Below are 57,671 nucleotides of genomic sequence, written 5' to 3' on the forward strand. Positions count from 1 at the left end.
CGTGCCGTATCCGCCACCAATTGCATCTGTGTCGCCAAGGGGGACATCAGGCGTCCGCGTTTTTTGATCAGGTGCAACACGGCACGCCGGGCCGAGCGCGGTCCAAGCCCCGGCAAACGCGCCATCAGGTCGATCAGCGCCTCAATATCCTGACGATCCTCACCCACAATCGGTTCAGAACGGCAGTTTGAAATCAGCCGGAAGCCCAAGGCCCTCGGTCAGTTTCTGCATCTCTGTTTCGGCGCGTTGCGACGCTTTCGCTTGCGCATCCTTGATGGCCGCAAGGATCAAATCCTCGACCACTTCTTTTTCGTCGGGGTGGAAAATCGACGGATCAATGTCGAGCCCGACCAACTGGCCCTTGGCGGTCGCGGTGGCTTTCACAAGCCCTGCGCCGCTTTCGCCCATGACGGTCATCTCCGACAATTTTTCCTGAAGCTCCGCCATATCGCTTTGCATTTTCTGGGCTTTTTTCATCATCCCGGCCATATCGCCGAGCCCACCTAGGCCTTTAAGCATGTTGTTCTCCTGATCTCTGACTTGGTCTGATTTGGGGGTGAAGTCTGCGATCGTCAATCGCTTTCAAACGGGTCCCATTCATCCTCAACCTCGGGCAGAGCCTCAAGTTGGGCGGCCTGCATTTTGGTCTCGGGGGTGCGCACCTCGGCGATTTTCGCGCTGGGGAAAAGTTCAAACACTTTGGCGACAATCGGATGGGCTTTGGCTTCGATCTCCAAGGCAATGCGTTCGGCATCTTTGACCTCACGGATCGTGCGCACGCCTTCTGGCGCCTCCGCAATCGTCACGCCCCAGCGGTGGCCGGTAAAGGCAAACAGGCGGCTTTGCAGGCGTGGGGCCAGATCGGCGGGGGCCTCATCATGGGGCTGAAATTCGATCCGACCGGGCGCGTATTTCGCCAGCCGCACATGGTTTTCCACGTCGATCAAAAGTTTCGCGTCACGGTGCAGGCGGATCAAGTCGACCACATCCTCAAAGCGCGGATATTTCGCCAAAGCGGTGTCCGGGGCCTGCGCCAAAGCGGTGGCGGCACCCGATGCGCCAGCGCCCATCATCGTTGGCCCGTGGGTGGCGTGACCGCCGCCCATTGGACCGCCTTGGGCCGAGACCGAGCCGCCACCGGAGGGCGCGGCCCCGCCGCCGCCAGGGCCACCACTTGGACCAGAAGGTGGGCGCGGCGGTGGGTTTTGCTCGTTAAGTTTGCGCACCAAATCTTCGGGCATCGGCAGGTCGGCGACATGGGTCAGCCGGATGATCGCCATCTCTGAGGCCATCATCGCATTCGGCGCCGCGGAGACTTCTTCGAGGGCTTTCAACAACATCTGCCACATTCGCGACAGCACCCGCATCGGCAATTTCTCCGCCATCGCCAACCCGCGCATCCGTTCGTCCGGGCCGATGGTCGGGTCATCTGCGGCATTGGGTGTGATCTTGATCACCGAAATCCAATGGGTGATTTCGGCCAGATCGCGCAGCACCGCCAAAGGGTCAGCCCCGTCGGCATACTGCCCGCCGATCTCTCCCAAAGCGCCCGCTGCGTCGCCGGCCATGATCATGTCGAACAGATCCAGCACCCGACCGCGATCCGCCAGCCCCAACATGGCGCGGACCTGTTCGACCGTGGTTTCGCCCGCACCATGTGACAGGGCCTGATCCAAAAGCGAGGTCGCATCACGCGCCGAGCCTTCGGCAGCCCGCGTGATCAAAGCCAGCGCTTCGTCGGTGATCTGACCGTTTTCGCCGCCCGCAATTTTGCGCAACAGCGCGATCATCACCTCGGGTTCGATCCGGCGCAGATCAAAGCGCTGACAGCGCGACAGCACCGTCACGGGCACCTTGCGGATTTCGGTGGTGGCAAAGATGAATTTGACGTGGGCGGGCGGTTCTTCGAGCGTCTTGAGCAGGGCGTTGAACGCACTGGTAGAGAGCATGTGAACTTCGTCGATGATGTAGATTTTATATCGCGCAGAGGCGGCGCGGTAATGCACCGAGTCGATGATTTCGCGGATGTCGCCCACGCCCGTGCGCGAGGCGGCGTCCATCTCCATCACATCGACATGACGGCCCTCGGTGATGGCCACGCAATGCTCGCATTGGCCACAGGGTTCGGTCGTCGGCCCACCATTGCCATCCAATCCGATACAGTTCATCCCTTTGGCGATGATCCGCGCGGTGGTGGTTTTGCCGGTGCCGCGAATGCCGGTCATGATAAAGGCTTGGGCGATCCGATCTGCCGCAAAGGCGTTTTTGAGTGTACGCACCATAGCGTCCTGACCGACGAGGTCGGCAAAGGTTTCCGGGCGGTATTTGCGTGCCAGAACCTTATAGCCTGCGTCGGTGTCAGACATGCGTTTTCTCCCAAGTGATCCGTTGCGGCTAAGGTAAGGCTGCGGGGCAAACCCCGCAACCGTGTTTCATGCGATCTTTGCGATTGGGCTCACTCGCCGCGTTTGACGCTTTTGACCTTTTTGGCTTGTTTCACCATTTTGGAGAACTTCCGCCCGCGCCCGCGCGCCTCGGAAATGCTTTCCGAATTGCGGCTGTCCTCTTCCATCAGCTTGCGCCAACGCTCGACCCGTGGCTCATCCAGTTCACCCGTTTCAATTGCCGCACGGATGGCACAGCCGGGTTCGGTGCGATGTTGGCAATCCGAAAATTTGCAGGTCATCGCCAGATCGGTGATGTCCTCAAACAGGGTGCCAATTCCCTCCATCGCATCGTGCAACGCCAATTCGCGCATCCCCGGCGTGTCGATCAACCAGCCGCCAGCGTGCATCCGGTGCATGGAGCGTGCCGTGGTGGTGTGGCGACCTTTGGCATCGTCTTCACGAATGTCGCCGACGTCCAAATCCTCGCCAGTCAGCCCACGCGCGATGGTGGATTTGCCCACCCCTGACGAGCCGACCAGCGCGAGGGTTTGCCCCGTGCCGCAGTAATGCTCCAAACGCGCGATGTCGGCGGGGTCTTTGGCGTTGATCGCCAAAACCTCGGCCTGATCGTAAATCGCCTTGGCTCGGTCCACATAGGCCTCGACCGGGATGTCTTCGGGTTTGTCGGCCTTGGTGATGACGATCACGGGCGTGGCTTCGGCTTCGATCGCAATGGCAAGATAGCGTTCGAGCCGCGCTTCGTTGAAGTCGGTGTTGCACGATGTGGTGATGAACAGCGTGTCGATATTGGCGGCGATCAGTTGCGCGGAGGCGGCAACGCCCGCAGCGCGGCGCGAGATTAGCGTGCGCCGATCCAGCCGCCGGATGATGCGTTCGCCGTCCGAAAGGACAAAGTCGCCCACCGCCATATCGGTGGCGACATGATCTCCGGTCAGAGAAATGTCCAGCCGCTCAAGCCTGGCGGAGAGCGCCACTACGGAGCGACGACGCACTTCGGAGAGGCGCATCGGGGTGAGGGTTTCGAGCTCTTCGATGCTGAGTTGGCTGGTGAAAAACTGGCTCCAGCCGAGGGTTTTCAGGTCTGTAGATGTGGTGTCTTGGGTCATTGGTCTGCCTTGCGTGACACAAAAAGGGCCTCGCGCCGGGTAGGGCGGCGAGGGCATTCGGTCTCGGGCAGTCCGAAAATGGGAAACGCCTTAAACGGCAACAGCCCGAGGGGTGCAAGACAAGACAATCATCAAATTCCTCCTCGGTTGGCGGTTGCGGGCCACGCTTTCAAAGCTGCGACCCGGTGGCGTTAGGTGAGAGGCTGGACAACGACCCAAGCTGGACTCGTTACGGCTGCTTCCTTCCGGATCTGACCGGGTTGGCGAGGCGCTCGCCCGCGCCAACCTCTCAAGGGGTTACATAAGCGTCACAGGGCGGATTCGCAAGAGGGCGGATGACCCTCGCCCTCTTGATGATGTTTTTACCCCTATGGGCATTCCGCCCATTCATCCCTGTGGGCGTTCCGCCCAACCGGCAAAGATTTTCTCCAGCGCGACGACGATGTAATAAAGTACGATCCCCAAAAACGCCAAAGCGATCAGAACCGCGAACATCAGCGGGTAATCGGCGTTGATTTTGCCGCTATCAAACAGGTGGCCAAGGCCGCGCCCATGCGGTTCGACGATCTCCATCAGGTTGGTGCCGATAAAGGCCAGCGTGACCGACACTTTCAACGCGCCGAAAAATTCCGGTAGGGTTTTGGGCAAGGCGATCTTCCAGAAAATCGTCCATTTCGAGGCCCCGAGCGAGCGCAAGATGTCGCGATATTCCGGCTCCAAGGTGGACAGGCCGATGGAGACCGCCACGGAGATCGGAAAGAACGAAATCATGAAGGCGATGAGAATGGTGTTGAAATCATGCTGACCGATGAAAATCAGCGCGATCACCGGGACAACGGTGGCTTTGGGAATGGCGTTGAAGCCGACCAAAAGCGGGTAGAGCGCGTCGCGCATGGTGCGTGAAAAGCCCATAACCATGCCGATCAAGGTGCCGAAAATAACCGCAACGATCAGCCCGACAACGGTGCGCCAGAGCGTTTGCCAACCGTAAATGAGGAACAGGTTCCAATATTTCGCATAGGCGGGGATCAGATCCGAGGGCGAGGCCATTTTGTAATTTGGCCAGTGGTTGAACCAAACGATGAATTCCCAAAACGCCAGAAACGCGATGATGGCGAACGTTGGCGTGGCGACTTTTTTCCAATGTTTCATTGTGCCACCACCTCTGCGCGACCCTGCGCCACTTCGATCTGATGGCGCAGCCGATGCAGAATATCTGTGGCCTCCTGCGTGTAAATCACTTCCAAATCGGTGCGACCCGAAAGTTTTACATTTTCAACATGTTGGGTCGTTGCTGGTCGACCAGAGAGCACAATGACCTCGTCGGCCAAATAGACGCTCTCGCGCAAATCGTGGGTGATCAACACACCGGTGAACGGTTCTTCGGCGCGCAGGCGGTGCATGGTTTGCCACAGGTCTTCACGGGTAAAGGCATCAAGCGCGCCAAAGGGTTCGTCCATGATCAACACGTCGGGTTTGTGGACGATGGAGCGACACAGAGAGGCGCGTTGGCGCATCCCGCCGGAGAGTTCAGAGGGGCGTTTGTCCTCAAATCCATCAAGGCCAACGAGCGCCAAAAGATCGCGGGCGCGGTCTTGTTTTTGGCGTTTGCTCATGCTGTTGGGCACGATTTCGAGCGGCAGTAACACATTGTCCAAAATCGTGCGCCATTCCAAAAGCACCGGGTTTTGAAACGCCATGCCCACGGTCGAGCGCGGCGAGGTAACGCGTTCGCCATGCAGCCAAACCTCGCCCTCATCGGGTTTCATCAGCCCGGCGATCAGGCGTGTCAGCGTGGATTTGCCACAGCCAGACGGGCCAACCACGGCGCAAAAATCGCCTTCCGGCACCGAAATGTTGAGGTTTTCGAGAACGGGCAGCGGGCCGTTTTCGGTTTTGTAGGCATGGGTCACGCCTTTGATGTCTATGAGGTTTGTCATCTGGCTCTCTGCCGTATCTGGGCCGTGTCTGGCTCCCGAATTCAGTCGGGTCTTGCCATAAAAAGCGGGCGCGGCCTTTGAAAAGGTCCCGCACCCGCATCATTCAGTTCAGGCGCTTATTTCAGCATCCGATCCGCCGCGGCGGGCAGATAGGCGTCGGTGAAATAGAGGCTCGCATCTGGTGCGGCCTTGAAGTCATAGACCATGCCGAGCTGCTCCAAAGAGCCTTCAAACCGCGCGTCGTCAATGCCACCAAAGCCGTTGGCCACAACGTAATCGGTCAACACGTTGCCTTCGAGCGCAAGCTCCAAGCGGCGGGTTTCAAGATCGACATCAGAGGCCGGGTTGTATTTCACCATGTTTTCCACGGCGGCTTTCGGATCGACAACCGCGTCTTTCCAACCGGCGACAACCGCGCTCAAAAAGCCTTTGATCGCGTCGGGGTGTTCGGCGGCAAAGTCGGTGTTGACCAAAAGCACGTTGCCATAAAGGCTCACGCCAAAATCGCTCATCATAATGGTCGAAATGTCATCCTCAGGCACGCCAAGACGCACGAGGTTGAGGTAGGATGAAAAGTTAAAGCCGGTGACAGCATCGACTTTGCCTTCGGCCAACATCGGTTCACGGGTTGGGAAACCCACCGGCTCGACGGTGATTTTCGACATGTCGAGATCGTTTTCGGCGGCAAAAATCGGGAACTGTGCCCATGCGCCATCGGGCGGCGGTGCGCCCAAAACGTGACCTTCAAGGTCTTTCGGTGCTTCAATACCCAAGGATTTGCGACCCACAACCGAAAACGCCGGGGCGTCATAGATCATCATAATTGCGGTGACGGGCGCGCCGGGGTTTTGATCGAGAAATTTCACCAGGCTGTTGATGTCGGCCATGCCAACGGGATAGGCGCCGGTGGCCACTTTCGGGATCGCGTCAAGCGAGCCCTGACCGGCAGAGATTTCCACCGACAGGTCCTGATCGGCGAAATACCCGGCCTCGATCGCGGTGAAAAACGGGGCGGCGGGGCCTTCGAATTTCCAATCCAGCGCAAAAGGCAGCGCGGTTTCGGCATAGGCAGCGGTTGCGGTCAGCGCAAAGGCTGCCAGAGTTGTAATGGATTTATAGAACATGGATTTCCCTCGTGTCGTTCCAACTCAGTGTGGCGCAGAGGTATTTTGGTCGCGAGGGTAAGGTCCACAATGGTGTATACGATTTATGCGCTGCGCAAAATCACAGCGCATAAATTCACTTATGCTTAAATATTGCGCAAATATGGCGAATCTCGACGTCTGCATGACGTAAGGGCACTCAGAAGTGTGCGACTCGCTGGGGCGGGTCTAGGTAACCAAACCCACCCCCCTGATATTCAAAGCGTGATGCGGAATTGCGCAAAGCCATCATGGCCTTCCCCCGCGTCCTCAATTGTGAGCCCTTCGAGATCGGCCAAATGTTGACGTGCGGCGGGGCCGGTTTCGAACAACACCGTGGTGTCACCCAAGGGGGCAAGTGACCAATTGTTGTCGGCGGCCGGGTTGATCGTCCCTTGGTCCACGATATAGCGCACGATGATATCGCGGTTGGTGTCCGGGCCTTCGAAAATCACGGTCGAGCCATCAGCGCCGGGGAAGGTGCCGCCACCGCCCGCGCGATAATTGTTTGTGGCGACGATGAATTCCATGTCTTTGGTCACCGGTGCGCCATTGTAAGTCAGATTGACGATGCGCGAGGCGTTCGGGTTCAAAACCTCGCCATTGGTGTCAAACCGCGACGGCTGCGAAATGTCGATTTGGTAGGTCACGCCGTCGATGACATCGAAATTGTAGGAGGCAAAATCCGGGTTGAGCAAAAGCGCATCTTTCGCGCCTTTTTCGACCTGATTGAACATGCCAGCGGAGCGCTCCAGCCAGCCTTTGAGTTGCGCGCCGTTGATCCGCACCGCGCGGATCGTGTTCGGGTAAAGGTAAAGATCGGCGACATTTTTGATCGCCACATCGCCCACGGCCACATCGGTGTAATACTCAGCCCCGCCACGTCCACCGGCCTTAAATGGCGCCGCGGCGGAGAGGATCGGCAGACCGTCGTGTTCGGTGCCTTTCATCATCTCGGCAATGTACCAAAGCTGGGCGTTGGAGACGATTTGCACCGACGGGTCATCGGCCACGAGGGCAAAATAGGAATGTAGCGGCGCGTTGGTTTTGCCCACGGCGCGCCGCACATAGGCGAGCGTCTGTTCGTGAACGTCCAGGATCGAGGCCAAAACCGGTTCGACACTTTCGACCAAAGGCGATATCGAGCGGTCTTCGTTGCGCTGCGAGATCGGACGAGTTTCGACCGAATTGGTCACCACGCGCCACGCAGTGCCATCTTTCTCCAACAGCAAATCCATGACGCCCAGATGCGAACCCCAATAGCCGCCCATCACCGCCGGTTTGCCGTGGATCAGGCCCTTTTGCGCATCGACGGCCGCATAGCCATCATAGGTCGCGGACGGGAAAACAAGGTGGGAATGCCCAGTCATCAGCGCGTCAATGCCGTCAATCTCGGCCAGAGGCACGGAGGCATTTTCCATCTTGTCACTGTGATCGGCAGAACCGATGCCAGAGTGGTTCAGTGCGATGATAATATCCGCGCCTTTTTCTTTCATTTCAGGCACATAGGCCCGGGCTGTTTCGACGATGTCGCGGGCCTCAACGGCGCCTTCAAGGTTCTTGCGGTCCCACATCATGATCTGCGGCGGGACAAACCCGATCAGGCCGATTTTGATGGTGTGGGTCTCGCCGGAGCCATCGGTCAGCTCGCGATCCAAAATCACATAGGGTGGCAAAAGCGTTTTATCGGCGCGTGGGTTGGCACCCATCTCGGAGACGACATTGGCGGAAATCACCGGATAATTGGCCCCGGCCAAAGCCTTCATCAAAAAGGGAATGCCGTAGTTGAATTCATGGTTGCCCAAAGTGGAGGCGTCAAAACCCACGGTGTTCATCGCGGTGATGACGGGGTGCATGTCACCCTCTTTCATCCCGCGCTCATAGGCGATGAAATCACCCATCGGATTGCCCTGAAGGAAATCGCCATTGTCCACCAGCATGGTATTGGTCGCCTCGGCACGCACGTTATTGATATGCGCGGCAGTGCGGGCAAGCCCGACTGTGTCGATCGGTTTGTCCGAGTAATAGTCATATGGAAAGACATGCACATGCAGGTCGGTCGTTTCCATAATCCGCAAATGTGCTTGGTTTACGCCTGCACGCGCTGAAAAAGGGTGAAGAGCAATCAAGGCAGATCCTGCGATTGTACCGGACATAAAGCCGCGGCGATTCATATTTGTTTTCAAACGGCTCATGATGCGCCTCCTTCTGACTAACGATGGCGCAAACATTTACACGCCACAAGACACTGGTGTGACGGATACAAATTTATCAGCCCTATGACTTGAAACAAATCCTTTTGGGGGGCTTTTCAATCGAGCCAACAACCTTGAGTTGTATTTTCAACTATTGTCGCACAGATGCAACATAATCTTGTGTTTCCTGCAAAGAATGTGGAGTTGAAATACTGGCTGCGTATCAAAAACCAACATATGGCTGAACGCATGAGAAAAGAATCTGTGGTTTTTGCAGCGGGAGCGCTGCGTCGTGAGGCCCATTTGCGACCTGATGCCAAGCGGCTTTGGGGGCAAGAAAACGCTTTGGTTATACCCTTTTGGCACAAAATGCCTTTGATGCGACGAACGGGCGGGCTTGCGTTTTGCACAACCGACCATGTCGCCTATGATCCCGGCAAACACCCCTGTCTATTCTTAGGCCTCTCGGACGAGAATGTGCCGATTTTTGCGGTCGATGTCGATCATTGGCAGGTCGCTGTGCCGACAGAAGAGGCGGCTTTGCCATGGTCAGGGGGCGCCGTTCCCTGTGCAGAAATCGAAGGGACGGAGTTTCGCGACCTGAGATCGCTGATGACGCTTTTGACTCCCTGGGAGGCAGAGATTGCGGCCACGGCGCGCGGCATTTTAGAATGGCATGGGCGGCACATGTTCTGTGCCAATTGCGGCGCGCCCACGGCGATGTCCGATGGCGGTTGGCGGCGCGATTGTGCGGCTTGTTCGGTGCAACATTTCCCACGCACTGACCCTGTGGTGATCATGTTGGTGACCCATGGAAATTCCGTGCTTTTGGGGCGCGATGCGGCCTGGCCCGAAGGAATGTATTCGCTTTTGGCCGGTTTCATGGAGCCGGGCGAGCCGATTGAGGCCGCCGTGCGGCGTGAGGTTTTGGAAGAAGCGGGGGTGGTCGTTGGCACGGTCGAGTATGTCGCCAGCCAGCCTTGGCCATTTCCGGCCTCTTTGATGATCGGCTGTCGCGCTGAGGCTTTGACAACTGAGATCACGCTGGACCCCAATGAGCTTGAGGATGCGCTTTGGCTGACGCGCGAAGAGCTTGCAAACGCGATGGCGGGTCTGTCTGGCAAAATTCGACCTGCCCGAAAGGGCGCATTGGCGCAATTTCTTCTGACCAAGTGGCTTGCGGACTGTTGGGAATAACGGGATAACATGCCCTGGGGCACTGATCACAAGTGAGTTGGCATGAAATTTTCGACCCGTCAGGACATTGAAGCACCGGCAGAGTTTGTGTTTGAGCGCTTCGCTGATTTTGAAGGCCTGGAGCGTCAGGCAATGCGGCGCGGCATTGATGTCAAGCGCAAATCGCCCAGTCAGCCGCGTGGAGTTGGCGCCGGATGGACGCTGAAAGTGCCGTTTCGGGGCAAACTGCGCGATTTGGCCGTTGAAATCCGCGACTATGATGCGCCCAATGGTTTGGTGGCCGATGCGAAATCCGGCGGGTTGGACATGATTTTGACCGCCGATCTTATGGCGCTGTCGCCGCACCGCACGCGCATGACACTTGGCTACGATGTGCAACCAAACACCTTGTCGGCTCGGATTTTGGTTCAGTCCGTGAAATTCGCCAAGAGCACATTGCAAAAGCGGTTCGAGACGCGGGTGTCAAAGTTTTGCGACCATTTATCGGATGAATACAAAGGCGCGCCCAGAAAATAATCGGGACGCGCCTAAAAATGTGTGTTTAGGTTCGACGCGGATCGGCCGGATAGACGCCTAAAATCTCAACCATTTCTGTGAAATAGCCCAATTCATCCAGGGCACGACGCACGTTCTCATCGTCGGGATGGCCTTCGATATCGGCATAAAACTGCGTCGCGGTGAACACCCCGTCGACCATGTAGCTTTCCAGCTTGGTCATGTTCACGCCATTGGTGGCAAAGCCCCCCATCGCTTTATAGAGCGCGGCGGGGAGGTTGCGGACGCGGAACATAAAGGCTGTGACCATTTTGTCTGCGCGGCGGGTATAATCGGCCTCGCGCGCCATGATCAAAAAGCGGGTGGTGTTGAGTTTGTGGTCCTCAATATGGCGTGCCAGCACATCGAGGCCGAAAATTTCACCGGCAAGTTCCGAGGCAAAAGCCCCGATCTGTGGATTGCCCTCTTCTTTCACGGAACGCGCAGCGGCGGCATTGTCGGACCAATTGACCGTGGTCAGGCCGTGGTCGCGCACAAAGCCGCGCGCCTGACCCAAAAGCACCGACATGGCGCGCACCAGTTTGATGTCGGAGGGGTTTGTGCCGGGCAGACCCAAAAGGTTCACATGCACCCGCACGAAGGTTTCATCAATGATGTGCAGACCTGATTCCGGTAAAAGATGATAGACGTCCTGCACACGACCGTAGGTCGAATTTTCAACCGCAATCATGCCCAGGTCAGCCGCCCCCGAGCGCACAGCTTCCATCGCATCCTCAAAAGTCGGGCAGGGCAGGGGCTCAAACTCGGGACGTGCTTCGCGACATGCCTGATGGGAATATGACCCCGGTTCTCCCTGAAATGCGATGCGTCTGGTCATTCTCGACCCCTTTTGTCTCATAGTTTTGCGCTAACTTGCGTGGGTGACGGTCTTATACCTTGAAATGCAGTAGGGGAAGCGGGTAGATAGCGCGCGACGAATGCATATAAACGGAACGCGACATGTTCAACACTATGACCATCACCAAGGTCGTCGGCGGCCTCTGCGGCACCTTCTTGATCTTCCTTTTCGCCAATTGGGCTGGGACTTCCATCTACTCGATGGGCGGCGCAGGTCATGAGGGCGAACACGCCCAAGCCTATGTGATTGCCACGGGCGAAGAGGATGCGGCCCCGGCAGAAGAGGTGGTCCAAGTGAGCTTTGACGAGCTTCTGGCCTCTGCGGATGTTGCGAAAGGCGAAAAAGTCTTTTCCAAATGCAAAGCCTGCCACAAGGTGGACGGCACCAACGGCACCGGTCCGCATCTTGATGGCGTGTTTGAACGTGTGGTCGCAAGCGTCGATGGGTTTGCCTACTCCGACGGCATGATGGCTCATGGCGGCGCATGGACACCCGAGGCGCTCAACGAATTTCTGCTCAACCCGAAAGGCGTTGTTTCGGGCACAAAAATGTCTTTCGCAGGACTGCCGAAGATCGAAGATCGCGCCAATCTCGTGGCCTATCTTCAGTCGATCTCTGGCTGATCTCAACAGATCGCGCCTGATTGCATCACAAACCCCCATTGGCCGCGTGCCAGTGGGGGTTTTCTTATGCAAACTCTTACGCGCTTGGGTGTGATCACGGTTTTTCGATGTGTTGTAACTTGCATGTGGGCGCGTCGACACATTACCGTCGCACAGAGCAAGACGCGCAGCCCAACTGCGCCTCACAACACTTTCGGAGGTTCCATATGTTCGCACGCCCCGCTTTTCGCACAGGTTTCCCGATCTTGGCCCTGTTGGCGCTTTTGAGTGGAGCCGCGAAAGCTGAGGACACGATCACGCGCGCATGGTTCACCGACTGGGATACGGTGAAATACTCCGAACCCTTTGACCATCTTGATTACGTCAATCCAGACGCGCCCAAAGGCGGTGACATTGTCTTGGGCACGGTGGGCACCTTTGACAGCATGAACCCCTATTCGACCCTTTCAGGGACGCCAGCCGCCTTGTCGTCGACCCCGTATGAGCAGCTTATGGCAGGGACTTCGGACGAGTTCACCGGCGCGCAATACTGTCTTTTGTGTGAAACCTTGGAATATCCTGAAAGTCAGGAGTGGGTGATTTTCCACCTGCGCAAGGATGTGCGTTTTTCCGACGGCTCGCCGATGACCGCCGAGGATGTGGTGTTCACCCATAATAAATTCATCAACGAAGCGACGCCGTCTTGGCGCGCTGGCGTCAGTGCGATGATTGCGCATGTGGAGGCGCTTGATCCCTATACCGTCAAATTCACCTTTCAACCGGACATCCCACGCAAAGGGTTGATTGGACAGGCCGGGGCCACCTTGGTGATGCAAAAGGCGTGGTTTGAGGACAATGACGCCAAGTTGGATGAGAAGCGTTTCGATGTTTCTCCCGGCACAGGGGCCTATATGTTGGACAGCTACGACGCCGGCCAATGGGTGAAATACAAACGCAACCCGGACTATTGGGGCGCCAAACATCCGCTCAAAGTCGGGCGCGAGAATTTCGACACCATCAAGGTGATCTATTTCGGCGATACGATTGCAGCGTTTGAGGCGTTTAAATCGGGTGAAATCACCTTTCGCCAAGAGACCTCGTCTTTGAATTGGGCCACCGCCTATGATTTTCCGGCCTTGAAAAAGGGCTGGGTGATCAAAGCTGCGCTTCATGATGGCTCGCTGCCGGGTGCGGCCGGATTTTTGTTCAACCTGCGCCGGGACAAGTTCCAGGATCGCAATGTGCGTTTGGCGCTTGGGTTGATGTATAATTTCACCTGGACCAACGACACGCTGCAATACGGGCTGTTCAAACAGCGCGAGAGCTTTTGGGAAACGCCGCAGCTCAAGGCCACCGGCCTGCCGGAGGGCAAAGAATTGGCCTACCTCGAAGAGGTTCGCGACCTGGTCCCGCCTGAGATTTTCACCGAAGAGGCGTTCGTGCCCCACACGTCGGGAGAACGCTCTTTGGATCGTAAGAACCTGCGCAAGGCATTGGCTTTGCTTGAAAAGGCTGGGTATACGCCCGACTCTGACGGGAAATTGCGCAATGCCAAGGGCGAAACGCTGGATGTGGAATTCCTGCATTACAACCCGGCTTGGGATCGCATCATCAACCCCTATATCGAAAACCTCGTCGCGCTGGGCGTGAACGCCAGCTACAACCGCGTCGATGCAAACCAATACCAAGCCCGGACCCAAAGTTTTGATTACGATATGATCTACAGCGGCTATACGAACGGGTTTGAAGAAGGCTCCAGCTTTGATCAGAAATACGGATCGGACAACGTGAACGACGTGTTCAACCCGGCGGGTCTGTCTGATCCGGCGATTGATCATCTGGGCAAACGGGTGCTTGAGGTCGAAAGCTATGATGACATGGCCGCCCTTGTGCGCGCCGCCGACCGGATCATGCGCTACGACTATTTCATCGTCCCCGCGCATATGAACGACAAACACTGGGTGGCCTATTACAACATGTATGAGCATCCGTCCGAGGATAAAATGCCGCCGCTTGATCTGGGGTATCTGGATTTCTGGTGGGTCAATGCCGACAAAGAGCGGGCGCTCAAAGCCGCCGGCGCGTTGAAATAAGCCAGTCAGGACAATCCGCATGGGAGCCTATATTTTAAGGCGCATTTTGTTGATCATTCCGACTTTGCTCGGCATCATGATCCTCAATTTCGCGCTCACCCAATTCGTGCCCGGCGGCCCTGTCGAACAGGTGTTGGCCAACATGCGTGGCGAAGGCGACGCCTTTGCCTCCTTTACCGGCGGTCAGGGCGACGCGGGTCAAAACATGGATGTGCTCGATGGCAACGGCTATGAAAGCGAATATGCCGGGGCGCGTGGCCTTCCGCCTGAGTTCATTAAAGATCTGGAGCGTCAATTTGGCCTCGATAAGCCGCCTTTGGAACGCTTTCTGTCGATGATGTGGAACTACATGCGGTTTGATTTCGGCGAGAGCTATTTCAAATCCGAGAAGGTGCTTGATCTGGTGTGGGACAAGCTGCCCGTGTCGATCACCCTTGGGCTTTGGGCGACGCTGATCTCCTATATGATCTCAATTCCCTTGGGCATCCGCAAGGCGGTCCGGGATGGATCGAACTTTGACACATGGACCTCCGGCATCATCATCGCGGCTTATGCCATTCCCGGATTTCTCTTTGCGATCATGCTGTTGGTGCTGTTCGCGGGCGGCTCTTATTGGCAAATTTTCCCGCTGCGCGGGCTGACCTCACCGAATTGGAGCGACATGACGCTGGTCGGCAAAGCGTTGGATTACCTGTGGCACATCACCCTGCCGGTTCTGGCCTCGGTGATCTCGTCTTTTGCCACGCTCACGCTGTTGACCAAAAACTCCTTCCTCGATGAAATCCGCAAACAATACGTTGTCACCGCCAAGGCCAAGGGCCTGTCCGAATCCCGCGTCCTCTACGGCCATGTGTTTCGCAACGCGATGTTGATCGTGATCGCGGGCTTTCCGGGTCTGTTTCTGGGTGTTTTCTTTGGCGGCTCGGTCATCATCGAAACGCTGTTCTCGCTCGATGGGTTGGGGCGTTTGGGCTACCAAGCCGCGCTTGAACGCGACTATCCGGTGATCTTTGGCACGTTGTTTTTCTTTGGTCTCATCGGCCTGTTGATCGGCATCCTCTCTGACCTGATGTATGTCTTTGTCGACCCGCGCATCGACTTTGAAAAGAGGGACACATGACACTTTCCCCCCTCAACCAACGGCGTTGGCGCAACTTTCGCGCCAACCGTCGTGCGTTTTGGTCGCTGATCATCTTTTCGATCCTGTTCGGCCTGTCGCTTTTTGCCGAATTTCTGGCCAATGACAAACCGATCCTGGTGCAATACCGCGGCGGCTATTACATGCCGATTTTCAAATTCTACCCGGAAACCGAATTCGGCGGCGATTTCAGAACCGAAGCGGTCTATCGCTATGCCGAAGTACAATGTTTGGTCAAAACCGGCGGCATGGTCGACTGTTTCGACGATCCTGACACCCTGATCGAAGATGCCAAAGATGGAGTCATCAACGGGGACAAGATCGAGAAAGGCTGGATGCTCTGGCCGCCGATCCGCTATTCGTTCAACACCCAAGTTGAGGGGCCGGGGGCAGCACCCTCGCCGCCGACCTCCCAAAACTGGCTGGGCACCGATGACACCAAACGCGATGTCGTCGCCCGCGTCATTTACGGCTTTCGCCTATCGGTGTTCTTCACCCTCATCGTCTCGGTGCTCTCGTCTTTCGTTGGCATCATCGCAGGCGCGCTTCAGGGATTTTTTGGCGGACGCACCGACCTGATTTTCCAACGGATTTTAGAGATTTGGGGGGCGATGCCGTCGCTCTATGTGATCATCATCCTGTTTGCCATTTTGGGCCGAAGTTTCTGGCTTTTGGTGATGGTGACCATCCTGTTTGGCTGGACCGCATTGGTCGGTGTGGTGCGGGCCGAATTTCTGCGGGCGCGCAATTTCGAATATATCCGTGCGGCGCGTGCGCTTGGCGTTTCCAACGGCACCATCATGTTCCGCCACATGTTGCCCAACGCCATGGTCGCCACTTTGACGATGCTGCCCTTTATCGTGACGGGCAACATCGGCACGTTGGCCTCGCTGGATTTCTTGGGATTCGGGCTGCCCTCATCCTACCCCTCATTGGGCGAAATGACGCTTCAGGCCAAACAGAACCTTCAGGCGCCATGGCTGGGTTTCACCGCTTTTTTCACCTACGCGATCATGCTGTCGCTGCTTGTCTTTATCTTTGAAGGCGTGCGCGATGCTTTTGACCCGAGAAAGACCTTTCGATGAGCCTTTTGCGCTACACAGATCTCCGCGTTGGCTTCCGTCAGGACGGGGGCACGGTCGAGGCCGTCAAAGGCGTGTCTTTTGCCGTTGAAAAAGGCGAAACCGTTGCGCTTGTGGGTGAATCTGGCTCCGGCAAATCCGTCACGGCGCTCTCCAGCGTGAATCTTTTGCCCGACACGGCCGAGATCACGGGCTCGATCATCTATCAGGGTCAAGAGCTTGTCGGGGCGTCCGAAAAGGAACTCCGCAAACTGCGCGGCAATGACATCAGCTTTATCTTCCAAGAGCCGATGACCTCACTCAACCCGTTGCACACGCTGGAAAAACAGCTTTCCGAGGTGCTTTTGATCCACCACGGCATGACCGGCACCGCGGCGCGCACTCGGGTGATTGAACTCCTGGAACAGGTCGGCATCCATGAGCCGGAAAGCCGTCTCAAAGACTATCCGCACCAACTTTCGGGCGGCCAACGTCAGCGTGTGATGATCGCCATGGCTCTGGCCAATGACCCCGAGCTTTTGATTGCGGACGAACCGACCACGGCGCTTGATGTGACCATTCAGGCGCAGATTCTGGAGCTGTTGCGCGAGCTCAAGGATCGGCTTGGCATGTCGATGCTTTTCATCACCCATGACCTCAATATCGTGCGCAAAATCGCCGATCGGGTCTGCGTGATGAAAGACGGGGAGATTGTCGAAACCGGCCCGACGGCGTTGATTTTCGACAATCCGCAACATCCCTACACCCAAATGCTTTTGGCCGCCGCTGCGACGGGTCGCCCGGACCCGGTGCCCGAAGGGGCCAAGGTTGTGGCCGAAACCGAGAAATTACGCATCTGGTTCCCGGTGCAGCGCGGGTTTCTGCGCAAAACGGTGGGCTATGTCAAAGCGGTCAATGCCGCATCGTTTTCGGTACGCGAAGGCGAAACCGTGGGCATCGTGGGCGAATCTGGTTCTGGCAAAACCACGTTGGCACTGGCGATAATGCGGTTGATTTCCTCACAGGGGCCAGTGGTCGTTTTGGGGCAAGACATTCAGGGCTGGTCCAACCGTCAACTTCGACCACTGCGCGCCGATATGCAGATCGTGTTTCAGGACCCGTTCGGCTCCCTCTCGCCGCGGATGACCGTGGCGCAGATCATCGCCGAAGGTTTGAGCGTGCATAAGGTTGACGGCTATGCCTCCAATGAGGCGGCGGTGATCGACATCATGCGCGAGGTTGGGCTCGACCCCGAAACCCGCCATCGCTATCCGCACGAGTTTTCCGGCGGGCAACGCCAACGCATCGCCATTGCCCGCGCGATGATCTTGCGACCCCGCCTGTTGGTCTTGGACGAGCCGACCTCGGCGCTCGATATGACGGTTCAGGTGCAGATCGTTGAGCTTTTGCGCAAGCTGCAGGTCACGCATAGGCTGGCCTATCTGTTCATCTCCCACGACCTGCGGGTTGTGAGGGCGTTGAGCCATAAGGTTCTGGTGATGAAGCGCGGCGACGTGGTTGAGGCGGGCGACGCCGATGCGATTTTTGACGCCCCGCAAATGGCCTACACCCGCGCCTTGGTGGCGGCGGCGTTTGATCTAAAAGTAGAAGAGGGCGCAGGGTTGTAACACCCCACGCCCTCTCTTTTCAGCTTAATGTATCTGGTTCAGGACGGGCCGATGGGCGCACAGTCCGTGCCGCGCGCTTCCAACCGGCGACAGGTCATCGCGGCCAAATCCTCGGTCAGCCCAAGGAAGTTGGCGTCATAGCCGCGTTTGGTTTTGACCACTTTGCGCAGTGCGCCATCAAGCATTTCGATCTCTGTCAGCGCGGTGCGCAACAGCTCCTTGCGGGCTTCATATTCCGAGCCGTACGTGCCGATGTTGATGCCCCAATGGCGGTTGCCAGAGGTCGAAATCCGCGTCACCACTTCGGGTCCTGTCGGGACCGGATCGGCGGCGACGGCGGATGTGGGTTCGATCGAGGCGAGTTGCAATGTTTCAGGCGCTTCGGTGCGCGTAGGGCGCAGGATCGGCGCGATGGCGGGTATCGCAGGCGCGGTTTGAGCCCGCGAGGCTTCCGCCGCTAAAATCGTGCTGGCTTCTACCGTGGCTTCGGTCGCAGCGGCCAAAAGTGCGGCCTCTTGATTGGCTTTTTCCAAAGCGGAGAACACGTCATCCGAGGCGGCCAGTAACATTTGTTCATCCTCGGGTGCCAGTTCGCGCATTGGGCGGGCTTTCGGGATCGGGCTTTTGGCCATATTGACGCTCACCCGGACGATTTTCGACGCCACTTTCGGCGCGGTTTGGCCCTCGGCGACCATAACGGCGCCGCCGCCAACCTGACCCAAATAGGGTGGCTTTTTCGGTTTGATGACAGAGACATTGGTCGGCGCGCGTTTGAAGCCAAGGTCCATCAATTCGGCCACTTTGGCATTGCGCGATGCGGTGGAACGGCCACCGAAAACGGTGGTGATGATCCGCTCACTGCCATGCTGTGCCGAGGCCACGAGGTTAAACCCTGCCGCCGCAGTGTATCCGGTTTTGATGCCATCTGCGCCGGGATAGGCGCTCAGAAACCGCGAGTTGGTGTGGGTGACGGTGGTCACACCCGCGTCGGCGGTTTTGCGTGAAAAGATGTTGTAATATTCCGGGTAGTCATAAAACACGTGGCGCCCCAAAACGGACATGTCGCGGGCGGTCGACAGGTGGCCTTCTTCGGTCAGGCCATTGGCGTTTTTGAACGTGGTGCGCGACATGCCAAGCTCTTTGGCGGTGCGGTTCATCCGGCGGGCAAATGCGGCCTCGGAGCCTTCGATGGCCTCGCCAATGGCCGTGGCGGCATCATTGGCGGATTTCACGGCAGCGGCGCGGATGAGATAGCGCAGTTTGATTTTTTGACCGGCCTTGAGGCCCAATTTCGAAGGCGGTTCAGAGGCGGCATTGCGCGACACGGTGACGAGGGTGTCGAGGGTGATTTCACCATGTTCGACCGCCTCAAAAGCGATGTAGAGCGTCATCATCTTGGTCAGAGAGGCGGGGTGCAACCGGGTGTCGGCATTGGTAGCGTGCAACACTTTGCCATTGCGTGCATCCATCACCAGCGCGGCATATTCCGCCGCCATCATCTTTGCCGACATTGCGACGGTCATCGCAAAGGCGATCAAAATAAGAGGGAAAATGCGTCTTGATACGGCACGCAGGACACCCCGCGCTTGCACGTTGCTCATCATGATAAATCTGCCTCGTCCTGCCGGATCATTTCGCCCAGCTTATTTTGAAAACGTAGCACAGGCTTTCGTTTGAGAAAACCGCGAATTTTCAAAGACTTTGTGAGGGTGCAGAGTTGCAACGCCACATGTGGTGGCTATGGCCGCGTTGCCCACCACATGGTGAAGTTTGCAGTATGAAAAAGAAATCTGTGGAGGCTCTGTTCAAAGGTCGAGCGTTTCGATGAGCGTAGGCAGCGCCCCCAAATCACCCAATTGGCGGTATCGGGGATGATCTTCGGGCGCTTCCGCATGTTCGATTTCCCACGTCCAATTGTGCGGAATGAACACGCCCCAGGCCCCGGCCTCAAGCGGCGGCAGAACATCGGATTTCATCGAATTGCCCACCATCATCGCGGCTTCGGGGGCCACATTATGGCGCGCGAAAATGCCGGCATAGACCTCGGGTGTCTTGGCGGAGACGATTTCGACCCCATCAAACAGATCGCCCAAACCGGATTGCGCCAATTTGCGTTTCTGATCCAACAGATCGCCTTTGGTCACCAACAGGATTTCATGCTGCTCGGCCAAGGCGCGTACTGTCTCTTCGACGCCATCGAGCAGGTGAATCGGGTGGCGCAACATGTCCTGTCCGGCGGCAATCAATTCGGCGATCACCGAGGCAGGAACGCTTTGATCTGTTACCTCAATCGCCGTTTCGATCATCGACAAGACAAAGCCTTTGATGCCGAATCCATATTGGCCGAGGTTGCGCCGTTCCGCAGCCAAAAGCCGCCCCGCCAAGTGATCGCGCTCGGTGTAATCAGACAAAAGATCGGCGAATCGTTCTTGGGTCATGCGAAAAAACGCCTCGTTTTCCCAAAGCGTGTCATCGGCATCGAACGCGATTGTCGCGAGTTTGACAGACATATGCTATGCTCCCTTTACTGCTTTTGGCATAACCCTCTTTATTCATGCGAAAAAGGGGCTATATAACGCCAATCAAGACCGTAAGTTTGTGCAAAATCCAAAAATCGGAGACGCCAGAGTGACCCTCTTGCCTCACATGATGTCCGACAAAGACGACCGTTTCGACGACGGCGATGTCGATCTTGCGCTTAAAACCAAGCCGAAAACCAAGCGTCCGCCATTGTATAAGGTGATGCTTTTGAACGACGATTACACGCCGATGGAATTTGTCGTTCTGGTGCTGGAGCGCTTTTTTGGCATTGGCCATGGTCATGCGACGGAGATCATGTTGACCGTGCATAAAAAGGGCTTGGCCGTCGTTGGGGTCTTTCCGTTTGAGATTGCCGAAACCAAAGTGCAGCAGGTGATGGATTTCGCCCGCCGCCATCAACATCCGCTGCAATGCACGATGGAAAAGGAATAGGCGTTTCGCCGCTTCATGATATCTTCCCGCCTCCCTCTTTTGCTCGAAGGCCACGATCTGTCTGGTCACGATCTATCTGACTCGGTGCCTGCGCGCGTTGTGGTTTATAGCCCTACGCATGATGCCGATCTGTCCGATCTCGCGGGCGCAACTCTTCAGATCGTTCAGGGGTTTAAACCCGATTTCGATGCGCTCACCGCGCGCGGGTTTGATACCCGTGTCGCGGCTGAGGGCGCATTTGATTTGGCCATTGTTGCCGTGCCGCGGTCCAAGGCGGAGGCGCGGGCGTTGATCGCCGATGCGGTCGCTCGGGCGACGCGTGTGATCGTGGATGGGCAGAAAACCGATGGCATCGACAGTCTTTTGAAGGACGTGCGCAAACGGGCCGAAGTGGCGCAGATCGTGTCCAAAGCCCATGGCAAGGCCTTCGCCTTTTCTGGCGGTGATTTCACCGATTGGGCCGATCCTGGTGCGCTGCATCTGATCGACGGGTTCTCCACCCGGCTTGGCGTCTTCTCGGTGGATCGCATTGACAAAGCCTCGCAGGCGCTTCTGGCCGCGTTGCCCGAGAAATTACCGTCGAAAATCGCCGATCTTGGCGCGGGCTGGGGCTATCTCTCCCGTCATATTTTGGATCATCCGGGGGTGAAACGCCTGCATGTGGTCGAGGCAGAGGCCGCCGCTCTTGCCTGTGCGCGCGAAAATGTCACCGACCCGCGCGCGGAATTCCATTGGCAGGATGCGACCAAATTCACCCCGCCGACAAAACTGGATGCGGTGATCATGAACCCGCCGTTTCATACCTCACGCGCGGCTGATCCGGGGCTGGGCCAAGCCTTTATCCGGGCCGCCGCCGGGATGCTGTCGCCTCAGGGTCAGCTTTGGCTGGTGGCCAATCGGCAATTGCCCTACGAGGCAACGCTTGCCGAGATGTTCGGCACATGCCAACCGATTGCCGATACGGGCGGGTTTAAGGTGCTTCACGCCGCAAAACCGCTTCGCATGAGCGGTAAAACAGCTTAAGATGGCGCTAACACATTGCGGAGACGACTGATGAGCTTTTCGATTGAAGGCAAGACCGCCATCGTGACCGGGGCGGCCAATGGCGTTGGTCTGGCGATTGTGCGGCATTTCGAGTCTCAGGGCGCGCGGGTGATGTGCGCGGATATCGACGAGGCCAGCCTGATTGAACAATACGGTGAGGCGGCCAACGTGGATGACGGCCATATCGCATATTTCGCAGGAGATCTGCGTGAAAAACTGACCATCGCCAACCTGTTGTCTGCCACGATTGATGCCTTTGAGGGCGTTGACATCCTGATCAACGCCTCGCGTCAGGTGGCGATGAGCGATCCTTTGTGCGTCGAGGAAGACAATGTCGCCCATTTGATTGAGCAAAACCTGATGACCTCGCTAAGATTGACGCAGCAGGTGGCGAAATGGATGATCAAACAATCTGAGAAAAGCAGCGAAGACGAGGGCATCGTCGGCTCGATCGTGAACCTGTCCTCGATTGCCGCGCGCCGTTCACAACCGGAGCTTTTGGCCTTTTCTGTCTCCTCCGCCGCCGTCGATCAACTGACCCGCTCCATGGCGGTGGCTCTGGCGCCCAATCGCATTCGGGTCAATGCCGTGGCGTTTGGCTCGGTGATGAGTGCAAGCCTGCAAGGGATGTTGGCCGAAAACCCTGATTACCGAAATGAGATAATCTCTAAGACGCCGCTGGGCCGGGTCGCACAGGCCTCAGAAATCGCCGAGACCGTGCAATATTTGGTGTCTGAGGCCTCTGGATTTATGACCGGACAAATCCTGACCTTGGATGGCGGGCGCACACTGGTTGATCCGGTTCACGCGCCCACGCATTAAGTGCGAAAGGCTCTACTGTCTCAGCTCGGATATTGCTGCACACAGGCTTGGATTGCGGCCTCCGCCTGTTTTGCCAATTGCGCCTCTTTCTTTTTCAGCGCCGCCAATTTTGCCGCTTCGGCATCAAGGTCGATGGCTTTTGGAACACGTCGGGTTTCGACGTCGGGCACGCGACAGTAAATGGGTGTACCGTCCGCATTTTCACCGCAGCGCTCAATGTCGTAGTCGATGTATTCTTTTTCGACCAGGGCATAGCCGCGCGCGAGATTGCCCTCGGATTCGGAAATAAAGCTTTGAACCTGACGCAAATCCTTGGTGGCGCGGGAAATGCACATCTGTTGTTCGGAACAGGCGGCGACAAGCGGCAAAAGCATAAGGGGAGCAAGCCAACGCATTTGAAAATCTCCATTTCAACTCTGTCCATATCATAGGCTTTTTCTGGCGCGGGGGAAGGGATCTTACTGCCCTTGCTGCTCTTAGCGCATTCCTGCTACCTCTGGACGCAACATGATGCGCCGGAAAGGACAGCCCGAATGAGCCAAGATACCCGCGAAGAGATGAGCCCAGAGATGATTGACGAAAAATCCCGCGCCTCCCTTTGGTTTCGGGATTTGCGCAATCAGATTGTCACCGCGTTCGAGGCGCTCGAAGACAGCCAAACCACAGGCCCTTTTGCAGAGTTGCCCGCTGGGCGTTTTGAGGTCACCGAGACCAAGCGCAGCTCGGATGACGGCTCTGATGCGGGTGGTGGCGTGATGTCAGTGATGCGCGGGGGCCGGGTGTTTGAAAAGGTCGGCGTCAATATCTCCACTGTTTACGGTGAGTTGGGCGAGCGGGCGCAAATGGCCATGGCCGCGCGCAAGGGCATTCCGGGGATGAAAGAAGATCCGCGGTTTTGGGCGGCGGGGATTTCGCTTGTCGCGCATATGCAAAACCCGCATACGCCCGCCGTTCACATGAACACACGGATGTTTTGGACGCCGCATGCATGGTGGTTTGGCGGCGGATCGGATTTGAATCCTTGCATCGAATATGCCGAGGATACGGAGGCGTTTCACGCTGTGCAAAAGCATCACTGTGATCGCCATGATCCGAACTATTATCCGCGCTTCAAAGAGTGGGCGGATGAGTATTTCTATGTCCCGCATCGCGGTCGGGCGCGCGGCGTGGGGGGTATCTTTTTTGATGATCACAACACGGGCGATTGGGAGGCGGATTTTGCCTTTACCCAAGACGTGGGCCGGGCGTTTTTGCCCGCCTTCTTAGGCGCGACAGAAAAGCGCCGCGATACGCCATGGACAGAGGCGGACAAAGATACACAACTGATCCATCGCGGCCTCTATGCCGAATACAATCTCGTCTATGACCGGGGCACCAAGTTTGGTTTGGAAACGGGCCATGACGCCAACGCCGTCTTGATGTCCCTGCCGCCGATGGCGAAATGGGTATAGGTCGATAGAACAGGAATTGAGAGGGTCCCGGGAAGGGGCCATTTAGGTATCAAAAGATAAAATCGCTTGCGCTGAGATCGCTCAGGGTGGTGCTATCCAAGTAGATGATGTTGCCGCCGCCGGCATCAATGATGACGTTTGAGCCAGATTCAGTCATATGCGCGTTGTTGAGATCACTCCAACTTGTGATGGAGGCCACATTGCTGAGATCAATGATATCATTTCCGTTATCGTCAAAGTCGGTGATGTGATCCACTTGGAACGTACCGGAAAAAACAAACGTGTCATTGCCTGCACCACCGTCAAGGGTGTCATTGCCCACGCCGCCATCAAGTCGGTCGTTCCCGGACCCGCCATAAAGGGTGTCGTCTCCGTCTTCGCCCCAAAGTTTGTCGCTTGCATTGTCGCCGACAAGGCGATCATCGCCGTCGCCGCCGTAGAGGTTATCGTATCCAAGCCCGCCATTGAGAACGTCGTCGCCCGCGTCCCCATGCAGGATGTCGTTTTCACCATTGCCGATCAGGGTGTCATTCCCGGTGCCCCCGGAAAGCGTATCGTCCCCGACACCGCCATACAGCGTGTCCACTCCATCACCGCCAATCAGGGTGTCATTGCCATCTTCTCCGACCAGACGGTCGTTGCCGGCTTCCCCCTCCAGAAGATCGGCGCCACTCCCCCCGTTCAACGCATCATTGTCGTTGCCGCCATATAATTTGTCGCCGCCATTGCCTCCCAATATGTTGTCATCACCATGACCGCCAAGAAGAGTATCTCCACCGAGGCCCCCGACGATCAAGTCAGCGCCGTACCCGCCGGAGATGTAGTCAGCGCCGTCACCGCCATCGGCTTTATCGTTCCCATCGCCGAGATTTAGGGTGTCATTTGCGTCACCGCCGATGACATAGTCATCGCCCGCCCCGGTTTTGATCCAGTTGTGCAGATCAGAGCCAATGATATAGTCGTTGGTCGCGGCTTCCTCCAAATATTTGTAGGAGGTCCCATATGTGACGTCGTTAAATTGAACCGAGACCTCTTCGACCACGTCATATGCGGTGTAGGTGATCACTGCGACCTCGTAGGCGTCCAAGGTGATTGAAATCTCGGTGAGATCAGAGTAGGTCTCACTGCTCAATGTCCCAAGCGTGTTGGGGTCTTGCCAGGCGGCCAAATCAACTTCGTTATAGTGGCCGCCCGTGTAGACACCGTCGGTTTGGGCGTAATCGACGCCAATGATTTGCACCGTCACGGTTCCGTACCCGATTGCGTACATATCCGCGAGGTTGATGGTTATGACTTGGTCCTGACTGTCGGACAGGGACGACAGGAAAACAGTGCCCTCTCCGCCGCCAATAAACCCGTGAATGTCAAAGCTGGACCCGCCCTCGGGTGTCGCATCCAGCGCCTCTTTTCCCACAAGAGTGTCATTCATCAGGTCAACCAGAATGCCAATCGGGCGGAGCTTGCCGCTGTTATTGGCCAAGGCTGTCGTGTGGTACAAAAGGGGCCACATGTCGGCGCCGTCGATGCCATGTTTCATCATTGCGGAGAAGATTTCCAATGTTGGGGCCAACTGCATCAAGCCCCAATAGCGCGCATCATCAGAGAGGGCGGTGTGTTGCACGCCCCATTCGCTGAGATGCAAATCCATGTCCTCGCCCCACTCGGCCGCCATATCTGCGAACTTTGCCACAAGATCGTCTATGTTGTCGTAGCTGTGACGCCACTCGCCCGTTGTATCCGTCGTGGATTGTTGACCGTCTTGGTAATAGAAATGTGAGGCAAGGCCGTCGATCATATCGGCGACCCCCGCATCAAGCTTTTCAAGCACGCCGTTGATATTTTGAGTTGCGAAATCATCAAGGGAAACATTGCTGCCATCTTTTGTGTCGATCGACATTTGGGCGATGATGTCTGGCGCATCGGCCCCATCGCCTAGGACATCATCAATGGCTGGGACGAGCGCGTTGAGCACTGCGCTATAGCCTTGGGCTGTGTAGACGCCGCGATATTCATTGCCGATTTCAAAGCCGTCGATGGTTGCGCCCGTGTTTTGCGCGATCTCCATCACTTTGGCGACAAAGGCTGCGACGGCATCAATTTCCACTTGTGTGATGTCCGTCGCAACCTGACCTGGGCTGGCATATTGGCTATCGGTCAACCATTCGGTTGGAATGATGATTTTTGCGGACACCCTGTTGTCCCCACAAAATTCAAGGAAGTCCTCCAAAAGCGCGATGTTCAGTTGCTCTTGTCCGGTAATGTCCTCTTTGGGAGCCAGATCGACGGCACCATTGGCGTCCACGTTCAGCGCATATCTTTCGATATCCGCGCCACCCGGCCAACGGAGGGACGTGAGGCCCATACCATTCAGGCCTTCAGTCCCATTCTGAGTATCTTCAAGAAAATCCGAGAGCCCTGCGGCATTGCCCTCGTGTTGGACGCGATCAAAGGTATCGACGAAGTTCACGCCGAAATGGTCTTTAGTGACCGCTTCACCCAGAGGCAATGACACCGTAATGGATTCCGTGCTCATATCGAGATCTCCTCAAATTGATTAAAATCTGAGGAGAGAATATCCCGCTTGAGATGCTTCTCAACGTGCGAAATCAATCGCGAGCTGTGCTAGCGCGTTTCCCGAAGGGTCTCGATCATCAAAGACACATTGTCCGGGTTGGCGTCTGGTGTGATGCCGTGACCGAGGTTGAAGATATGCGGACCTTTGGAGAAAGCGTCACGGACATGGCGCACTTCGTCAATCAGGCCTTGGCCACCTGTGACCATGTGGCTTGATGCCAGATTGCCCTGAACGCAGCCGTCTTTTTGCACGTTTGCCGCGCCCCATTCGGGTGTGACAGAATTGTCCAAGGCAACGCAGTCGACACCGGTTTTGGCGTGAAAGCCGATGTAACCATCGCCCGCTTCGCGTGGGAATCCGATGACCGGAATGCCCGGATGGCGTTTTTTCAATTCGGATGTGATCCGGCGCGTCGGTTCGACGGCGTATTTTTCAAACGCCTCGCCCTTGAGGCTCCCGGCCCAGCTGTCGAAAATCTTGACGACTTCGGCACCGGCTTGGATTTGCATGTCGAGATATTCGATGGTGCTCACCGTCAACAGGTCGATGATCTTTTCAAAGAGGGCGTTATTGCCCTCGCGCAGGGCATGGGCGGGGCCTTGATCCGGGGTGCCGCGACCCGCGATCATATAGGTCGCAACCGTCCAGGGCGCACCGGCAAAGCCAATCAATGTGGTCTCTTTTGGTAATTCACGCGAGAGAATTTTGACCGTTTCGTAGACCGGGGCGAGCACCTCGTGGATGTCATCTTTGCCCTTCATCGGCGTAAAATCTGCCTCTGAGGTGATGGTCGACAGGCGCGGACCTTCGCCGGTGACAAACCAAAGGTCGGCCCCTAAGGCTTGTGGCAAAAGCAAAATATCGGCAAACAGGATCGCCGCGTCAAAGCCAAAGCGGCGGATCGGTTGCAGCGTCACTTCGGCGGCCAGTTCCGGGTTGTAACACAGGCTGAGGAAATCCCCGGCCTGTGCGCGCGTGGCGCGGTATTCCGGCAGGTAGCGACCAGCTTGCCGCATCATCCAAATCGGCGGAACCTGTTGCGTCTCGCCTTTGAGCGCTTTGAGGATCGTTTTTTCGGACATCTGCGGCCTCCCGGTTGTGTGTCCCCGCGTTGGTCCCTTTCCTGCGGGCTTTTGTCAAGCGGCCATGGCTTGTCAGGATGATCCGCCGCAGGTATGGCTTTGCCATGACACTCACACTCCCGACCCCCGCTCAACCGCTGAAAATTGGCACCCGTGGTTCCCCGCTTGCGCTGGCGCAGGCCCATGAGACGTGCGCGCGCCTTATGAAGGCGTTTGATCTGCCGCTTGAGGCGTTTCAGATTGTGTCCATTTCGACCCGTGGCGATCGGGTTCAAGACCGCGCCCTGCGCGAGTTGGGTGGTAAGGGATTGTTTTCAAAAGAGATCGAAGATCGGCTTTTGAATGGCGAGGTCGACATTGCCGTGCATTCGACCAAAGATATGTCGGTGGAACAGCCCGAGGGGCTGGTGCTTGATACCTATCTGCCGCGTGAAAATCCCTTTGACGCCTTCATCACGCTCGATGGGCGCGCGCTTGCGGATTTGCCGCAGGGCGCTGTGGTCGGCTCGTCGTCCCTGCGCCGCAAAGCGCAATTGTTGAACAAACGCCCCGATCTTCAGGTCATCGAATTTCGCGGCTCGGTGCAAACCCGGTTGCAAAAACTCAAAGATGGCGTGGCGGATGCGACGTTTTTGGCGCTTGCGGGGCTTAACCGTCTAGGCTTTGACGATGTGCCGCGCGTGGCGGTCACGGCCGAAGAGATGCTGCCCGCCGTCGCCCAAGGCGCGATTTCGATTGAGCGCCGTGCGGCGGATCATCACATCGCAGACATGCTTGCCGCCATTCATCACGCGCCCACGGGGCAGGCTTTGGCCTGTGAACGGGCGTTTTTGGCTAAGCTTGACGGCTCCTGCCAAACCCCGATTGCCGGGTTGGCACAAATTGTTGGGGGCAGCTTGCGTCTGCGTGGGGAAATCCTGCGCAGCGATGGCTCCGAATCTCTCAGCGATGATGTGTCTGGCGCGATTTCGGACGGTCCAGAGATGGCCGTGGACATGGCGACCAAACTGCTTGAGCGAGCGGGTGAAGGATTTTTCGACTGGAAATAAAGGGCTTGGACTAGGGCAGGGTCTTGCCCGGATTCAAAATCCCTTTCGGATCAAACGCGGCTTTCACGGCGCGCATCATGTCCAGCGCGACAGGGTCTTTGCGACGCTGCATCGAACTGAGCTTGCCCAAACCGATGCCATGTTCGGCGGAGAAACTGCCGCGCATGTCTTGGACAATGTCCTCCACCGCCTCCATCAACGGGTCGCACAGCGCCGCCGTCGACGGGTAAATCGTATAATGGACATTGCCATCACCCAGATGGCTGACCGTGCAAGAGGTCACACCGGGATCAAGCGGTTTCAGGCGCGCCTCGGCACGGCTGAGGAAGGTTTCGATCTGATCGACGGGCAGGCAAAGGTCATTGATCACCAAAGGCTTGGTGTTGACCGAGATTTCCGCCGCAGCTTCGCGAATCTCCCACATCAATCGCCGCTGTGCCACGGACCCGGCCAAAGCGGCGTCCAAGACCAAGCCGTCTTCAAACATCTCGCCCAATATCTCTTCCAGCGCGCTCAGAAGGGGCACTTGGCCGGTGTCATCCACGCTACAATCGCGCGGCACGGTGGAGGCGATTTCCAAGAAAATCATGTGGTCCACGTCATGTCCCAAAGGCGGGATCAGATCGGCGCGAAACTGCGCCAGACGGGTCAGGTAGTCGCGCGGCATATATTCAAATGCCTCGACCATGCCGCCAGTGTGTTCTTGTAACCGGTTCAAAAGCTGCAACGCATCCGGCAGGGACGGCACGGTGACCATGGCGGTGGCGTAGGCCTGCGGCAGGGGGGTGAGTTTCAACACGGCGGCGGTGATCACGCCCAATGTGCCCTCTGCGCCAATCATCAGATCGCGCAGGTCATAGCCGGAATTGTCCTTGTGCAGCTCGCTCGTCAGATCAAGCACACGCCCGTCGGCCAAGACCACCTCAATCCCAAGGCAGAGATCGCGGGTGTTGCCATAGCGCAAAACATTGGAGCCGCCGGCATTGGTGGCCAATGTGCCGCCGATCCGCGCCGATCCTTTGGCGCCAAACGTCATTGGGTAGCTGAGACCCTGTGCTTCGGTGGCGATGTGGAGGTCTTGCAGGATCACCCCGGCCTCAACCACGGCGATCCGGGCCTCTGGGCGGATCTCGCGAATACGGGTCATCCGCTCCAGCGAGAGGATCAAAGCCCCCTCGGCGGCGGTCGCGCCGGTCAATCCGGTGTTGCCTCCCATCGGGACAACGGGCGTGCCCGTCTCATGCGCCAGCGCCATGATGGCGGAAACCTCGGCGGTTGTGTTTGGGCGCACCACGGCCAAAGGCGTGGTCACATATTTGCCAACCCAGTCGCGGCCATAGGGCAGGGCGTCAGGCCCGGTCAAAACATGCGGTGTGATCGCGCGCAGGCGGTCTATGAGGTCCATCGGTCGCTCCGGTGTTTGGTCCTCGCGGTGTCGTGGAAAATGCGCGGTTTGGCAAGTCTGGGACGCTGTCAACTATTGTGCCAAACCCCGCGCCGAACAAAATCCGTCCCTGCGGGGGAGCAAGGACGGATCTGGGACACATCAGGGTCTGTTGCGATCAGACGGCGGAGGAATGCTTGGCCTGTGTCATGTCATAGGCGTCAAAATGGCGGGCGATCATCCGGGTGAGTGGGCGGGCCACGTCAAGGATGACAATTCGCTCCGGCGAGGTTGCGAGCATCTCGGGAAACGCGTCACTTACACTTTTGGCAAAGGCATCAAATCCGGCTTGCGACAGGCCATAGTTTTGGATCAATTCGGCAGCTTCGACCCGGAAATCACACATCAATGCCTCAATGATCCGACCGCGCAAATGGTCTTCGGCGCTGAAGGTATGGCCCTTGGCGATGGGCAAAATGCCAGCGCGCACTGCGGCTTGATATTTTGACGTGGCGGGGTGGTTTTGGGCGAATCCTTGCGGGTATTTGGCAATCGAAGAGGCCCCCACGCCGACCATGGTCGGGCATTTGTCGTCGGTGTAGCCTTGGAAATTGCGATGCAATGTCCCTGTACGCAACGCGACCTCAAGACCGTCGCCTTTCTTGGCGAAATGGTCGATGCCAATCTCGACGTAATCGTCCCAGACAAACAGGTCCCGCGCCACGTTGAACAGGTCCAGCCGCTCTTCGGGCCGGGGCAATTGGTCGGTTGGGATCATGTTTTGCCGCCGCGCCATCCAGGGCACATGGGCGTAGCCAAACAAGGCGACCCGGTCCGGCGAGAGGGTCAGGAGCTTTTGAACGCTTTCGGCGATTTTTTCCGGGGTCTGTCCGGGCAGGCCGTATAAAATATCGGCGTTGAGCGAGGAAATCCCTCGCGCGCGCAGCCCATCGACGGCGGCTTTGGTGATCTCATAGGACTGAATGCGACCGATGGTTTCCTGAATGGCGGGGTCGAAATCCTGCACCCCGATTGAGGCGCGGTTCATCCCGGCGGCGGCCAGCGCGTCCAAACGCGCGTCATCGACCTCGTTGGGATCAACCTCGACGGAAAATTCATAACGCTCGCTAAAAGGGGCCAGATCATGGATCGCCGCGGAGAGATCGGCGATCATTTCGGCGCCAAGCAGCGTTGGCGTCCCGCCACCCCAATGCAAATGGCCGATTTGAATCCCCTCCGGGATGTGTGCTTTCAAAAGCGACAATTCCGTCTTGAGCGTCTCGACATAGGCGGCCACAGGGCCAGCTGTCGTTGTGCCCTGCGTGCGACACGCACAGAACCAGCACAGGCGTCGACAAAACGGCACATGGATGTAAAGAGAGATCGGCTGAGACGGGTCCAGAGCCTTGAGCCAACCTTCCACATCCCCGGCGTTTGTGGCGTCAGAAAAATGGGGTGCGGTTGGATAGCTCGTGTACCGGGGGACACGAGCGTCAAAAAGGCCAAGCTTGCGGAGTTGCGTGTGCGTGTTCATGAGGATACGATCTAGTGGAACTAAGATTGGGCGCATTGACCCAGATCAAAAAACGTGAGCGCACCTATGAGTGACATTGTATTCGACCACAAAGAGTGTGGGTCCTGTCCGATCCGTCACCGGGCTGTCTGTGCCCGGTGCGAGACAGATGAGCTCAATGAGCTCGATTCCATCAAATACTATCGCTCCTATGAAGCGGGCCAACCCATTGTCTGGTCCGGGGATCGCATGGATTTTGTGGCCTCCGTGGTCACCGGCGTGGCCTCTTTGAGCCAAGCCATGGAAGACGGGCGCACCCAGATGGTTGGGCTGTTGTTGCCCTCTGATTTTCTGGGGCGTCCGGGGCGCGACGTTGCCCCATATGATGTGGCTGCCGTCTCCAACCTCACACTTTGTTGTTTTCGTCGTAAACCTTTTGAAGCGCTGATGACGCGCACACCGCATATCGCACAGCGCCTTTTGGAGATGACGTTGGACGAACTCGATGCGGCCCGCGAGTGGATGCTGATCCTCGGTCGTAAAACTGCGCGGGAAAAAATTGCATCTCTGCTGGCGATCATCGCCCGGCGCGAATCCTCGCTGGCGCTGAAGAGCACGGGCGATGGCATGATGTTTGAATTGCCGCTGACCCGCGAGGCGATGGCGGACTACCTTGGTCTGACGCTTGAAACCGTGTCGCGGCAGATTTCGGCGCTCAAACGCGAGGGAATCATTACGCTGGAAGGCAAACGTAGAGTGATCATCCCGGATTTCGATCGGTTGCAGATCGAGACGGGGGATGACATGGACGGCGGGATGATGGCCTGAGGCCAGGCTTGCTTTAGGCCTTGATCAAGTCAAATTCATAAATGTTTTCCGGCCCGTAGATCGTCCTGTCTGCGGGCCGGATTGCGGTATGTTCGTGGTGTTGAGCGTCAGTGTGACATCAACTCAGTGCGACATCAGCACCGGAATATCCGCCAATTCCAACATGTGGCGGGTTGCACCGCCAAGGATCGATTCGCGGAAGCGGGAATGACCATAGGCCCCCATCACCAAGAGATCGGCGTCCTTGTCGCGCAGCTGACGGCAGAGCACATCGGAGACGCGCGGCATGGTTTTGGCCAGAACCGACACTTCGGCGCGCACACCGTGACGCACCAACATTTGGCACAACGAGCCACCCGGATCAGAGCGATCGGGGCCATGCTGCGGCGGGTCGATGATGGTGATGTCCACAACATCGGCTTTTTGCAGAATCGGCAGAGCGGAACGCACAGCGCCCAAGGCTTCGGCGCTTTCATTCCATGCGACGACGACACGTTCGATGTTTTGCGGCACATCGGCGGTGTCGGGCACAACGAGAACCGGAACATGACCGGAGAACAACGCGGCTTCCAAGATTTCTTCGTGCTCGTGGCTGCGGCCCGGACCGTAAGGGCGGGGCAGGACGACGACATCAGAGAAGCGCAGGAAATGTGCGAGTTGGGGCGTCAGACCGGCCATCTGCGCGGTTAAGGGGTTGGTCACCCACGAAATTTCCTGAACTCTCAAGAATTCCGTGACCTGAGACTCAATTTCGCGACTCTCGGTTTGGGCCTGTTGCAGGTTGTCTTGCAAGGCCATCGCATTGGTGCCGGCATAGTAGAAGCCGGGCTGTGTGCGGTCGAGACCCAGACAAATCACGTCAAGATGCCCTTCTTCGCGCCGAGCAAGAGCGGTTGCGGCCTCAAGGGCATGGCGATCCGCGTCCATATTACAAATAATGGTTGTGATGGTTTTAAAAGGCATGGCGACCTCCATTCGGGAATTGCGACATTTCGACCTATACAATGCGCGCATGTGCTCGAAATGGCTTTGATTGAGATCAACAAATTTGAGGGGCGCGGCGATTTGCGCGGGGGTTCATTTAAATTTAACTATGTAAAAGGAATAAGGGTGCGCACACTAAGGGCGCACACGGGACTGTTTCTGTGGTATTTAACCCATTGAGGAATGCATGCGGACATTACACGAAATTTGGGCGAGAAATCCCTTTCTCGCGATGCTTTGACTCAGATCAAGGAGGGTCGCCCGGATGTCGTTCAAACCGCAAACTGTCGAGACCTGTGCCAAACACGGGGCGACATGCCTAACATAAATGGGCATCAGAACGAAGGGACGCAACATGTGGAACTACATTAAGTTGGCAGTGCTGGGGATCGCCGTGGTCCTATTCGGCCTTGCCGCAAACTACGGGCGCGATTTTGGCTATCAAATCCATGCGCTTATTTTCATGGCCGCGGCGGCCATTACTTTCATCTACACTCTGCGGACGACAGGCGACGTCAAAGCACAGCCCGAGGGCTACTTTGATGGTGTCGTGCGCTACGGTGTTATCGCAACTGCCGGCTGGGGCGTTGTGGGCTTTCTGGTGGGGACGTTTATTGCCTTCCAGCTCGCTTTTCCGAGCCTCAACTTCGAGTTCCTGCAAGGTCACGGCAACTTTGGGCGCTTGCGTCCGCTGCACACCTCTGCGGTGATTTTCGCTTTTGGCGGCAACGCCTTGATCGCGTCGTCTTTCTATGTGGTGCAACGCACCTCTGCGGCGCGCCTGTTTGGTGGTGGCCTTGGGTGGTTCGTGTTCTGGGGCTATAACTTGTTCATCGTGCTGGCGGCGACGGGTTATGTCTTGGGTGTGACCCAATCCAAAGAATACGCTGAACCGGAATGGTACATCGACCTATGGCTGACCATCGTATGGGTCGCCTATCTCGTCACTTTCATGGGCACGATCTTTAAGCGTAAAGAAAAGCACATCTATGTGGCGAACTGGTTCTACCTGTCGTTCATCGTAACCATTGCCATGCTCCACATCGTCAACAATCTGGTGATCCCGGTCTCCTTCCTGGGCTCGCGCTCCGTGATGGTGATGTCTGGCGTTCAGGATGCGATGACGCAGTGGTGGTACGGTCACAACGCTGTGGGCTTCTTCCTCACTGCAGGTTTCCTCGGCATGATGTACTACTTCGTGCCGAAACAGGCCGAGCGTCCGGTGTTCTCCTACAAACTGTCGATCATTCACTTCTGGGCTTTGATCTTTCTTTACATCTGGGCTGGCCCGCACCACCTGCACTACACCGCTCTGCCGGATTGGGCTTCGACCCTCGGTATGGTGTTCTCCATCGTGCTATGGATGCCGTCCTGGGGTGGAATGATCAACGGTCTGATGACGCTGTCTGGCGCATGGGACAAGCTGCGCACCGACCCGGTCATCCGTATGATGGTGATCTCAGTGGGCTTCTACGGCATGTCGACCTTTGAGGGTCCGATGATGTCGATCCGCGCGGTGAACTCGCTGTCTCACTACACTGACTGGACCATCGGCCACGTGCACTCCGGTGCTTTGGGTTGGAACGGTATGATCACCTTTGGTGCTCTCTATTTCCTCACCCCGCGCCTGTGGAACCGGGATCGTCTTTACTCGCTTGGCCTCGTGTCCTGGCACTTCTGGCTCGCCACTATCGGCATCGTGCTTTACGCCGCGTCGATGTGGGTGACGGGTATCATGGAAGGCCTGATGTGGCGCGAAGTCGACAGCCAGGGCTTCCTCGTGAACGCCTTTGCAGACACCGTGTCCGCCAAGCATCCGATGTATGTGGTTCGTGCTGTGGGTGGGGTTCTCTATCTCACTGGTGCGATCATCATGTGCTACAATCTGATCATGACTGTGCGTCGTAGCCCTGCAAAAGCAGACGTTCCGGCCATGGCTCCGGCCGAATAAGGGAGGGTTTAAACAATGGCTCTCATTGACAAGCATAAGATCATTGAAACCAACGGCACCCTCCTTATGGTTGGCGCACTTTTGGTGGTCACCATCGGCGGGATCGTAGAGATCGCACCCCTTTTCTACCTCGAAAACACCATCGAGGATGTCGAAGGCGTGCGCCCCTATTCCCCGCTTGAATTGACTGGGCGTGAAATCTACATCCGCGAAGGCTGCTACGTCTGTCACTCTCAGATGATCCGCCCGATGCGCGACGAAGTGGAACGGTATGGGCACTACTCTCTGGCAGCGGAGTCGAAATACGACCACCCGTTCCAGTGGGGGTCCAAACGCACCGGCCCGGATTTGGCCCGTGTGGGCGGCCGTTATTCCGACGCGTGGCATGTCGATCACATGACCGATCCACAGTCGGTGGTGCCTGAGTCGGTTATGCCGAAATATGGCTTCCTTGCGGATCGTTATATCGACGCGGAATACATTCAGGACCTGATGTCGACCCATCGAATCGTGGGCGTGCCTTACACCGACGAAATGATCGAAGTTGCGCAAGCGGACTTTGCTGCGCAGGCCGATCCCGACAGTGACTTTGACGGGTTGATGGCCCGTTATCCCAAAGCCGTTGTGTCCAACTTCGACGGTCAACCCGGTGTCACGGAAATGGATGCTCTGATCGCCTATTTGCAGATGCTTGGCACATTGGTCGACTTCTCGACCTTTACGCCTGACGCATCACGCTAAGGGGGTATGTGATGAACTATCATATCCTTCGGGAATTTGCCGACAGCTGGGTGCTGCTTGCGATGTTTGTGTTCTTTGTTGCGGTCATTGTCTGGGTGTTCCGCCCGGGGTCGCGCAAAGACTATCAAGACGTCTCGACCAGCATCTTCCGCAACGAAGATACACCCGCCGAAAAGGAGGCGAGGACATGAGCAAGAAAGATGTGGAAACAACAGGCCACTCCTGGGATGGGATCGAAGAACTCAACAACCCCCTTCCACGCTGGTGGTTGATGGTCTTCTATGCCAGTATCATTTGGGCCATCGCGTATTCGATCGCGATGCCTGCATGGCCGGGGATCAAAAGCGCAACCGCCGGGATGCTTGGCTGGTCCACTCGGGCAGAAGTGGCCAAAGACATCGCCTCTTTTGAGGAGATGAATGCGGGCGTGAACGCCGAGTTGGCCTCTGCCGACGTCACCACAATCGACGTGAACTCGGATCTGCACAACTACGGCGTCAACATGGGGGCCGCCGTGTTCCGGGCCAATTGTTCCCAGTGCCACGGTTCCGGTGCGGCCGGCAACGTCGGCTATCCGAACCTTTTGGACAACGATTGGCTTTGGGGTGGTACGATTGATGAGGTCGCCTACACCATCCAACACGGTGTGCGCAACGAAACCGATGAGGCGCGCTACTCCGAGATGCCGCGTTTTGGCGCTGACGAGTTGCTTGAACCGGCTCAGATTGATCAGGTCGTGGAATATGTCCTGTCGCTGTCCGGTCAGGACCACGATGCGGCGATGGCCACCGAAGGCGCTGTTGTGTTCGCCGACAACTGTGCGGCGTGCCACCTCGAAGACGGCACAGGCGACATCTTCCAAGGCGCGCCGAATCTGACCGACGCGATTTGGCTCTATGGTGGCGATCGTGCCACCCTCAAGGAAACCGTCACCAACGCCCGCTTTGGCGTGATGCCGGCTTGGGGTCAGCGTCTGTCTCAGGCTGAGGTCAACGCAGCCGCGCTTTACGTCCATCAGTTGGGCGGCGGCCAATAAGCTAATAGGAATCCGGGCGGCAACGTCCGGGTTGCGGCACTGACCCTTGATCCTGTTCGCGCGTTTCTTCAGGGTTGGTGCCAACAAACGACAACAAAGCTGCGCTCTTGACGGGTCGCGGCTTTGTTTCAATTTCGACGGCGTTCCGCTCCTTGCCGGGGGCGGCAGGATGTCACAGGAAAAAGAAACTTTTTTGATGCATCTTTAGGGCCGAGTCTAAAAATCTTGATCCACATCAAGGCTCCATAAAGGTCTCCGCCCCATTAAGGGGAAAACGCGAACCGTGCGAAAAGGCAATGCTCCATGAGCTCTACCGATACCCCCCCCGAAGACAAACTCTACGCCTCCCGTGAACCGATCTTTCCGCGTCGTGTGAAAGGCTATTTCCGGACTCTCAAATGGGTCATTATGGCGGTTACCTTGGGGATTTATTATCTCTCGCCTTGGATTCGTTGGGACCGTGGTCCGCAATTGCCGGATCAGGCGATTCTCATCGACCTTGCCGGGCGTCGTTTTTATTTCTTCTGGATCGAAATCTGGCCGCACGAATTCTATTTCATTGCTGGCCTGTTGATCATGGCGGGACTTGGCCTGTTCCTGTTCACCTCTGCGGCTGGGCGCGTGTGGTGTGGCTATGCCTGTCCTCAAACCGTCTGGACCGATCTTTTCATCCTCGTCGAACGTTGGATCGAAGGTGATCGCAACGCCCGTCTGCGGTTGCATCGTCAGAAAAAATGGGACCTGCGCAAGGTGCGGCTGCGGATCGTCAAATACATTTCCTGGGTTGTGATTGGCCTGGCGACCGGTGGGGCTTGGGTGTTTTATTTCACCGATGCGCCGACGCTGTTGAAAGATCTTGTGACCGGGCAGGCCCATCCGGCCGCTTATATGACCATGGCCGTTTTGACTGCCACGACGATCTTCTTTGGCGCAATCGCGCGAGAACAAATCTGTATCTACGCCTGCCCTTGGCCGCGGATTCAGGCCGCGATGATGGACGAAGACACGCTGACCGTGGCCTACCGCCACTGGCGGGGGGAACCGCGCGGCAAGCACCGGAAGGGCGAAGGCGCGGATCAATTGGGCGATTGCATCGACTGTATGGCCTGTGTGAACGTCTGTCCGATGGGCATCGACATCCGCGATGGTCAGCAACTCGAATGCATCACCTGCGCGCTCTGCATTGATGCCTGCGATGACATGATGGACAAAATCGGCAAGCCGCGCGGTCTGATCGACTATATGGCGTTGACCGATGAGCCGCGCGAAATCTCCGGCGAACCGACAAAACCGGTGTGGAAACACATCCTGCGTCCGCGCACGATCCTGTACACCGTGCTTTGGGCCGCTGTTGGCTTTGCTTTGGTCTTTGCCCTCTTTATTCGCTCGGACATCGACATGACCGTCGCCCCCGTGCGCAACCCGACCTATGTGATGCAATCCGACGGTGCGATCCGCAACATTTACGACTTGCGGTTGCGCAACAAACATGGCGAAACGCGCGAGTTCCGTGTGAGCGTCTCTGGCGAGGCCGACTTGACGGTGACGTTGCAAGGCGGCGACAATACGGCGGGCGATACCATTGCAGTCAACGCCGATGAAATGCGCATCGTGCGGGCCTATGTCGAGGCACCCGCCGGGTCCGAGGCCGCAAATTCCGAACGGAAAGAGTTCTCGTTCTGGGTCGAAGATGTGGCCAGTTCCGAACGGGTTTCCGTCGACTCGGTCTTCAACGGCAAAGGAAACTAAACCATGCGCGAAATCACTGGCAAACATGTTCTCATCGGGACTGTGTCCGCCTTTACCGTGATCATCGGGGTCAATGTCTTCATGGCAGTTCAGGCCGTGCGGACCTTCCCCGGTCTCGAGGTCAAAAACTCCTATGTCGCCTCGCAGACCTTTGATCATGACAAGGCGTTGCAAGAGGCGTTGGGGTGGACCATCGAGGCCGATGATGAAGATGGCAAACTGTACATCTTTATCCGTGACGCCAATGGCAACCCGGTGCAAGCCGCCGAAATGGGCGGCACGCTGGGCCGGGCCACCAATGTTGTTGAAGATCAAACGCCTGAATTTACTTTCAACGGTGAGGCCTATGTGGCCGAGACGGGCGAGCTTGCCGAGGGCAATTGGAACTACCGGATGGTGGCCACTGCACAGGATGGGACGCCGTTCAAACAGCGTGTTATCATTCACGTCAAACGTTAAACGAGAAAGAGGCCCCGGATGTCTGAGGTTCAGATTTCAGCCTGTCCCGCCTGTGTGGCGGGACCTGCTGCAAATGATGTGGCTCATGCCCGCGATGTGCGCGACACCCGGTTTGTGCTCTCTTTGCCTGCGATTTATTGTGCGGCCTGTATTTCCGGCGTGGAGCGCGAGTTGACCAAACAGCCCGGCGTGCGCGCCGCGCGGGTGAACCTGACGCTCAAACGCGCACAGATTGAGGCGGACGAAGACGTTTCTGTTGACGACCTTGTCAGCGCGTTGACCCAAGCCGGCTATGAGGCCTACGAACTTGATGCCGGCGCGATTTCGGCGACCGAAACCGACCGCCGGGGCCGTGCCATCCTGACCCGCATCGCCGTATCCGGCTTTGCCATGATGAACGTCATGTTGTTGTCGGTCGCGGTTTGGTCCGGGGCCTCGGATGCCACCCGCGACATGTTCCACTGGATCTCAGCCGCCATCGCGCTTCCGGCCATTGCCTATGCGGGTCAGCCGTTTTTTGGCTCCGCGTTCACGGCGTTGAAAGCCAAGCGTCTCAATATGGATGTGCCGATTTCCCTGGCCATCCTTTTGGCGGGCGGCATGTCTTTGTATGAGACCTTCGAATCCGGCGCGCATGCCTATTTCGACGCGGCCTTGTCTCTGACCTTCTTCTTGCTCGCGGGCCGGTATCTGGACTACCGCACCCGCTCCGTCGCCCGGTCTGCCGCCGAAGAACTCGCCGCCCTCGAAGTGCCGCGCGTGACCTTGGCCGATGGCCGGGTGATCTCCATCACCGAGGTCGAAAAGGGCGCGTTGATCCGCGTCGTGCCCGGCGCGCGCGTGCCCGTGGACGGCATTGTCATGGAGGGCGCCTCCGAGGTGGATCGCTCTTGGCTGACGGGCGAAAGCCTTCCCGCGCTGGCCGAAGTGGACACGATCGTGTCCGCCGGAGAAGTCAATCTCACCGGGCCTTTGGTGGTCAAAGTCACCGCGGCGGGCGCAGACAGTTCGTTGCACCGCATGGCCGATTTGGTCGCGATGGCTGAAACCTCGCGCAACCGCTACACCTCTTTGGCGGACCGTGCCGCGCGCATTTATGCGCCTGCGGTTCATCTTTTGGCGCTTGGCGCGTTCATCGGCTGGATGATCGCAACGGGCGGCGATGTTCGTCATGCGTTGAATGTCGCCGTGGCCGTGTTGATCATCACCTGTCCTTGTGCATTGGGGCTTGCTGTGCCTGCGGTCACCACCGCGGCTTCTGGCCGGTTGTTCCGCGCGGGCATGTTGATCAAATCCTCCACGGCGCTCGAACGGCTGGCCGAGGTCGATACCGTCGTTTTCGACAAGACCGGCACCCTGACCGAGGGACGTCCCGAACTGTCTAATCTGGCCGACATCCCGCCGCGCGCCCGAGGCGTCGCCATGGCTTTGGCCTCCGGTTCGGCGCATCCTTTGTCTTCCGCGCTGTTTGCCGCGACCCGCGCCGCCGATGTCATCCCGGCCAAACTGACCGATATTCGCGAAGTGCCGGGGCAGGGGATCGAGGCGCGCTGTGATGGCATTTCGGTGCGACTTGGCCGGGCGGGTTGGCTCAATGCGGTGGCCAAGGCCCAAACCGCCACTTATCTCAAAATCGGCGATGAAGCTCCGCTGGCTTTTACCTTTGTCGACCATCTTCGCGATGGCGCGGCGGAGGCCGTGGCGGCGCTCAAACGCCAGGGCAAAGATGTTGTGTTGTTGTCGGGTGACACCGCCGCCGCTGTGGCTGACATTGCGCATCGCGTCGGAATCTCGGCGTGGGATGCCGATTGTCTGCCTGAAGGCAAAGCCCTGCGCGTTGCCGAACTCACCCGGTCGGGCCGCAAAGTGTTGATGGTCGGGGATGGTCTCAATGACACCGCCGCCTTGGCCGCCGCCCATGTGTCGATTTCACCGGCCTCCGCCCTTGAGGCCACGCGGGTCGTCTCCGATATGGTGCTTTTGGGCAAATCTCTTGCACCTTTGGGCGAGGCGACGCGCGTTTCGATTTCCGCCACCCGCCGCATCAAAGAAAATTTTGCCATTGCGGCAGGCTACAACATGATCGCCATTCCGATCGCTTTGGCTGGATTTGCCACCCCGTTGGCTGCTGCTCTCGCGATGTCGCTCAGTTCCATCACTGTATCGCTCAATGCGCTGCGCCTCAGAGGTAAATCATGAACGTTCTCGTCTATCTGATCCCAATCTCGCTTTTGCTCGGGGGGATTGGGCTTGTTGCGTTCTTCTGGTCGCTCCGGTCGCGTCAATATGATGACCCCGAAGGTGATGCGCGGCGCATCCTGACGGGTGATTATGACGATCATCCGAAAGAGTGATCACTCGACAGGGGTGTCGTTCGCACGATTGACCAAGGCTTCGACCGTCGGCCCCATGGCTTCGACAATCACCGATACGCCCATGGCATTGGGATGCACCCCATCTGCCTGCATATGGGTTTTAAGTATCTGTTCCCAAAGGCCTAAGTCGGTGAGGGGTTTGAGGAATCCGTCAAAATACAGCGTGTCATAGGCCTCGGCCAAATCCGGGTATATCGCATCGAAATGCGCTTTATACTCGGCGCCATAATTGCCAGGGGCTTGCATCCCGACCAACAGGACAGGCACGTTTTTCGCCTGCGCCACCTCCAAAATGCCTTTCAGGTTGGCGCGGCTCAACTCTGGTGACAGCCCGCGCAATAAATCGTTGCCACCCAAGGCCACAATCATCGCATTGATGTCCGGGGTCAGGGTCCAATCCACACGCGACAAGCCCCCCGCCGTGGTGTCCCCCGACACGCCCGCATTGATGATGGTTGCGCCGACGTGATGCGCCGCCAGCCATCCCTGCAATTGCGCGGTGAACCCGTCTTGTTGCATCAATCCGTAGCCTTGGGTCAAACTGTCGCCGAGGGCTGCGATCCGGACAGGCTCGGCCATGGCCGCATGCGTCGCGCCAATCATCCAAATCTGAACCAAAACAAGGGTAAATGTCTGGGCAAACCGCTTGCCGATCCGCCGCAACACCCCATATCCAAAGGGTAAAGATACAAGGATGCCCCCCATGCCCGATCCGATCATTTCGCTGCGCGATGCCCGCCTGACCCTTGATGGAAACGCCGGGCAGGTCGAGATTCTGCGCGGGATTTCCCTCGATGTCGCGCGGGGTGAAACGCTTGGGCTTGTTGGACCTTCGGGATCGGGCAAATCGTCTCTCCTGATGTTGCTCGGAGGGCTGGAACAGGCCACATCCGGGCGCATTTCGGTGCTCGGGCGCGATTTGACCACAATGGACGAGGATCAACTTGCACGCTTCCGTAGGGATCATATGGGGGTGGTGTTCCAATCCTTCCACCTTTTGCCGACTATGACCGCTCTGGAAAATGTCGCAATCCCTCTCGAACTCGCGGGGGTGAACGATGCGTTTGATCGGGCGCGTCAGGAGCTTGAGGCGGTGGGGCTTGGCGCGCGGATCGGGCATTATCCGGCACAACTGTCAGGCGGCGAACAACAACGCGTCGCATTGGCCCGCGCCGCAGCACCACGTCCCGAAATCCTTTTGGCCGATGAACCCACCGGCAACCTTGATGGCACCACAGGCACGGCGATTATGGATCTTCTGATGGGGCTGCGTGATCGGCATGGCTCGACCCTGGTGCTGGTCACGCATGCACCCGAATTGGCGGCGCGGTGTGACCGGATCATCCGTCTGCGCGATGGCCAATTGGATTTGTCCGAGGTCGCCGCATGAAACTGCGTCTGGCATGGCGCATTGCTCGGCGTGAATTGCGTGCGGGCCTTCGCGGGTTTCGCGTCCTCTTGATTTGTCTTATCCTTGGCGTGGCTGCAATTGCCGCTGTCACCTCCGTGCGCGAAAGCATCTCTTTGGGCCTCGCTCGCGAAGGCGCTGCTCTTCTGGGCGGGGATGCGGAGATGACATTCACTTATCGCTTTGCCACCCAAGAAGAACGCGATTGGATGGGGGGGCGGTCTGTTGCGGTCTCCGAGATCGCCGATTTCCGCTCCATGCTCAGCCGCAAGGATGAGCGCGCGCTCACCCAAGTCAAAGCCGTCGATGCCGCTTATCCTCTAATCGGGACTGTCGGTTTGCGCCCAGACATGCCGCTCGCGGCGGCGCTTACGGGTCGCGATGGCGTGCCTGGTATCGTCCTCGATCCAATGTTGAGTGACCGGCTCGGACTTACCCTTGGCGAGACTGTACGTCTTGGCGATGTCGCCTTTGTTGTCATGGCAGAACTCACACGCGAACCAGATGGGGCCTCGGCCGGGTTCACCCTTGGCCCGCGCAGCATCGTGGCGCGCGAGGCACTTCGCAACACCGCGCTTTTGTCGCCCGGCTCCTTGTTCGATGCGGCGTATCGGCTCAAACTTGCGCCACAAACCGATCTTGATGCACTCAAATCCCGCGCAGAAGCCGAGGTTGCAGAGGGCGGATTTCGCTGGCGGGATTCCCGCAATGGTGCGCCCGGTGTGAATCGGTTTGTCGAACGGCTCAGTTCCTTTTTGGTGCTTGTGGGGCTTGCTGGCCTTGCGGTCGGCGGCGTTGGCGTTTCCTCTGCGGTGCGCGCTTATCTCGATCGTAAAATTGCCAGCATCGCCACGCTCAAAACCCTTGGTGCAGATCGCGCCACAATCCTGATGATCTACCTGTTGCAGGTGGGCGTTTTGACGCTTTTGGCGATTGTCGGTGGGTTGGTCCTTGGCGCGCTCATCCCGTTGATCGCAGCGCCGTTTTTGCAAGGTATTCTCCCCGTTCCGATGGACACCACCGTTCATGCCGGCCCGTTGTTTGAAGCGGCTCTTTATGGTCTGCTCTCCAGTGCCATTTTCGTGCTTTGGCCCTTGGCTCTCACCGAAAAAATCCGCCCCGCCGCCCTGTATCGAGACGCGCAATTTGGCCTTAAAGGTCTGCCGCGCTGGCCCTATCTTTTGACCGTTTTCGTCCTGATCGCCGTGCTTGTGAGCGCCGCAGTTCTGTTTTCGGACAGTGCGCGCCTAGTGCTTTGGGCGGGGGCCGGATTGGCGCTTTCCTTTGGGGCTTTGGTTTTGGCTGGTCGGGGCATGGCTGCACTTGCGCGCCGCTTGGCCCGGCTCAAAGCACTGCGTGGCATTTTGCCCCTGCGCTTGGCACTGGGTTCGGTCGGCGGACCCGGTGGCGAAACCATTTCCGTTGTCCTTTCGCTTGGGCTGGGCCTCACCGTATTGTCCGCGATCGGCCAAATTGATACCAATTTGCGCGGCGCGATTGGCCGTGATCTGCCGGATGCCGCGCCTTCCTATTATGTGGTCGATATTCAAAAAGATCAGATCGATGGCGTGCGGAACCGCTTGGCTGAGGACCCCGGTGTCACCCGGTTTGAGACCGCGCCGATGCTGCGGGGCATCATCACCCGCATCAATGGTCAGGATGCTCAAACCGTGGCGGGGCCACATTGGGTTTTGCGTGGAGACCGGGGCATCACCTACGCCGCGCAAAAGCCCGACAATGCCGAAGTGACCGAAGGTGTATGGTGGCCAGAGGGCTACGAGGGGCCACCGCAAATCAGCTTTGCCGCCGATGAAGCCGCCGAGATGGGGCTGAAGCTCGGGGATGAGATGACCGTGAACATCCTCGGACGTGACATCACCGGCACGATCACTTCCTTGCGCAATGTTGATTTTTCCAGCGCGGGGATGGGCTTTGTCCTGACGATGAATCCAGCGGCTTTGTCCGCCGCGCCGCACACCCATATCGCCACGATCTATGCCACGCCTGAGGCGGAGACCCCTTTGATCCGTGATCTGGCGCGGGCCTATCCCAACATCACCACGATCCGCGTACGAGATGCGATTGATCGGGTCAGTTCTATCCTCAAAAGCATCGCGGCCGCCACCACTTTGGGGGCGATGGCCACTTTGGTGACAGGGGCTGTTGTGTTGGTCGGGGCTGCGGCGGCGGGCGAGGATCGTCGTCGATTTGAGGCGGCCATTTTAAAAACACTCGGCGCAAGTCGGAACCGGATTTTGGCAAGTTTTGCCCTGAGATCACTTTTGTTGGGGGCGGCCGCGGGCCTTGTTGCTTTTGGAGCGGGAGCCATCGCCGCTTGGGCCGTGATTCATTTCGTCATGGAGGCAGAGTTCACCCTGTCCCTCCTGTCGGCGCTCTGGATCGTGGTTGGTGGGATCAGCGTCACGCTGATCACCTCCTTGTTCTTTTCATGGCGTGCCATGTTGGTCCGGCCTGCGCGGGTGTTGCGCAGCGCGGATGGCTAAGGCCTAGTGGCGCGGTATCAAGGCCCGTGCCACCGCATCCGCGATCACCTGTTCTTCGTCTGTTGGAATGACCATCACAGGCGTCGGGCCTTTGCCGATGTCTCGGGCATTGCAGTCGTTGGCGTCCCCATCCAGCTCAATGCCAAGATACCCAAGTCGATCAATGATTTGGGCTCGAATCCTGGCTGAATTCTCCCCGATCCCGCCGCAAAAGATTAGCGCGTCGATGCCAGATAGCGTTGCTGCCATCGCCCCTATTTCACGCCGCACACGATAGACGAAATACTCTATTGCATCCTTGGCTTCGGGGGCATCGGAAGCCTCCAAAACTTGCATATCCGCACTGAGTCCTGACAGGCCCAACAGCCCGGATTCGTGGTAGAGCATATGTGTCAGCTCTTTCGCGCTCATGCCTTCGGTTTCCATCAAGTACAGCAGGATGCCGGGATCAAGCTGGCCGGAACGTGTCGACATCGGGAGGCCATCGAGCGGCGAAAACCCCATGGTGGATGAGATCGAGTGCCCGTTGTTTACCGCGCAAATGGAGGCGCCACTGCCCAAATGGGCGATGATCAAGCGCTTGTTGCGCAACTCCGGGCGTTCTCGGACAATCTGATGAGAGACGTAATCATAGCTCAGGCCGTGAAAGCCATAGCGTTTGATCCCCTGTTTGTAGAACCGCCTCGGGATCGCATAAATATCGTTTTCCCAAGGGTGGTTGCGGTGAAACGCCGTGTCGAAACAGCCGATTTGCAATGCATAGGGAAAGGCGCGTTTGGCCGCCTCGACCGCAGACAGATTGTGCGGTTGGTGCAGCGGGGCAAGCGGATTGAAGGTCGCAAGATCGGCCATCACATCGTCGGTGAGTTCGGTCGGCGTGGCGCGCAAAGGGCCGCCGTGAACAATACGGTGCCCAACGCCTGCGACCTCCTGACCCTCCAAAAGCGGCGTGATCCTCTCAAGGATCACCATGAGGGCATCGGTTTGATTGGATGCTTTGACGGAGTGGGTGCTGTCCGGCCCACCGTGTTTGAACTTGAAACTTGAATTTGATCCGATGCCCTGTACGAGACCGCGCGCAATCATTCTGGGGTCTTCACCAGATTTATAAAGGGCAAATTTGACCGAAGACGATCCGGCATTCACCGTCAGAATGCGTTGTCCCATTACTGAACGCCTTGCATCCGATGGGCGTGTAGCGCGGCGACTGCGCAAGAGGCGAGGCGGGATTTGTCGCTGTCTGAACGCGAATTTAAAATGATCGGGCAGCTTGCCCCCATGACGACGCCCGCTGCTTCTGCATGGGCGATGAAAGACAGCTCCTTGGCCAACATGTTTCCGCTTTCCAAATTCGGTGCAACAAGGATTTCGGCACATCCGGCAACCAGGCTCTTTAGCCCTTTTGACCGAGCCGCCGCCAAGCTTACCGCATTGTCCATGGCCAGAGGACCGTCCACGATTCCGCCGGTGATTTGACCACGCTCCGCCATTTTTGATAGGGCGGCAGCATCAAGCGTTGACGGGATTTTTGGGTTTACTGTCTCAACAGCGGACAAGATCCCGACTTTTGGGAGTTCGATCCCAAGGCTTTGCGCAAGGTCGATGGCGTTCTGGACGATGTCCACTTTCGTGGGGAGGTCAGGCGCAATATTGATGGCCGCATCGGTGACCATCAACACATGCGGAAGGCCGGGAACATCCATGACAAAAATGTGGCTGATGCGGCGTCCCGTTTTCAATCCGCCGTTTGATCGCAAAATCGGTCGCAAAAGATCGTCTGTGTGAAGGTGTCCCTTCATAATTGCGGCCGCACGTTTTTCATGAATCATGTCGACTGCAATTTGAGACGCCTCAATGTGATTTGTACAGTGTATGATGTCGATGCCATCGAGGGACAGGCCGTTCTCTTGTGCCGTACGGGCGATTTTATCCTGATCACCGATCAAGATCGGGATGATAATTGTGTGCTCTGCTGCCAGCAACGCTCCACGCAATGAATTGACATCCTCGGGCGCGACGATGGCAGTTCTTATTGCTGGCAGTGGCTCGGCCATTTCTAGCAGCTTATCAAAATGACGATGGCTTTCGACAGTGAGGCCCGGTACGTCATGCGCGTCAAAGCTGTCTTTTTTATCCGGCGCGATAACTTCGGCTTCACCGTCTACCAACAAGGTTCCATCTGCGAGGGACACTGTTGTATGAAAAATCGCGCAACGGTCATTTCCTTTACGGATCAGCTTGACGCGGGCAACCAACTCGTCCCCGGCATGGGCTCGGTCGAGAAACCGAAGGCTCTGAGATTTATAGAGTGTCCCCGGACCCGGAAGACGATTTCCAAGGACCGATGAAATGAGAGAACCAACCCAAAATGAGGGCGCAACGGCTTCAGGCTTCCCGTCTTTGTCGCCATCCTCATGCGGGAGATGCATTGGATTTAAATTGCCTGAAGCATGGGCAAAAACATATAGATCATCGGCGACGCATAAACGCCGGGTCTCTGCTTCCATGCCGATCTCAAGCTGATCGAATGGAACATTTTGGAATACAGTCACGTGCAACCCTTGCTGCGCTGGAATTTCAGTTGTCCTACACTTGTGACATAAAGTGGTGCGACTCTATGAGCCATATCAATGCAAACCTGTGGTTTTATGAAACTTGAACATTTTTATCATGTTGATGATCGTTGTGCACCACTTCCGGCTACCAAATTGCTCGCGAGAACAGTCTGAGCTGTCTCAATGAGCCGGAGCCGGGGTAAGGCGTCAAATGGGTGTGTGGCCATTTGAGCGCCCTGCGCGGTTTAGGACGCAATGCTGAAGTCAACTTTATTGCTTGAGGCGGGGGTTGGTTTGGTGGAGGGCACAGAAGTGTCTTCTTTCAAAACAAACTGTGAAACAATCTCGCTGAGCGTCGCAGCCTCGTTGGCCAGTGAAAAGCTTGCGGCTGTTGTCTCTTCAAACATAGCCGCGTTTTGTTGGGTGGTTTGATCAAGGTTGGCGACCGCCGTGTTGATCTCGGAAATCCCAGCGGATTGTTCCTCGGCAGAGGTCGCGATCTCTGACATATGGGTGGCAATCTCGGAGACATCATGCACGATCGAGCGGAGGGCTTCGCCCGTTTGGTCGACAAGGGAAACACCACGCCCCACCTCTTGCCCGGATTCCGAAATCAAGTTGTTGATTTCACGAGCGGCCTCTGAGGATCTTTGCGCCAGAGCGCGAACTTCGGATGCAACAACTGCAAAGCCACGGCCTGCCTCGCCCGCACGGGCGGCTTCGACGCCTGCGTTGAGTGCAAGGAGATTGGTTTGAAAGGCGATATCGTCGATCACACTGATGATTTTGGAAATTTTTTCCGAGGATTCAGAGATTGCATCCATAGCAGAAATCGCCTCTTTCACCACCGTGCTTGCAGATTGAGCATTCATCTTTGCTCCACCAACGGTTTTGTTTGCGAGGGCTGCTCCGTCAGCGGCGGATTTGACGGCCGCGGTCAGTTGCGTCAACGCTGATGCGGTTTCTCCGAGTGTCGATGCAGCACGCTCTGTACGGCGAGACAAATCATCAGCGGCGTTTGAAATCTCACCTGAGTTCGAGTGTATTGTTTGAGCTGTTTCGGAGAGGCGTTCGACCACCGAGCGCAAAGAACTGACTGCCGCGTTATAATCCATGCGCAGTTGTTCGTAGCTCGCTGGAAATTGTTGATCAATCGTTTGGCGAACGTCACCTTGGGACAGGCGGCGGAGCCCCTCTGCAAGGGCTTCGACAACAGCACTTTGTTCGGCGTGGCGGGCTTTGCGCTCGGACTCTGCGGCATCTTCAAGTGCGCGGCGCTCCTGTTCGGCGGCAAGTTCACGTTCCCTGTCTTGGGCGGCTTGTTGTTTTTGCCGCTCAAGTTCTGCTGCTTCGCGTTCCGTTTTTTCACGGGCGGCTTCTTTTTGCATTTGGGTTGCACGCCGTGCATTTTCGGCGGCTTCGCCTTCCATACGGTCTTTTTCGACCAGATTGTTACGGAACACTGTGAGGGCGGAGAACAGTCGTGCGATTTCTCCGTATCGGCCCCCAACGCGTTTGATTTCTGACATGTCCCCGATGGCAAGGCGTTCGGTGCTTGCAGTCACGGCGGACAGGGGGCGCATAATCAGGAGAAAAGTCAAAACCGGTGCCCCAAGAACAATTGCCGCAGCAATCAAGGCGATTCCGTTCATTGTTACAGACGCTTGTTTGGCGGTGCCCATCAACGTTTGGCTCGCGTCTGCGATGCCGACGATGGAGTCTTTTGAAATGCTCATGACAATATCGCTGATCCGCAAAAGACCCGATGAGACAGAGTCGGTTGCGATTTGACCCAGACCACGTGCTTCCAGAGCTTCGATCCGGGTGGCTAAGAGACCGGTCTCGGCATTGGTGGCCTCAAGAAGCAAAGCCACTTTTTCTGCGAGGTCTGGCGGGAGATTTTGTAACGTTTCCCGGATGCGTGGGGTTTCGCCATCAATTTCAAACTGCAAGGCATGGATATACCCCGCGTTGATGGAGGCCGCACCTTGCAGAGCTTTGATCAAGATGGATTTAAGTGAGGTATCGAGGCGTGCGAGATCGGCGATGTTCTTGACGTCAGTGTCGAGAAGGTCTTTGACGACTTTGGCGTTTTGCGCGAGCGTATTTGTGCTCTCGGTATCCAGACCCGCAAGAACACGTTCCACAGCCTGCGACGTCACTTCGTTCAGGGTCTCTTGGGACGTGCGCAAAAGACGGGCGCGGACCTTCATATCGGAAGGTGACAAAGTAATAAACTCGGCCTGAAAAGCGGCGGCTTCGCGAATGGAAGGCACGAACTCAGCAGAAGACGTGTTGTGTTCCATTTCCACGAGCAGCGCATCAATCCGTGCCTGGGCCTCGCCGGCCATCGCCTGAAGGTCTGAGCGGGTTCCGAAATCGTTGGTTTCAAGAAGCGCCTGGGTTGCCCCGACCGTGAGATTCAATTCTGCCTTGAGTAGCAATGCGAGTTTCAGAGCGTCAACTTCGCGTTTAAGGAGGTGTTTGAGGCTTTGGTTGGATTTCGAACTGGCATTGTTCCCTGCCAACAACAGCGCAAAGGAGGCGCGGTCAATCCGGTTCTGTAGGGCTTCGCTCAATTCACGCGATTGCTGGTTGAGTGTTGAGAGCGCTTTCATGTTGCGGCTTTGGGCCATCAATTCGGCGTTACGGGCGGCCATCAATGTATCAATGTCGGAGGTGAGAGCACTCATTTCAGTCTCGACATTCGCGTATTTGTCGAGATCCAGATCCTGGATCTGAGTCAGAAGACGGGACCGCGTTTCGCGCACGGTGTCGGAATTGGATTCGATGGCGAGATGCGAGTTTGTGGTCAGCAGCGTGTTGATTGCATCTTTGAGGCTGGACACGGAATTGGCGATACCAGAGGCCGTTTCAAGCGGTGGAATAGAATCTGCCACCAGTGTTTCAACCTCATCATTGATCGTTGAGATCAGTGAACCAGACACGAGGATCGCAGCGGCGGTGGTTCCAGCCAGCGCCAGCATAATCACCAAAATTTTGGCCGCGACCGATCCAAGGAGGGTCCTGATTTTCGTCTTCATACTGCGCTCCGTTCCGTCATTTTCCGAACCCGAACTGTGAAAGGGTCCTGTGTCACTCGACGGGTAAGGTTGCAGTAAGGTGCTAATATTCGGTTGATCGGGGCGGAATCACTCAAGTTATATATATTTTGAGTGCGGGATGCGGCGGAATCACTTGGCCTCAGACAGTGTTTGCGTGGAGCAAAGCAAACGCCATACCTTTATCTTTCGCGCATCAATATGACAATTCTTTAAACATATGCCTAAAAAATAATCAAATTTAATGGATTTGATCCGCGGACATTTGTGCATTTGTATACAGGCTTGTGTGCGCGTTTTCTGAGAACACAGACTGGTCCTGCGCGCCATTGTCGTGGGACATCCCGACATCTGAGGTGCGAAAGAGGACATGCGGTGGCGACGAACTTGCCGGTAGCCACCACCGCATTCACAGCAACTGAATTACGCTGCAAAGGGGAATGTAGGCGTTTTGTCCAAAAATTCAATCAATTGAATGGGCGCCTTTTAAAGGCAGACGCTGCAATCCTGCGGCTTCCAACAAGGGAACATGGAAGTGAAAACCAAACTCAAAGCCACTCTGGCGACTGCTCTTTTCGCAAGCACCGCGATGGCCTCTGCGGCCTTCGCCGAGTGCCCGGTCAAAGTTGGTGTGTTGCACTCGCTCTCGGGGACGATGGCGATTTCCGAGACCACGCTCAAAGACACAATGCTGATGCTCATCGATGAACAAAACGCCAAAGGTGGCGTTCTGGGGTGCCAAATCGAAGCTGTGGTTGTGGACCCTGCGTCCGACTGGCCGCTGTTCGCTGAAAAAGCCCGCGAACTTTTGACCGTTCATAATGTGGACGTGATGTTCGGCAACTGGACCTCTGTGTCGCGCAAATCTGTGCTGCCGGTGATCGAAGAGCTCAACGGACTTCTGTTCTACCCGGTGCAATATGAGGGCGAGGAATCCTCCAAAAACGTGTTCTACACGGGTGCAGCGCCGAACCAACAGGCGATCCCGGCGACGGATTATTTCCTCGATGAGCTGGGGGTCGAGAAATTTGCGCTCTTGGGCACCGATTATGTCTACCCGCGCACCACGAACAACATCCTTGAGTCCTACCTCAAATCCAAAGGCATCGCGGCCGAAGACATCTTTGTGAACTACACGCCGTTTGGTCACTCGGATTGGTCCAAAATTGTCTCTGACGTTGTGGCGTTGGGCGCAGACGGCAAAAAAGTCGGCGTGATTTCGACCATCAACGGGGACGCCAACATCGGCTTCTACAAAGAACTCGCAGCGGCTGGCATTTCCGCCGATGACATCCCGGTTGTGGCCTTCTCGGTCGGTGAAGAAGAACTCTCCGGTCTCGACACGTCCAACCTTGTGGGGCACTTGGCCGCCTGGAACTATTTCCAATCCGCGGAATCCGACCTTAACGCTGAGTTCATTGCCGCATGGAAAGCCAAAATGGGCGAAGAGCGCGTGACCAACGACCCGATGGAAGCTCATTACATTGGCTTCAACATGTGGGTGAATGCCGTTGAAGCGGCTGGCAGCACCGACGTGGATGCCGTGCGCACGGCAATGTACGGCCAAGAGTTCCCGAACCTAACAGGCGGCACCGCCGTGATGAACGTCAACCATCACCTGTCGAAGCCGGTTCTGATCGGTGAAATTCAGGCCGATGGTCAGTTTGACATCATCTCCCAAACCGCTGAGGTGCCGGGTGACGCATGGACCGATTTCTTGCCGGAATCCGCAGTGTTGATGTCGGATTGGAAAGATCTCGGGTGTGGCATGTACAACACCGAAACCAAGACCTGCGTTCAGATCAAATCCAACTACTAAAACGTTTCGGGTTTAAGTTGAGAGATGACGTAAACCCGAAACATGTGAAATCTGACTTAGGCCGTGGGCGTTTCGGGACATCTCGATGACCTATTTGATCCCGAAACGCTTTAAGCTGCCATTTAACGCATGAAGGGCGGCGCTCCTGTTGCCCTTCTTTTCCAGCCAAAAGAGATTGCTCATGATCCGACGAATTCTCGCGGCTTGTCTGGTGTTTCTGACCCTTGCGCTCACCGCTCAGGCTCAGGACCGGACGATCCAAGATGTGCTGCAAGAGCATGCCGAGGCCATCGTAAAATCCTCGCGTACAACCATCGGTCCGGCGATTGAGGCCGTGGCCAATTCCGGCCAGCCTTCGGCACAAACCGTTTTGCAAAAATGGCAGAACAAGGACATGTGGCAGTGGTCGGAGAACGGGTTTTTCTACGCCGCAACCGTCGCGGGCTCTGACGTCACTTTGACGGATTTCGACACCGGTGAGACCGTTGCAATCGTGTCAAAAGGCGATGTGACCCAGCTCAAACCGAACTCCGGTATCCGGGCGATGATCGGCGCGGCTTTGGTGCAATTCCAACTCAACGATCCCGATCCGAACCGCCGCCGCGAGGCGCTTTTGGCGATCCAGCGCGATGGCGAAGCGTCGCATCTTGCCCCTCTGCGCGCCTCAATTGAAAACGAGGACAACCCAGAGATCAAAGCCCTCAAAGAGGTCACAGAGCGGCTTTTGACCATTTCTTTCGACAAGGATGACGCAAGGCGGATTGCTGCGATCGAAGGCTTTGCCTCCTCCCTGTCGCTGGATGCCCGTGCCGCGCTCAACCCGGTTTTGAGTGCCAAGCTGGTCTATGCCGAAGACCTGCCAGAGACGGCAAACATCAAACGTGAGATCAAACCAGGGTCAGAGGTGCTGTCGGTGCGGGATGCCTTCGCTCTCATGGTCTCCGCCGGTGCCGCAACCGCGCAACCCACGATCTCTGAACGCAAATCTGCTCTCTCAGAGCACATCGTTGACGGCAAGGTCGGTGGTATCCCGGTGACCGAGTTGATCAGTCAAGAGGCCCGCGATCACGCTTACCAAGCCCTTGCGTCCGAGGGGTTTGTGGCTGCTTTTGATCCCGCCTTCTCCATGGAGGCCGCCGTCAAAGGCGTACGCTTTGCCGAGGTCTATGACGAACCTTCCGCTGCGGTCACCGACGCCGCACAAGAGACGCTTCACAGCATCAACCGTGCCGTGGGGTTCAACCAATTCCTCGATCTGTCGCTTGACGGTTTGTCATTGGCTTCGATCTATTTCCTCGCGGCCATCGGTCTTGCCATCACTTTTGGTGTGATGGGGGTGATCAACATGGCGCATGGCGAATTTATCATGATGGGTGCTTACACCGGCTATGTGGTGCAACAGATCATCCCGGATTACACCGTCTCAATCCTCGTCGCGATCCCGATGGCCTTTGCTCTCACTTTCGCCGCTGGCGTGGCGATGGAACGGCTGATCATCCGATGGCTGTATAACCGCCCTCTGGAAACATTGCTCGCGACCTTCGGCGTCTCGATTGCGCTGCAACAAATCGCCAAAAATATCTTCGGCACCCAAGCCCGCCCGCTCACCTCTCCCGGTTGGCTTGATGGCGCTTTGGTCTTCAACGATGTGCTGGCGATTTCTTACATTCGCATCGCGATTTTCGTCCTCGCACTGGTTTTCCTGGGCATTTTCCTCTTTATCATGAAGAAAACCCGCCTTGGTCTTGAGACCCGCGCGGTCACTCAAAACCCGCGCATGGCGGCCTCGATGGGGATCAACCCGGACCGTGTGAACATGCTCACCTTTGGCCTTGGCTCCGGCATCGCCGGTGTCGCGGGCGTGGCCATCGGGCTTTATGCCAAGGTCACCTCGGAAATGGGTACAGATTATATCGTGCAGAGCTTCATGACCGTGGTCGTCGGTGGTGTCGGCAATATCTGGGGCACGCTTTTGGGCGCTTTGGGCATCGGGTTCCTGCAAAAAGGCATCGAATGGTTCAACCCGTCCAACACCTTGGCGGCGCAGACCTACATGATCATCTTCATCATCATTTTCATTCAGTTCCGTCCCAAGGGCATCATCGCCCTCAAGGGCCGCGCGGCGGGGGATTAATCCATGGATTTCTTGAAAAAATACCCTTCGCTTCCGGCCTTTATCGCCACGTTGCTGATCTTTACCCTCGCGGTCACGTTCCTGTCGGAGGCCTATGGAACAGGTGCGATTTCGACTTCTTTCGTCAAAACACTGGGCAAGACACTGTGTCTCGCCTTGGTGGCGATCTCGATGGATTTGGTTTGGGGCTATACGGGCATTCTGTCGCTCGGCCATTTCGCCTTTTTCGGCCTTGGTGGCTATATGATCGGCATGTGGCTGATGTTCGCACGCACCAAACTCATCGTGGTCGAAAGCATGGCCGCCGCTGACATTCCCGCCACGGCGCTGGAGATCAAAGACGCCGTTGGCACGCAAATCTTTGGCGTTGTCGGCTCGTCCGATTTCCCTCTGGTCTGGATGTTCGCCCATAGTTTCTGGGCCCAGATCGCTTTGGTCGTTTTGGTTCCGGGCCTCCTCGCGTTGGTCTTTGGGTGGCTCGCCTTCCGCTCGCGTGTCACCGGCGTTTACCTGTCGATCCTCACCCAAGCGATGACCCTCGCCCTTTCGCTCTACCTGTTCCAAAACGACAGTGGTTTGCGCGGCAACAACGGCCTTTCGGGCCTGCAAAACCTACCCGGACTGGATGCGGTCTCCCAGGATGCGGTGTCGATCTGGTTCTTCTGGGCGTCGGCTTTTGCTTTGCTTGTCACGTATCTCATCGCCAATTTCGTCGTCTCCGGCAAATTCGGCTCGGTCATTCGCGGCATCCGCGATGACGAGGCGCGGGTGCGGTTTTTGGGCTATTCGGTCGAGGGGTTCAAACTCTTCGTCTTTGTCCTCACCGCGATCATCGCGGGCATCGGCGGCGCGCTCTATTATCCGCAAGCAGGGATCATCAACCCGGCTGAAATCGCGCCCATTGCCTCGATCTACCTCGCGGTGTGGGTCGCCATCGGCGGCAGGGGCCGCATCTATGGTGCGGTGATCGGCGCGGGTGTGGTCTCGCTTGTCTCGACCTATTTCACCGGCGGTCAAGCCCCCAATATCAACCTCGGATTCTACACGATCAAATGGGTCGATTGGTGGCAGGTGCTTTTGGGCCTCTCCTTTGTCCTCGTCACATTGTTCGCGCCCAAAGGCATCGGCGGGTTGTTTGATCTGATCTCCGGGCGCTTGTCCCCCGACCGCAAAGGTGCGCCGCTTGGCCCCGACCAAGGCAGTTTGCGCGAAGAGGAGGCGGAGCAATGAGCCAGCTTTTAGAAGTCTCAGGCGTTTCCGTGTCTTTCGACGGATTCAAAGCGATCAACAACCTTTCCTTTTCCATCGGTCCCGCGGAAATGCGCGCCATCATTGGGCCGAACGGCGCGGGTAAAACCACATTTATGGACATCGTGACGGGCAAAACCAAACCCGACGAAGGCTCTGTGCTTTGGGGCGATATGTCGAAAAATCTCATTGGCATGAACGAAGCCAAAATCGCCCGCATCGGCATTGGGCGTAAATTTCAACGTCCCACTGTGTTTGAGGATCAAAGCGTGTTTGAAAACCTCCTCATGGCGGTCAAAAATGACCGCTCGCCGTGGTCGGTGCTGTTCTTCAAACCCAAATTCAAGGACCTCGCCAAGGTCGAAGCGCTTGCCTCCGAAATCGGTCTCTCCGATCAGCTGGAGCGCAAATCCGGCGAGCTGTCTCACGGTCAAAAACAATGGTTGGAGATTGGTATGCTCTTGGCCCAGGATCCGCAGCTTTTGCTGGTCGATGAACCGGCCGCTGGGATGACCTTGGGTGAGCGTGAACACACCACAGACATCCTCAAAGAGGCCGCCAAAACCCGTGCCGTTGTGGTGGTTGAACATGACATGGATTTCGTGCGCCGCCTTGAATGCAAGGTCACGGTTTTGCACGAAGGATCGGTTTTGGCCGAAGGGTCTCTTGATCACGTGACGCAAAATAAAGACGTGATTGACGTTTATCTTGGCCGCTAAAGGAGAGAATACCATGCTCGATGTGAAAGATCTCTCACTGCATTATGGGGGCTCTCAGATCCTCTACGATGTCGATCTTTCCGCTCGCGCGGGCGAGGTCACCTGTGTCATGGGCACCAATGGCGTTGGCAAAACCTCGCTGTTGAAAGGTATTTGTGGCACCCATCCGCGCTCCGGTGGCACCATGATGCTTGATGGCGAAGACGTGGGGCGGGCCCCGGCGCATGAACTGGCCAAAAAGGGCCTTGCGGTGGTGCCACAAGGCCGGATGATTTTTCCGCTTTTGACAGTGAAGGAAAACTT

Annotated in this window: 49 protein-coding genes and 1 other RNA gene (2 of these 50 running past the window's edge); 28 read left to right on the forward strand and 22 right to left on the reverse strand. The window is 57.0% G+C overall.

What is annotated here, in order from left to right:
• From recR to C8029_RS12270, 9 genes are all read right to left on the reverse strand, one after another.
• Positions 1-209, reverse strand: the 5' end (the start) of a protein-coding gene (gene recR / locus C8029_RS12230; protein ID WP_009572413.1) for a recombination mediator RecR. The gene continues 430 nt to the left of window position 1, outside the view; only the first 209 of its 639 coding nucleotides appear in the window; its start codon is at positions 207-209; its stop codon lies off the left edge, out of view.
• A complete protein-coding gene (locus tag C8029_RS12235) occupies positions 175-519 on the reverse strand; it encodes a YbaB/EbfC family nucleoid-associated protein (RefSeq protein WP_009572414.1) in 345 nt (114 codons plus the stop codon). The genes recR and C8029_RS12235 overlap by 35 nt, the downstream gene beginning before the upstream one ends.
• 53 nt (positions 520-572) lie before the next feature.
• Positions 573-2,366, reverse strand: coding sequence for a DNA polymerase III subunit gamma/tau (locus C8029_RS12240; protein WP_152002979.1), 1,794 nt, complete (start codon positions 2,364-2,366; stop codon positions 573-575).
• Between the two features lie 89 nt (positions 2,367-2,455).
• On the reverse strand, positions 2,456-3,514 hold the full coding sequence (gene rsgA, locus C8029_RS12245) for a ribosome small subunit-dependent GTPase A (RefSeq protein WP_152002980.1): 1,059 nt from the start codon (positions 3,512-3,514) through the stop codon (positions 2,456-2,458).
• A gap of 193 nt (positions 3,515-3,707) precedes the next feature.
• Positions 3,708-3,806: signal recognition particle sRNA small type (gene ffs / locus C8029_RS12250), an RNA gene on the reverse strand.
• A gap of 95 nt (positions 3,807-3,901) precedes the next feature.
• A complete protein-coding gene (locus tag C8029_RS12255; protein ID WP_009572417.1) occupies positions 3,902-4,666 on the reverse strand; it encodes an ABC transporter permease in 765 nt (254 codons plus the stop codon).
• The gene (locus C8029_RS12260; RefSeq protein WP_152002981.1) at positions 4,663-5,454 is read right to left on the reverse strand and encodes an ABC transporter ATP-binding protein; all 792 of its coding nucleotides are present in this window, start codon (positions 5,452-5,454) and stop codon (positions 4,663-4,665) included. Before C8029_RS12260 ends, C8029_RS12255 begins: the two co-directional genes overlap by 4 nt.
• 116 nt (positions 5,455-5,570) lie before the next feature.
• Positions 5,571-6,578, reverse strand: a complete 1,008-nt coding sequence (locus C8029_RS12265) for an ABC transporter substrate-binding protein (protein ID WP_009572420.1) — start codon at positions 6,576-6,578, stop codon at positions 5,571-5,573.
• Between the two features lie 236 nt (positions 6,579-6,814).
• The gene (locus C8029_RS12270; RefSeq protein ID WP_009572423.1) at positions 6,815-8,791 is read right to left on the reverse strand and encodes a bifunctional 2',3'-cyclic-nucleotide 2'-phosphodiesterase/3'-nucleotidase; all 1,977 of its coding nucleotides are present in this window, start codon (positions 8,789-8,791) and stop codon (positions 6,815-6,817) included.
• 249 nt (positions 8,792-9,040) lie between these two features.
• Between C8029_RS12270 and nudC the strand changes: the two genes are divergently transcribed.
• Together nudC and C8029_RS12280 are read left to right on the forward strand one after the other, a co-directional pair.
• Complete coding sequence (gene nudC / locus C8029_RS12275) at positions 9,041-9,988, forward strand: NAD(+) diphosphatase (RefSeq protein ID WP_152002982.1); 948 nt, start codon at positions 9,041-9,043, stop codon at positions 9,986-9,988.
• A 42-nt stretch (positions 9,989-10,030) separates the two neighbouring features.
• A complete protein-coding gene (locus C8029_RS12280) occupies positions 10,031-10,504 on the forward strand; it encodes an SRPBCC family protein (protein ID WP_009572427.1) in 474 nt (157 codons plus the stop codon).
• Positions 10,505-10,529: 25 nt separating this feature from the next.
• Here the strand turns inward: C8029_RS12280 and C8029_RS12285 are convergent, their stop codons facing one another.
• Positions 10,530-11,360 carry a prephenate dehydratase gene (locus tag C8029_RS12285; RefSeq protein WP_009572429.1) on the reverse strand — a complete coding sequence of 277 codons (831 nt, stop codon included), beginning with the start codon at positions 11,358-11,360 and terminating at the stop codon, positions 10,530-10,532.
• A 122-nt stretch (positions 11,361-11,482) separates the two neighbouring features.
• Here C8029_RS12285 and C8029_RS12290 point away from each other — a divergent pair, with 122 nt between their 5' ends.
• The 5 genes from C8029_RS12290 to C8029_RS12310 all read left to right on the forward strand — a co-directional run bounded on the left by C8029_RS12290 (position 11,483) and on the right by C8029_RS12310 (position 17,903).
• Positions 11,483-12,004 (forward strand): c-type cytochrome, encoded by a 522-nt coding sequence (locus tag C8029_RS12290; RefSeq protein WP_009572430.1) that lies wholly within the window; start codon positions 11,483-11,485, stop codon positions 12,002-12,004.
• 206 nt (positions 12,005-12,210) lie between these two features.
• Entirely contained in the window at positions 12,211-14,076 is a 1,866-nt protein-coding gene (locus C8029_RS12295; RefSeq protein ID WP_152002983.1) for an extracellular solute-binding protein, read from the forward strand.
• 19 nt (positions 14,077-14,095) lie between these two features.
• Complete coding sequence (locus C8029_RS12300; RefSeq protein WP_009572432.1) at positions 14,096-15,196, forward strand: microcin C ABC transporter permease YejB; 1,101 nt, start codon at positions 14,096-14,098, stop codon at positions 15,194-15,196.
• Positions 15,193-16,299: an ABC transporter permease gene (locus C8029_RS12305; RefSeq protein WP_152002984.1), complete on the forward strand. Its 1,107-nt coding sequence runs from the start codon at positions 15,193-15,195 to the stop codon at positions 16,297-16,299. The genes C8029_RS12300 and C8029_RS12305 overlap by 4 nt, the downstream gene beginning before the upstream one ends.
• On the forward strand, positions 16,296-17,903 hold the full coding sequence (locus C8029_RS12310) for an ABC transporter ATP-binding protein (RefSeq protein ID WP_152002985.1): 1,608 nt from the start codon (positions 16,296-16,298) through the stop codon (positions 17,901-17,903). The genes C8029_RS12305 and C8029_RS12310 overlap by 4 nt, the downstream gene beginning before the upstream one ends.
• A 38-nt stretch (positions 17,904-17,941) precedes the next feature.
• Here C8029_RS12310 and C8029_RS12315 read toward each other — a convergent pair whose 3' ends face one another.
• Both C8029_RS12315 and C8029_RS12320 read right to left on the reverse strand, forming a co-directional pair.
• On the reverse strand, positions 17,942-19,507 hold the full coding sequence (locus C8029_RS12315) for a D-alanyl-D-alanine carboxypeptidase family protein (protein WP_009572435.1): 1,566 nt from the start codon (positions 19,505-19,507) through the stop codon (positions 17,942-17,944).
• A 201-nt stretch (positions 19,508-19,708) separates the two neighbouring features.
• Positions 19,709-20,413 carry an HAD family hydrolase gene (locus C8029_RS12320; RefSeq protein ID WP_152002986.1) on the reverse strand — a complete coding sequence of 235 codons (705 nt, stop codon included), beginning with the start codon at positions 20,411-20,413 and terminating at the stop codon, positions 19,709-19,711.
• A gap of 139 nt (positions 20,414-20,552) precedes the next feature.
• Between C8029_RS12320 and clpS the strand changes: the two genes are divergently transcribed.
• From clpS to C8029_RS12335, 3 genes are read left to right on the forward strand one after another with little or no spacing between them, the layout of a single operon-like run.
• On the forward strand, positions 20,553-20,876 hold the full coding sequence (gene clpS / locus C8029_RS12325; RefSeq protein WP_009572437.1) for an ATP-dependent Clp protease adapter ClpS: 324 nt from the start codon (positions 20,553-20,555) through the stop codon (positions 20,874-20,876).
• 15 nt (positions 20,877-20,891) lie between these two features.
• Positions 20,892-21,899 carry a class I SAM-dependent methyltransferase gene (locus tag C8029_RS12330; protein WP_152002987.1) on the forward strand — a complete coding sequence of 336 codons (1,008 nt, stop codon included), beginning with the start codon at positions 20,892-20,894 and terminating at the stop codon, positions 21,897-21,899.
• 30 nt (positions 21,900-21,929) lie between these two features.
• Positions 21,930-22,742, forward strand: a complete 813-nt coding sequence (locus C8029_RS12335; protein ID WP_009572439.1) for an SDR family NAD(P)-dependent oxidoreductase — start codon at positions 21,930-21,932, stop codon at positions 22,740-22,742.
• A 20-nt stretch (positions 22,743-22,762) separates the two neighbouring features.
• On the opposite strand, the gene C8029_RS12340 is transcribed toward C8029_RS12335, so the two are convergent.
• Positions 22,763-23,137, reverse strand: coding sequence for a hypothetical protein (locus C8029_RS12340; protein WP_152002988.1), 375 nt, complete (start codon positions 23,135-23,137; stop codon positions 22,763-22,765).
• Positions 23,138-23,299: 162 nt separating this feature from the next.
• Here C8029_RS12340 and hemF point away from each other — a divergent pair, with 162 nt between their 5' ends.
• Positions 23,300-24,193, forward strand: a complete 894-nt coding sequence (gene hemF / locus C8029_RS12345; protein WP_009572441.1) for an oxygen-dependent coproporphyrinogen oxidase — start codon at positions 23,300-23,302, stop codon at positions 24,191-24,193.
• 49 nt (positions 24,194-24,242) lie between these two features.
• Here hemF and C8029_RS12350 read toward each other — a convergent pair whose 3' ends face one another.
• Together C8029_RS12350 and hemE are read right to left on the reverse strand one after the other, a co-directional pair.
• A complete protein-coding gene (locus C8029_RS12350) occupies positions 24,243-26,726 on the reverse strand; it encodes a calcium-binding protein (protein WP_152002989.1) in 2,484 nt (827 codons plus the stop codon).
• An 89-nt stretch (positions 26,727-26,815) separates the two neighbouring features.
• Positions 26,816-27,850, reverse strand: coding sequence for a uroporphyrinogen decarboxylase (hemE, locus tag C8029_RS12355; protein ID WP_152002990.1), 1,035 nt, complete (start codon positions 27,848-27,850; stop codon positions 26,816-26,818).
• Positions 27,851-27,954: 104 nt separating this feature from the next.
• On the opposite strand from hemE, the gene hemC reads away from it, so the two are divergent.
• The gene (hemC, locus tag C8029_RS12360) at positions 27,955-28,899 is read left to right on the forward strand and encodes a hydroxymethylbilane synthase (protein ID WP_009572444.1); all 945 of its coding nucleotides are present in this window, start codon (positions 27,955-27,957) and stop codon (positions 28,897-28,899) included.
• 10 nt (positions 28,900-28,909) lie between these two features.
• Here the strand turns inward: hemC and C8029_RS12365 are convergent, their stop codons facing one another.
• Entirely contained in the window at positions 28,910-30,304 is a 1,395-nt protein-coding gene (locus C8029_RS12365; RefSeq protein ID WP_009572445.1) for an FAD-binding oxidoreductase, read from the reverse strand.
• A 157-nt stretch (positions 30,305-30,461) separates the two neighbouring features.
• Positions 30,462-31,817, reverse strand: coding sequence for an oxygen-independent coproporphyrinogen III oxidase (gene hemN, locus C8029_RS12370; protein ID WP_009572446.1), 1,356 nt, complete (start codon positions 31,815-31,817; stop codon positions 30,462-30,464).
• Between the two features lie 66 nt (positions 31,818-31,883).
• On the opposite strand from hemN, the gene fnrL reads away from it, so the two are divergent.
• Positions 31,884-32,624 carry a transcriptional regulator FnrL gene (gene fnrL / locus C8029_RS12375; RefSeq protein WP_009572447.1) on the forward strand — a complete coding sequence of 247 codons (741 nt, stop codon included), beginning with the start codon at positions 31,884-31,886 and terminating at the stop codon, positions 32,622-32,624.
• A 123-nt stretch (positions 32,625-32,747) separates the two neighbouring features.
• Here the strand turns inward: fnrL and C8029_RS12380 are convergent, their stop codons facing one another.
• Positions 32,748-33,587, reverse strand: coding sequence for a universal stress protein (locus C8029_RS12380; RefSeq protein ID WP_040402405.1), 840 nt, complete (start codon positions 33,585-33,587; stop codon positions 32,748-32,750).
• A gap of 376 nt (positions 33,588-33,963) precedes the next feature.
• Between C8029_RS12380 and ccoN the strand changes: the two genes are divergently transcribed.
• From ccoN to ccoS, 8 genes are all read left to right on the forward strand, one after another.
• Positions 33,964-35,559 carry a cytochrome-c oxidase, cbb3-type subunit I gene (ccoN, locus tag C8029_RS12385; protein ID WP_009572449.1) on the forward strand — a complete coding sequence of 532 codons (1,596 nt, stop codon included), beginning with the start codon at positions 33,964-33,966 and terminating at the stop codon, positions 35,557-35,559.
• A gap of 15 nt (positions 35,560-35,574) precedes the next feature.
• Positions 35,575-36,300 carry a cytochrome-c oxidase, cbb3-type subunit II gene (gene ccoO, locus C8029_RS12390; RefSeq protein ID WP_009572450.1) on the forward strand — a complete coding sequence of 242 codons (726 nt, stop codon included), beginning with the start codon at positions 35,575-35,577 and terminating at the stop codon, positions 36,298-36,300.
• Positions 36,301-36,311: 11 nt separating this feature from the next.
• Positions 36,312-36,491 carry a CcoQ/FixQ family Cbb3-type cytochrome c oxidase assembly chaperone gene (locus C8029_RS12395; protein WP_009572451.1) on the forward strand — a complete coding sequence of 60 codons (180 nt, stop codon included), beginning with the start codon at positions 36,312-36,314 and terminating at the stop codon, positions 36,489-36,491.
• Positions 36,488-37,336: a cytochrome-c oxidase, cbb3-type subunit III gene (ccoP, locus tag C8029_RS12400; protein WP_009572452.1), complete on the forward strand. Its 849-nt coding sequence runs from the start codon at positions 36,488-36,490 to the stop codon at positions 37,334-37,336. Before C8029_RS12395 ends, ccoP begins: the two co-directional genes overlap by 4 nt.
• A 303-nt stretch (positions 37,337-37,639) precedes the next feature.
• Entirely contained in the window at positions 37,640-39,085 is a 1,446-nt protein-coding gene (ccoG, locus tag C8029_RS12405) for a cytochrome c oxidase accessory protein CcoG (RefSeq protein WP_009572453.1), read from the forward strand.
• A 3-nt stretch (positions 39,086-39,088) separates the two neighbouring features.
• Positions 39,089-39,544: a FixH family protein gene (locus C8029_RS12410; protein ID WP_009572454.1), complete on the forward strand. Its 456-nt coding sequence runs from the start codon at positions 39,089-39,091 to the stop codon at positions 39,542-39,544.
• 18 nt (positions 39,545-39,562) lie between these two features.
• Positions 39,563-41,743, forward strand: a complete 2,181-nt coding sequence (locus tag C8029_RS12415) for a heavy metal translocating P-type ATPase (protein WP_009572455.1) — start codon at positions 39,563-39,565, stop codon at positions 41,741-41,743.
• The gene (gene ccoS / locus C8029_RS12420; RefSeq protein ID WP_009572456.1) at positions 41,740-41,898 is read left to right on the forward strand and encodes a cbb3-type cytochrome oxidase assembly protein CcoS; all 159 of its coding nucleotides are present in this window, start codon (positions 41,740-41,742) and stop codon (positions 41,896-41,898) included. Before C8029_RS12415 ends, ccoS begins: the two co-directional genes overlap by 4 nt.
• Here the strand turns inward: ccoS and C8029_RS12425 are convergent, their stop codons facing one another.
• Entirely contained in the window at positions 41,899-42,624 is a 726-nt protein-coding gene (locus C8029_RS12425; protein WP_009572457.1) for an arylesterase, read from the reverse strand.
• Here C8029_RS12425 and C8029_RS12430 point away from each other — a divergent pair.
• The gene (locus tag C8029_RS12430) at positions 42,623-43,309 is read left to right on the forward strand and encodes an ABC transporter ATP-binding protein (protein ID WP_009572458.1); all 687 of its coding nucleotides are present in this window, start codon (positions 42,623-42,625) and stop codon (positions 43,307-43,309) included. The two genes, C8029_RS12425 and C8029_RS12430, sit on opposite strands and share 2 nt — an antisense overlap.
• Entirely contained in the window at positions 43,306-45,831 is a 2,526-nt protein-coding gene (locus C8029_RS12435) for an ABC transporter permease (protein ID WP_152002991.1), read from the forward strand. The genes C8029_RS12430 and C8029_RS12435 overlap by 4 nt, the downstream gene beginning before the upstream one ends.
• A 3-nt stretch (positions 45,832-45,834) precedes the next feature.
• Here C8029_RS12435 and C8029_RS12440 read toward each other — a convergent pair whose 3' ends face one another.
• The 3 genes from C8029_RS12440 to C8029_RS22415 all read right to left on the reverse strand — a co-directional run bounded on the left by C8029_RS12440 (position 45,835) and on the right by C8029_RS22415 (position 51,430).
• Complete coding sequence (locus C8029_RS12440; protein WP_009572460.1) at positions 45,835-46,998, reverse strand: acetate/propionate family kinase; 1,164 nt, start codon at positions 46,996-46,998, stop codon at positions 45,835-45,837.
• On the reverse strand, positions 46,998-48,383 hold the full coding sequence (locus C8029_RS12445) for a bifunctional enoyl-CoA hydratase/phosphate acetyltransferase (RefSeq protein WP_353617600.1): 1,386 nt from the start codon (positions 48,381-48,383) through the stop codon (positions 46,998-47,000). The genes C8029_RS12440 and C8029_RS12445 overlap by 1 nt, the downstream gene beginning before the upstream one ends.
• 248 nt (positions 48,384-48,631) lie before the next feature.
• The gene (locus C8029_RS22415; RefSeq protein ID WP_226946318.1) at positions 48,632-51,430 is read right to left on the reverse strand and encodes a methyl-accepting chemotaxis protein; all 2,799 of its coding nucleotides are present in this window, start codon (positions 51,428-51,430) and stop codon (positions 48,632-48,634) included.
• A gap of 547 nt (positions 51,431-51,977) precedes the next feature.
• Here C8029_RS22415 and urtA point away from each other — a divergent pair.
• From urtA to urtE, 5 genes are all read left to right on the forward strand, one after another.
• Positions 51,978-53,267 (forward strand): urea ABC transporter substrate-binding protein, encoded by a 1,290-nt coding sequence (gene urtA, locus C8029_RS12455; protein WP_009572463.1) that lies wholly within the window; start codon positions 51,978-51,980, stop codon positions 53,265-53,267.
• 181 nt (positions 53,268-53,448) lie between these two features.
• Positions 53,449-55,401, forward strand: a complete 1,953-nt coding sequence (urtB, locus tag C8029_RS12460; protein WP_152002993.1) for an urea ABC transporter permease subunit UrtB — start codon at positions 53,449-53,451, stop codon at positions 55,399-55,401.
• Between the two features lie 3 nt (positions 55,402-55,404).
• Positions 55,405-56,631 (forward strand): urea ABC transporter permease subunit UrtC, encoded by a 1,227-nt coding sequence (urtC, locus tag C8029_RS12465; protein ID WP_009572465.1) that lies wholly within the window; start codon positions 55,405-55,407, stop codon positions 56,629-56,631.
• Positions 56,628-57,368, forward strand: coding sequence for an urea ABC transporter ATP-binding protein UrtD (urtD, locus tag C8029_RS12470; protein ID WP_009572466.1), 741 nt, complete (start codon positions 56,628-56,630; stop codon positions 57,366-57,368). Before urtC ends, urtD begins: the two co-directional genes overlap by 4 nt.
• A 13-nt stretch (positions 57,369-57,381) precedes the next feature.
• On the forward strand, positions 57,382-57,671 hold the start of the coding sequence (urtE, locus tag C8029_RS12475) for an urea ABC transporter ATP-binding subunit UrtE (protein ID WP_009572467.1). It continues 409 nt past the right edge of the window; the window shows 290 of its 699 coding nt (coding positions 1-290); it begins with the start codon at positions 57,382-57,384; its stop codon lies off the right edge, out of view.

Origin of the sequence: Roseobacter sp. TSBP12, assembly GCF_009129705.1 — a bacterium.
Classification (GTDB): Bacteria; Pseudomonadota; Alphaproteobacteria; order Rhodobacterales; family Rhodobacteraceae; genus Celeribacter; species Celeribacter baekdonensis_A.

Bases quoted from the DNA above. Each gene is read 5' to 3' on its own strand.
- C8029_RS12235 (WP_009572414.1), bottom strand. From the start codon at position 519: ATGCTTAAAGGCCTAGGTGGGCTCGGCGATATGGCCGGGATGATGAAA.
- C8029_RS12240 (WP_152002979.1), bottom strand. From the start codon at position 2,366: ATGTCTGACACCGACGCAGGCTATAAGGTTCTGGCACGCAAATACCGC.
- rsgA (WP_152002980.1), bottom strand. From the start codon at position 3,514: ATGACCCAAGACACCACATCTACAGACCTGAAAACCCTCGGCTGGAGC.
- C8029_RS12255 (WP_009572417.1), bottom strand. From the start codon at position 4,666: ATGAAACATTGGAAAAAAGTCGCCACGCCAACGTTCGCCATCATCGCG.
- C8029_RS12260 (WP_152002981.1), bottom strand. From the start codon at position 5,454: ATGACAAACCTCATAGACATCAAAGGCGTGACCCATGCCTACAAAACC.
- C8029_RS12265 (WP_009572420.1), bottom strand. From the start codon at position 6,578: ATGTTCTATAAATCCATTACAACTCTGGCAGCCTTTGCGCTGACCGCA.
- C8029_RS12270 (WP_009572423.1), bottom strand. From the start codon at position 8,791: ATGAGCCGTTTGAAAACAAATATGAATCGCCGCGGCTTTATGTCCGGT.
- nudC (WP_152002982.1), top strand. From the start codon at position 9,041: ATGAGAAAAGAATCTGTGGTTTTTGCAGCGGGAGCGCTGCGTCGTGAG.
- C8029_RS12280 (WP_009572427.1), top strand. From the start codon at position 10,031: ATGAAATTTTCGACCCGTCAGGACATTGAAGCACCGGCAGAGTTTGTG.
- C8029_RS12285 (WP_009572429.1), bottom strand. From the start codon at position 11,360: ATGACCAGACGCATCGCATTTCAGGGAGAACCGGGGTCATATTCCCAT.
- C8029_RS12290 (WP_009572430.1), top strand. From the start codon at position 11,483: ATGTTCAACACTATGACCATCACCAAGGTCGTCGGCGGCCTCTGCGGC.
- C8029_RS12295 (WP_152002983.1), top strand. From the start codon at position 12,211: ATGTTCGCACGCCCCGCTTTTCGCACAGGTTTCCCGATCTTGGCCCTG.
- C8029_RS12300 (WP_009572432.1), top strand. From the start codon at position 14,096: ATGGGAGCCTATATTTTAAGGCGCATTTTGTTGATCATTCCGACTTTG.
- C8029_RS12305 (WP_152002984.1), top strand. From the start codon at position 15,193: ATGACACTTTCCCCCCTCAACCAACGGCGTTGGCGCAACTTTCGCGCC.
- C8029_RS12310 (WP_152002985.1), top strand. From the start codon at position 16,296: ATGAGCCTTTTGCGCTACACAGATCTCCGCGTTGGCTTCCGTCAGGAC.
- C8029_RS12315 (WP_009572435.1), bottom strand. From the start codon at position 19,507: ATGATGAGCAACGTGCAAGCGCGGGGTGTCCTGCGTGCCGTATCAAGA.
- C8029_RS12320 (WP_152002986.1), bottom strand. From the start codon at position 20,413: ATGTCTGTCAAACTCGCGACAATCGCGTTCGATGCCGATGACACGCTT.
- clpS (WP_009572437.1), top strand. From the start codon at position 20,553: ATGTCCGACAAAGACGACCGTTTCGACGACGGCGATGTCGATCTTGCG.
- C8029_RS12330 (WP_152002987.1), top strand. From the start codon at position 20,892: ATGATATCTTCCCGCCTCCCTCTTTTGCTCGAAGGCCACGATCTGTCT.
- C8029_RS12335 (WP_009572439.1), top strand. From the start codon at position 21,930: ATGAGCTTTTCGATTGAAGGCAAGACCGCCATCGTGACCGGGGCGGCC.
- C8029_RS12340 (WP_152002988.1), bottom strand. From the start codon at position 23,137: ATGCGTTGGCTTGCTCCCCTTATGCTTTTGCCGCTTGTCGCCGCCTGT.
- hemF (WP_009572441.1), top strand. From the start codon at position 23,300: ATGAGCCCAGAGATGATTGACGAAAAATCCCGCGCCTCCCTTTGGTTT.
- C8029_RS12350 (WP_152002989.1), bottom strand. From the start codon at position 26,726: ATGAGCACGGAATCCATTACGGTGTCATTGCCTCTGGGTGAAGCGGTC.
- hemE (WP_152002990.1), bottom strand. From the start codon at position 27,850: ATGTCCGAAAAAACGATCCTCAAAGCGCTCAAAGGCGAGACGCAACAG.
- hemC (WP_009572444.1), top strand. From the start codon at position 27,955: ATGACACTCACACTCCCGACCCCCGCTCAACCGCTGAAAATTGGCACC.
- C8029_RS12365 (WP_009572445.1), bottom strand. From the start codon at position 30,304: ATGGACCTCATAGACCGCCTGCGCGCGATCACACCGCATGTTTTGACC.
- hemN (WP_009572446.1), bottom strand. From the start codon at position 31,817: ATGAACACGCACACGCAACTCCGCAAGCTTGGCCTTTTTGACGCTCGT.
- fnrL (WP_009572447.1), top strand. From the start codon at position 31,884: ATGAGTGACATTGTATTCGACCACAAAGAGTGTGGGTCCTGTCCGATC.
- C8029_RS12380 (WP_040402405.1), bottom strand. From the start codon at position 33,587: ATGCCTTTTAAAACCATCACAACCATTATTTGTAATATGGACGCGGAT.
- ccoN (WP_009572449.1), top strand. From the start codon at position 33,964: ATGTGGAACTACATTAAGTTGGCAGTGCTGGGGATCGCCGTGGTCCTA.
- ccoO (WP_009572450.1), top strand. From the start codon at position 35,575: ATGGCTCTCATTGACAAGCATAAGATCATTGAAACCAACGGCACCCTC.
- C8029_RS12395 (WP_009572451.1), top strand. From the start codon at position 36,312: ATGAACTATCATATCCTTCGGGAATTTGCCGACAGCTGGGTGCTGCTT.
- ccoP (WP_009572452.1), top strand. From the start codon at position 36,488: ATGAGCAAGAAAGATGTGGAAACAACAGGCCACTCCTGGGATGGGATC.
- ccoG (WP_009572453.1), top strand. From the start codon at position 37,640: ATGAGCTCTACCGATACCCCCCCCGAAGACAAACTCTACGCCTCCCGT.
- C8029_RS12410 (WP_009572454.1), top strand. From the start codon at position 39,089: ATGCGCGAAATCACTGGCAAACATGTTCTCATCGGGACTGTGTCCGCC.
- C8029_RS12415 (WP_009572455.1), top strand. From the start codon at position 39,563: ATGTCTGAGGTTCAGATTTCAGCCTGTCCCGCCTGTGTGGCGGGACCT.
- ccoS (WP_009572456.1), top strand. From the start codon at position 41,740: ATGAACGTTCTCGTCTATCTGATCCCAATCTCGCTTTTGCTCGGGGGG.
- C8029_RS12430 (WP_009572458.1), top strand. From the start codon at position 42,623: ATGCCCGATCCGATCATTTCGCTGCGCGATGCCCGCCTGACCCTTGAT.
- C8029_RS12425 (WP_009572457.1), bottom strand. From the start codon at position 42,624: ATGGGGGGCATCCTTGTATCTTTACCCTTTGGATATGGGGTGTTGCGG.
- C8029_RS12435 (WP_152002991.1), top strand. From the start codon at position 43,306: ATGAAACTGCGTCTGGCATGGCGCATTGCTCGGCGTGAATTGCGTGCG.
- C8029_RS12440 (WP_009572460.1), bottom strand. From the start codon at position 46,998: ATGGGACAACGCATTCTGACGGTGAATGCCGGATCGTCTTCGGTCAAA.
- C8029_RS22415 (WP_226946318.1), bottom strand. From the start codon at position 51,430: ATGAAGACGAAAATCAGGACCCTCCTTGGATCGGTCGCGGCCAAAATT.
- urtA (WP_009572463.1), top strand. From the start codon at position 51,978: ATGGAAGTGAAAACCAAACTCAAAGCCACTCTGGCGACTGCTCTTTTC.
- urtB (WP_152002993.1), top strand. From the start codon at position 53,449: ATGATCCGACGAATTCTCGCGGCTTGTCTGGTGTTTCTGACCCTTGCG.
- urtC (WP_009572465.1), top strand. From the start codon at position 55,405: ATGGATTTCTTGAAAAAATACCCTTCGCTTCCGGCCTTTATCGCCACG.
- urtD (WP_009572466.1), top strand. From the start codon at position 56,628: ATGAGCCAGCTTTTAGAAGTCTCAGGCGTTTCCGTGTCTTTCGACGGA.